This window comes from Bacillus sp. NPDC094077 (genome assembly GCF_050279465.1).
Taxonomy (GTDB): Bacteria; Bacillota; Bacilli; order Bacillales; family Bacillaceae_G; genus Bacillus_A.
On record NZ_JBNNUF010000003.1, the window covers coordinates 3,900 to 61,570 of the forward strand.

Genomic DNA, 57,671 nt, shown 5'->3' on the forward strand with positions numbered 1-57,671 from the left:
CAACTACCACCAAAGCCCATAACAGTTCCTCCTTTAGATAAGAAGGGGAAAACAATGGTTCACTCATGCATTTTAATGGATTCAATTTACTTTATGTATTTACATATGAATGGAGCAGGTCCTTTTGAAAAAAAAAGAAAAGACACTCACATAAGAGTGTCTTTTCCGATAGTTTTTTAGCAGAAGCAAGCAGCTCCAACGATGATTAATAAAATAAACAATACAACTAATAAAGCAAATCCTCCAGCGAAGCCGCCGCCACAACTACCACCAAAGCCCATAACAGTTCCTCCTTTAGATAAGAAGGGGAAAACAATGGTTCACTCATGCATTTTAATGGATTCAATTTACTTTATGCATTTACATATGAATGGAGCAGGTCCTTTTGAAAAAAAGAAAAGACACCTTCTAAGGTGTCTTCCTCCGATCGGAACCATATTAAGTTTAATAATATAGGTTCTCGCGACTTACCTATTAAGCTAAATTTTGAATCCTTAAGTTGATGGGGATCCTTTTTTACATGTTGTCATTTTTAAAAAAATCCTTCATCATTTTAGCGTCTTTAATGTTCAATGTCACACCTTCCACTTTATCTTTCTTCTCATCTTTAGCGATCGTAATTTGCTCCTTACTATCAACCCACACAAGAAATTCTTCTTTTGAGTCGTCTTTATATGTAACGGTTATAGTAGAATGTGCAGATTGTTTCTTTTTTTGATCTAATGTGATTGTTTTAGATGTTCCATTTTGAACTGCTGAAACGATAGATTTTATCATTTCTTCATTATCTGTTTGGGATTTGGAAGTAGTATTATTAGTTGTCTTAAGTATTTCGATGTCTGTAATGTTTGCGGAGTTTAATTGAAAGGTATTTTGTGTATGTTCTTGCTTAGCTTGAGAATCCTTATTTGTAGTCGAGGTGCTTGTACAACCTATTAAAGTGAAAGATAGAACGCTTAGAGTACATATATAAGTAATTTTTTTCATTTTATCCCCTCCTCTAATTTTATTATAACAATTTTCTGTTAATTCAGACAGGATAATATTTCACCCTTACAAAATTGTCACATTCATGTAAGGTAATTCAATAGATTAGTTACTTTTTCCATGTCATAATAAAGACATAAGAAAGCTAATTAAAACTACAAATTATTAGGAGAGTGTCAGTCATGATTGTAACAACAACTTCTGGAATTCAAGGTAAAGAGATTATTGAGTATATTGATATTGTAAATGGTGAAGCTATTATGGGTGCAAACATTGTCCGCGATTTATTCGCTTCAGTTCGTGATGTTGTCGGTGGTCGTGCTGGTGCTTACGAAAGTAAATTAAAAGAAGCTCGTGATATTGCGATGGATGAAATGAAAGAACTTGCAAGACAAAAAGGTGCGAACGCTATCGTTGGTGTTGACGTAGATTACGAAGTTGTTCGTGATGGAATGTTAATGGTTGCTGTAAGTGGTACAGCTGTACGTATATAATTAAATAAAAAACAGGCTCACCCCTTGAAGCTTATGCTTTGAGGGGATTTTTTTGTTTTCAAGTTAATGCTATTACATATGCCTCATATGTAATGTCCCAGTTTATTCTGCAATCGCGTCTGTTTCTGGAAGAAGGCTATTTATGGATAATTGTTTCCTTTCTTGCTGTAGATTTCATAAGCAAAAAATCCAAATAAATAGCCTATTCCAGCTCCTAAACTAATTGTAAATAATAGAGAAATCGGGAAAAATAGGCCGACAATTACACCGATAGAACAACCGAAAAGCATTCCCATTGGTATTAAACTATCTAATAAATTTTGAGCGTCTTTTGATTTTTTCTTACCTAGGTTGCCTTGATTATATTTATGCTTAAGCCTTTCAATTACATATATTACAATTCCTCCGACTATTACAACAGGCGCGATTGCCATGATTAAACCCATGTTAGAATCTCCTTTCACTTTTTAATCAACTCATACCAGCTACTTAAAATCCTATTTCGTTAAATGGGTCGATAGTTGAAGAAGGAGAGTAACGTCCTCTTATTGACTATAAATTCTAATAGTGAACGTACTATCCTCTTATTAATGTAGTCTATTTAAAAGATCAATCAAAAGGAATCCTTTAATTGTATTTAATAACTCGTTAAAAACACTTTTCCTTTTGTTTTTTCAGCAGACTGCACAACATCAACCGCAGTTTTCACATCTGCTAAGTCATACGTAGAATGTACCGTCATGAAACGTAATTGTTTATCCTCAACTAAGCGGATTAAGTGACGAAACGTTTCTTGCCATTTATATGGTGACACGTCTTTATTCCAATGTCGTAAATGAAATATGTTAGCGTGCACTTTTGCTTTCGTGACAATCTCTGCCCAGTTTACTTGTATTCCTGATAGAAGGCCTATAGTTAAAAAGTGTCCATTTGGACGTAAACAAAATGCTAATTCATTTCCATCGGATCCTCCAATAGAATCAATCGCAGCATCTGCCCCGGCCCCATTTGTTAACTCCATAACTGTTTCATGAAGCGGAGCAGTGGAAGTATCTATTACATAGTCAGCACCAAGCTGAAGTAATTTCTCTGTATGTTTACTATTTCTTGTCACTGCAATGAACCGGAAGTTTAAAATTTGTGATAACTGAGCAAATAGGTGACCAATAGCGGATCCACAAGCATTCACTAATAAAACGTCATTTTGTTTTAAGTTTAGAGTCTCTGTACAAGTAACCCACGCAGTAAGGGGATTAATATACATTTGTGCCGCTGTAAAATCATCAATGGAATCAGGAATAGGGACTATAAAGTCAGCTGATGTTTTCACATATTCTTGCCAAGTACCTTCTCCGCGTAAAGGTAAAACACGTTTACCGATAAGGTCTCTCGAAACGCCCACACCTACATCTTCTACAATACCAACACCTTCATAACCAGGTATGTTAGGTAACGGAATTCTATGTGCATACGCTCCGGTTATTGGAATTAAGTCAGATGGATTAATCGGTCTAACTAGCATACGAACGAAAACTTCATTATCTTTTAATGGCTCTATATTTTTATATTCAACCTGTAATACATCTTTCGGATTGCCAAACTCATGAAATTGAATGTATTTACCGTGCAAAATAAATTTTCCCCCTTAGTGTGATTGGGTTAATTATAGCATTTTTGGTTTAAATGATTATTTCATTAGCACTAAATAAAAGGGAACAGAAAGTCGTAGTTTATACTTTGAGGGGATTTTGATTGTGTAAACTTTAAAAAGATACATTAATTATGTAGCATGGTATGAATTGTAGAATCGATTTTCTGAACAAGTTATTGGGTACATAGTAATATAAAAAAAGACGCCCTTGTGAGCGCCTTTTTCCAACTTGAGATAGATGTATCATTATTGTTCTACTAGCGTACATAATGCTCGTTTAAAGTTTTCTCACACAAATGATCTGTATATCAATTTGTTTTTGATATACAGATCATTTGTATGATAATTCTTATAGATAATTGCTGAATAATAATCTTACATAAATGCTTTTAAAAGTTCTTGAACTAATGGAATTACTCCACCTACAAATTTTAAAACTGCCATTGCGATTTCCATATGATTGCCTCCTTTTTTAAATAGTGAGATGTAATAAATATTTATATTATCATTATAGTAAGCGCTTGCAAAAACATCAATGCATTTCGATATGCAATATTTCATATTTGTATTCGGTAATGAGGAATCAGTAACTTATCCTGCTATTTGTGGGAGTCGGGCTTGCCTGTAAAAGCCCGATTGATGGGGCTAATAATCAGTGGGAGGACAAAGCTCCTACTAATTAAAGTTTCACTTTATCAAAATATAAGTCGCATCTTGTATAATGTAATAGTGGAGGTCGAATATGAAAAAAATAAATTCAAATATAGATTTGGATACAAATGTATTGGAAGCGGTATTTATTCCAAGAAGGTTTATTATTTTATGGATTACACTCGTATATATAGCTTCAATGCTTTTAGAATTTCGTAATAATATGTTCTCTATGGATAGTTTCTTCTTTACAATAATTATTGTGATTCATACTATTTTTCATTGGTATGCGAGTTCATTAAAGAATAGCCAATTGTTGTACTTCTTTTTTTTACAGCTCTTCATTGTGTTTTTCGCTGCATTTATTGTGCCAAGTAGTTCGATAGCGATTTTTGTTGGATTAACTCCTATTTTAATTGCCCAAAGTTTATATGTTTATAACAATATATTTAAAGTAATGGCAGTTTTTACTCTCATGTATGCAATATTTTGTACTGCAATTAGTATTAATTATGGTGTGAATAAAGTAGCTATTCTTATCTCTATGTTCCTTTTAGTATTAGCAATTATTATTCCTTTTTCCTATATTAATAAGCAGCAATTTGATGCACGTAATCGTATACAGAGCTACATCCAAGAGTTAGAGTCTACATATATGAGAGTGGAAGAATTGACATTAGCTAATGAAAGACAGCGAATGGCAAGAGATTTACATGATACGTTAGCGCAAGGTTTAGCGAGCTTAATTATGCAATTGGAAGCAATAGATGCCCATATGCAAAAAGGGAATACAGGACGATCTCAAGAGATTATGAAACAAACTATGATAAGAGCGAGACAAACCTTGCGTGATGCAAGGTTGGTTATTGATGATTTGCGTCATACTACTAATTCATTTAATGAAGCAGTAGAGGAAGAGGTTCAACGTTTTTCTGAGGCTACGTCTATACATGTGAGATTTACTATTCAAAGCCCTCCGCATATTTCAAGCTTAGTAAAAGAGCACTGTTTATATGTAATGAGTGAATGTTTAACGAATATCGCAAAACATTCACAGGCAACAGATGTTAATTTAAAAGTGGAATATATCGATGATCTTGAAAAACTTACTATTGAAGTTGAAGATAATGGAATTGGGTTTGACACTAGGTATATCGGTAAGAATCCTGGACATTATGGTTTAATTGGTTTAAATGAGCGTGTTCGATTGATTAATGGAGAAATACATATATTGAGTGAAAAGATGAAAGGTACGAAAGTGTATATTCAGGTACCTATAAATAAAGAAGGAGATAGCCATGAAGCATAACGTATTAATTGTAGATGATCATTTCGTTGTAAGAGAAGGTCTGAAATTGATAATAGAAACGAGTGATTCATTTCAAATTATAGGTGAGGCTGCAAACGGAGAAGAAGCCCTTTCTTTCATAGAAAAAAAGAAACCTGATGTCATTTTAATGGATTTAAATATGCCTAAAATGAGTGGTTTAGAAACAATTGAGGCTTTGAATAAAAAACAAAACCATACGCCGATTATTATATTAACTACTTATAACGAAGATGAATTAATGTTAAAGGGAATTGAGTTAGGAGCAAAGGGATATTTGCTAAAAGATACGGATCGTGAGAATTTGTTTCGAACATTGGAAGCGGCTATTCGAGGTGAGATTTTACTACAACCAAATATTATGGAAAAGATAGTGAATTATAAAAGGAAAGAAATATATGCTGATAAGGTTGAAGAAAATAACTTAACAGAAAAAGAACTGTTTGTGTTGAAAGCCATTGCGCGCGGATATAAGAATAAAGAAATTGCATTCGATATGGGGATAGCTGAGCGAACGGTAAAAGCATATTTAACAAATATATACAATAAACTAGGTGTTAATTCACGGTCAGAAGCAGTAGCTATATCAATTGAAAGGCAGTTAATTCATTTTTAAAACATTATATATGCCCAATCGTACATGATAGGTTTGCCCTTTTGTACGATTTTTTTATTTCTTTCTCATGTTATGCTTCAGAAAGTGTGAGAGATTTAAGAACAATCTAATTACATTACAATTACAGACGTTTCTAATGTAGGAAAGGGAGAAGAATAATTAAATGGCAACTTTGTTTTTAATTCCTGTAGTAATTCTCTTTATTTGGATGCAAAGCAAACAAAGAAAAATAAACAGGATAGATATTATAACTTTTCTAATGATGATAGGGAGTATTATTTATACGGTGCCGCAACCAATGACTTGGGATTTACAAGCAGAGTTACTGGCAGTTACGCTTTTTTCTTTCGCTATTGGTGTTTGGCAAGGTGGGGGAATTATAGTCTGTAATGAGGATGGAATTTTATATATTACAAATAGAAAACAGTATTCTATTTCATGGATTCTCTTAATAGTTGGCAACATAATTATTACTAATATATTTGAAGGTGGATTTATATTTAATGGAGTGTGGTTCCTTTTGTGTGGTGTTGTCATTGCATCTGGGCTAAAAAACTGTATTATATGTGTTCAATACAAAGTAACAGTGCGGAATTGAATGGAAAAACAACGATGTTTTCTTTTATCTCAATATAGAACGTATTGCTGTGAGTTCATTAAAAGATTGTAATTGATAAAAATGAGAAGGAAGTATTGGAAGAATGGGGGAGTTAACGTAGATGTTTCTACCTATTACTACATTTGATAGGTTTAGTTGGATGGGAAATGTTGCTTTCTCTTCAGAAAAGCTTAGCGGGAATCGAGCGCTTTCGAGGGCCGAAGAAAGAGATGTTAATTTGCGTAACAAATGTATAGATTCAGTTCATACTATTCATCAAAAAATAAATATAGGTTCTGTTGAATATAGTGATAATTTTATGTTGGGCCGTGCAGAACCTCATTCAACAATTGTCATAACAAGTGGGGATATGTATGTTGGAAGCGGACGGGTTAATCAGTATGGAGAATTTAAAATATATACGAATGATTGTCTGGAAGCGTATTTGGTAATAGAGATTCAATTGATAATGGGTGGTTTTTATCAAGAGAGTATAACGGTAAAGGTAGAATGTTAAGATAGGATTATTTCTTGTTTTCACCAAATAAAAAGGAAGCAACCTCAGTTGCTTCCTACATCTATTAAGCCGAAGCTCTTTTCATTCTCTCAAGTAAACTAGCTAAAATATGCGTACGGTAAGATTCTAGTTTTTTGCCCTCGTAAGTACGAATACCTAATTTTTTAAGTTCTTTTACATACCAACCTTTGCTTCCGAAATACATGTGATCGCTCCCCTTCAACTTTTTTATTTGTCCTGATTGTACTTGGAGGTACGGGAATTATAATGAAGGAAATGAATTTCGCGCGAAAATGGTTAACTTTGTTGCAAAAGACATATATACTAAAGGTAGTATACAACGAGGTGGGCAAGACGTGATTATAGAGAAGCACGAAATTCAAATTGACCAAATTACGAGCGGAAAAGTGAATATCTTTACTTTCTACCGAAATAGAAAGCAAATCGATGATCATTTTTTACGACTGCAAGAACCATCGCTTACAGCAAACTACTTCTTCCATTTTCATTTTGATGCAGAGAGCTTGCATCTTTTGCAGAAAGAGTTTCCGAGCGTATATCCGTACGACGGTAGTGAAACGATTCACGGCTGGACGGAAAAGATGAAAGCGGAATTGCAACATCAGATCCAAACAGGTAAATGGAATAAACGCGTACGTATCGGTAATCGCATTCTAGATGTGGCGTTTACGTGGTGTGACGAAGATATAGTAGAGTGAAAAAGAAGCGGATGACGCTTCTTTTTTTAGCGCTGGAATAAAACGAGCTTACCTGCAGAAGATGTGCAACGATGTGTTTTTTCATGCAATCCTTTTTCTTGTAAAATAGATTCACCTTTTGCCTTCGCTTCTTTTTCAGTTACCGCCTCGAATGATTCGTCTAATGCTTTTGAACCATCTTTTTCAAAGACTGTTAGAACGTATACTCCCATGAAAATTCCCTCCAATAATTAAAATCAGAATCTTATAACTATTTTGTCATAAATCACTAGAATATGCAAAGAAATATATGACATTGCGTGTTACAATAAAGTGAAACTTTAATCATCGGGGAGTCTTTTCATTCCCGATGATTATTAGTTGAACCAATCGGGTAATTACGGGCAGTCTACTTTCAGATTGTCTTCCTTGCCTACTGCCCGTTAATACGGGGTAAAGTGAAACTTTAATTAGTGGGGAGTCTTTTCATCACCACTAATTATTAGTTGAACCAATCGGGTATTTATGGGCAGTCTACTTTCAGACTGTCTTCCTTGCCTACTGCCCGTTAATACGGGGTAAAGTGAAACTTTAATTAGTGGGGAGTCTTTTCATCCCCGATGGTTATTAGTTTTCAGCAATTTTAATGTTGATAAGATGAAACTTTTGAAATATAGAAAGGATCGTTATTTGTGAAACAAGTGAAGTTTATACATGCGGCTGATTTGCATTTGGATAGTCCGTTTAAAGGGATGGAAATGAATGTAGCGCAGTCTGTTTGGGAGAGAATGAAGCAAAGTACGTTTGAATCATTTGAGCGTATTGTTGATAAAGCGATTCAAGAGCGCGTTGATTTCTTATTACTAGCTGGGGATTTGTATGATGCGGAGACGAGAAGTTTGCGGGCGCAAGTGTTTGTGCGTGAGCAAATGAAGCGACTTTCGCAGTACGGAATTCCCGTTTTTATTATTCACGGTAACCACGACCATTTAGGAGGAAGCTGGGCAGCAATTGAGTTTCCAGAAAATGTTCATGTGTTTACGGAGCCTTATGTAGAAGAAAAATCATTTTATAAAAATGGTGAGTTGTTAGCTTCTATTTATGGTTTTAGTTATTTACAGCAAGCGGTAACGGATAATATGACAGCGCAGTATACGAAAATGAGTGATGCGCCTTTTCATATTGGAATGCTTCACGGAAGTGTGGAAGGAGATGCAGAGCATAATCGCTACGCACCGTTTCAAATTCGTGAGCTGAAAGAAAAGCAGTTTGATTATTGGGCTCTTGGCCATATACATAAACGTGAAATTTTATCAGAAGAGCCGTACATTATTTATCCGGGCAATATACAAGGCCGTCATCGTAAGGAGACAGGGGAAAAGGGTGCGTACCTTATCGAATTAACGAAACAAGGAACGCATTGTTCATTTTTCCATACTGCGGATGTTGTATGGGATGAGATAGAAGTTCATATCGATGGGATTGAAACTGTTGATGACCTTATGACAGTAGCGTCAACCGCGATGAATGAGAGCCGAAAAGTAGAGGAAGGCACGCTTTTAACTGTCGTATTCACAGGGCAGGGGCCACTTTCTCCTTATTTGCGTGATGAAAAGCGTGTGGAAGAGATTTTTCATATTTTAGCAGCTGGAGAAGAACGAAAAGATTTCGTATATACGATGAAGTGGAAAAATGAGACGGTTTCTTTTGCGGAAATCGAACGTTTGAAAGAAGAAAATCATTTCGTCGGTAGTGTGCTGCAAGAGTTAGAAGCTTTCACAAATATGGACGGAGTGTTGCGCACCATTTGGACATCTCCTGTAGCGCGTAATAATATTGAATCTTTTACAGAAGAAGAGAAGAAAGAGATTCAAAAGGAAGCGGAAAATATTATTTTAGAACAATTATTCCAGCAAGAGAGGGATAAGAAATGAGAATGGAAAAACTCCATATTTATGGGTACGGAAAATTAGAAAATGTGGAAATGGATCTTTCATTGCTGACTGTGTTGTACGGTGAAAATGAAGCGGGAAAATCGACCATTCGCTCGTTTATGAAAAGTATTTTATTCGGTTTTCCGACGAGAGGACAGCGCCGTTATGAGCCCAAAGAAGGCGGAAAATATGGCGGGGCGATTACTGTACAAACAGGGAAGTACGGCCGTTTGAAAATTGAGCGTTTGCCAAAAACGGCAGCTGGTGAGGTGACTGTTTATTTTGAAGACGGGAAAACGGGCGGCGAAGATATTTTAAACGATATATTAAGCGGTATGAATGAAAATCTATTTGACTCTGTTTTTTCATTTGATATGCACGGTCTTCAAAACATCCATCAGCTTGGCGAAGCGGATATCGGCAATTATTTGTTTTCCGCAAGTGCAGTCGGCAGCGATGCGTTATTACAGCTAGATAAAAAGCTAGAGAAAGAAATGGATCAGCGCTTTAAGCCAAGTGGTCGTAAGCCAGAAATTAACGTGTCACTTCAAGAAATGAAGAAGCTTGAGGAAAAGATGAAAGAGTGGCAAGGGAAAATTGGCACGTATGAAAAACAAGTTGAGCAGTTAAAAGAAAGTGAAGAGAAACTAGCTTCTGTTCGTGCGGAGAAAGAGTCAGCGGAAAAAAGAAAGCAAGATTATGAAATATTAGCAGCGCTTGAACCCCTCGTGATTGAAAAGCATGCACATGAGAAAGTGTTAGAAAATGAAAAAGGACAGTTTCCTGTAAACGGAACGGCGCGTTATGAGGCGATCAAGGCAAAAATGGAGCCGCTCCAATTACAAGTTGATTCGCTCCATAAAAAAATAGAGACAGTGCAATCGGAAATTGAATCGATTCAAATAGATGAAGAGTTTTTACAAAAAGAAAGTTATGTAGAAGAACTTCGCATGCAGCATTTGTCTTATGAAAATGCATGCCAAGAAATGCGTGATATGACGGGAAATATTGCAAATATAAAAGAAGAAATTGCAGAACTAGAGCAGCAAATTGGCGCTACTTTTGAAAAAGAAACGGTTCTTTCATTTGATATGAGTTTGGCGACGAAAGAGTTAATTACGCAAACAGTGCAAAAGGCGCGTGAATTAGAAACGCAAAAAGCACAGCTTGATGATCGCTTTAAAGTAGCTCAGGAGCAATTAGAAGAGCAAGAGGAAAATATAAGACAGATTAAGAAACAAATGTTAGCTGATGAAGAGCGAAATGCGTTAGTTGAGAAAGAAAAGTCATTTCAAGATGCGGCGTTTATCGGTATGGGCGCAGAGAGAATAAAGCGCAAGTATGAAGAGAAGGTAGGAGTAGCTAAGCAAAAGAAAAAACAGTGGCAAAGAGTTTGCCTTTTGTTACTTCTTATTAATACAGGTGTTTTATTCACGAGTTTATTTATAGATAATCGCGTGCTCTTATTTATTAGTGTCATTGTTTTTGTAGGGATTGTCCTTGCTCTCGTTTTATATAAAGATCCATCAAGCGGAGTACAAGAAGAGTTTCTTACTCTTCAGCAAAGTGCTGGTGGGCGTCAAAGTGAAGAGGCGATGTCCGTTCGTTATCAGTTAGAAAAAGATGAAGAGATTCGTAAGCTATTTGAGCGCGAGTCCTATAAGTTGCAGCAAATGGAACGTGTTTATGATAAAGTCGTTTCATCGTATGAGGAATGGGAGAGAGAAACGTTCCGTGCAGGAGAACAAGTGGATGTATATAAAGCGCGTTATATGTTCCCTGAATTTTATACGTATGCACACATATTGCCGGCGTTTGAGCGTATTGAAAAAATGCAGCAATTATATCGTGAATTAGAGAAGCAAGGCGCGCGGAAATCATCATTATATGAAATAATTTCGCACTTTGAACATAAACTAGAAACTGTTATCGGTAGCGCGGAGTATAGTAAGCTGCATGAGGCGCAAAGTCGTATGCAAAATGAGAAAGAGAAGCGCCAAACATGTAAGCAGCTAAAAGAGAAATTGGCGGAATGGCAAGAAGAATATGGGTTCATGCAAGAGCAATTGAAACAACTACTAATAGAACGAGATAGTTTATGGCATATTGCAGAGGCTACAGATGAAGAGATGTTTTTAGAAGCAGGTAAACTGGTAGAAAAACGTGAAGATGCTGAGAAGCAAGTGGGGCGTTTATTACCGCAAATTGATCTTTTAGAACAGCGCTTAACGAGTTTATCATTAGCTGAACATTATGAGGCTGACGGTTATGAGGAAAAATTAAAGCGAGAAATTACAGCCGTGCAAAACTGTCTTACAAAAGAAAAAGAACTGACAGAGCGTATTGCGAAACATCGTATGGAAATTGCGAATTTAGAAGAAGGAAATACGTACGGTGATTTACTGCATGAGTGGGGAATGAAAAAAGCGCAAGTGCGTGAACAAGTGAAGAAGTGGGCTGCCTATGCGGCCGCAAAGACGGTGTTAACAAAAACGAAGCAATATTATCATGAAGTGCATCTTCCTCGTATTTTACAAAAATCAGAAGAGTATTTCGTCTATTTAACGGGCGGACGCTATAGTAAAATCTTTTCACCGTCAGAGGCGGAACCGTTCATTGTTGAGCGTAATGATGGTATGCGCTTTTATAGTCATGAACTAAGCCAGGCAACAGCGGAGCAGTTATATTTATCGTTACGATTTGCATTAGCGAACACATTTGAACATGATTATCCATTTATTATTGATGATAGTTTCGTACATTTTGATGCGGTCAGGACGAATCGAACGATTGAACTAATAAAGGAAATTGCGAAAGATAGACAAGTCATCTTCTTTACATGTCATGCGCATTTACTATCGTTCTTTACGGAAAAACAGATTATAAAATTAACGCATAAGCGTAAAGAAAACGAGTTGTAATATGCTATACTAAAAGTAACTGATTTGGTGGAGGAATTCGAATGAAAAAGAAAATTGCAGAATATGAAGTTGGTGAACAAGTCGATGTTTTCTTGTTAATTAAAACAGCGACAAAAGGTATCGCAAGCAATGGGAAGCCATTTTTAACAGTAATCTTACAAGACCCAAGTGGAGATATTGAAGCGAAGCTATGGGACGTATCACCAGAAGTTGAGAAACAATATGTAGCGGAAACAATCGTTAAAGTAGCTGGTGATATTTTAAACTATAAAGGACGTATTCAATTACGTGTGAAACAAATTCGTGTTGCAAATGAAAATGAAGTAACGGACATCTCGGATTTTGTGGAAAAAGCGCCAGTGAAAAAAGAAGATATGGTTGAGAAAATTACGCAATACATATTTGAAATGAGAAATCCGAACATTCAGCGTCTAACAAGACATTTATTAAATAAGCATCAAAACGAGTTTTTAGACTATCCAGCAGCAACAAAGAACCATCACGAGTTCGTATCTGGACTAGCTTATCACGTTGTATCGATGCTAGATTTAGCGAAAGCTATCTCAACTCTATACCCATCGTTAGATAAAGACTTACTATATGCAGGCGTTATTTTACATGACCTTGGTAAAGTAATTGAACTATCTGGCCCAATTTCTACAACATATACGTTAGAAGGAAATTTACTTGGCCACATTTCTATTATGGTGAACGAAATTGGTAAAGCAGCAGATGAACTACAAATCGATGCAGAAGAAGTATTAATTCTTCAGCATATCGTCCTTTCTCACCACGGAAAAGCAGAATGGGGTAGCCCAAAACCACCATTAGTAAAAGAAGCTGAAATTCTGCACTACATCGACAACTTAGATGCAAAAATGAACATGATGGACCGCGCATTAGGACGCACAAAACCAGGTGAATACACAGAACGTGTCTTTGCTCTTGATAACCGTTCGTTCTATAAGCCGACGTTCCATAATTAAGAGTGTAAATAGAATGGCCTCATTAAGTGTTTTAAGTGTGAAATGAAAATAAAGTTGTAAAAAAATCATATAGTTGTTAAAAAAGATGGTGTGAAATTAGGGTTTCACACCATCTTTTTTTTTGTCCGATAAGGGAAGACACTGCAATCGGCTTTAAAAAACATTATGTATTCCTCGTTGTGCTACTTGATAGTCGTATTAGCTTTCCATTTTTGAATTGCTTCTAAGGATTCTCAATAAGAAATTGTAATACTATACTCTTCGTATCCCTTACGCTCTCAATCCTAATAAATCCAGGTTGTGTTTTTACTAGTTCTACCAAGTTGTCTGACATACTTTCATGTCTTTCTGAATTGTGTCTTTATTAAGAATCGAAAACCATGAGTGATTTCACTAGCAGCTGTCTCCATGGGAGGAAAGACTTCAATAACGATGTAGGAGACTAAGGCATCAATGTTGTAGTCATTATTTTTAGGGAAAAACAGTCTAGAGTTCCCTTTTTTGTAGGAAGCTTGAGCATTCAACCCACTGATAAAGGGAAACCCAAAGGGCATACTAAGATTATATTTAAATTGGGAGGGTATAAATTTGAGTACAATAGAAAATGCATTATCTATCTTCGCCTTAGGCGGCTTGAATGAAATCGGGAAAAATATGTATGCAATCGAATATTCAAACGATATCGTGATTATCGACTGTGGCAATAAGTTTCCAGATGAAAGTTTATTAGGAATTGATTTGATTATCCCTGATATAGCTTACTTAGTAGAAAATAAAGATAAAGTCAGGGCTTTAATTGTCACACATGGACATGAAGATCATATCGGGGGGATCCCGTTCTTCTTAAAAAAATTGAATGTACCCGTTTATGCCACACGCTTCACACTAGGATTAATTGAAATCAAATTAAAAGAACATAAACTTCTAGGAGAAAGTGAACTTATTGAAATCAACTCAAACTCAAATTTGACAATCGGAGAAATAAATGTAAGCTTTTTTAAAGTGACCCATAGTATTCCTGATTGCTTGGGAATAGTCTTTCACACACCAGAGGGGAATATTGTACATACGGGGGACTTCAAGTTCGATTTAACCCCTGCGAATAATGAGAATTCGGATATTCATAAAATGGCTGCAATCGGCAAAGAAGGGGTCTTGCTTCTATTATCTGAGAGTACCAATGCAGAGCGTCCTGGTTTGACCCCATCGGAACAAATGGTAGGTGAACATGTGGAAACAGCTTTCATGAAAGCCGAACGCAAAGTTATTCTTTCTACCTTTGCTTCAAATATTAGTCGCGTTCAGCAAGTCGTGAATGCAGCGCAAAAAACAAATCGAAAACTTGCGTTGCTTGGACGAAGTATGGTTAATGTTATAGCGGTTGCTATGGAACGTGGTTATTTAACAGTTCCAGATGGAATGTTAATTGACCCACATGAAATCAATGAAATGGCTCCTGAAAGGGTGGCCATTTTATGCACGGGAAGTCAAGGAGAACCAATGGCTGCTCTTGCTCGCCTGTCCACTGGAAACTACCGCGGTGTCGACATTTTACCTGGAGATACGGTTATATTTGCAGCAGGTCCAATACCTGGGAATGAACGAAATATCACGAGTATCGTAGACAACTTATTTGCACTTGGAGCCAAAGTGATTTATGGATCAGGAAGTACATCCGGAATGCATGTTTCTGGCCATGGTTATCAAGAAGATTTAAAACTAATGCTTACATTAATGAAACCAAAATATTTTATTCCCATTCACGGTGAATTTAGAATGTTACACCATCACCGTTTATTAGGTGAATCTGTTGGAGTAGAGCAAGGAAACACGTTTATCATCAATAATGGCGATGTCGTCGATATTGAACATACCATTGCCCGTCAAACCCGAAAAATACCAGTGGGGAATACCTACGTAGACGGGGGGGATGTCGATAATATTGGGGAAATTGTGTTACGAGACCGCAAACAACTTTCGGAGGATGGGATGCTCATGATTGTTTTAACTATGAACAAAGCGGAAAGAAAACTGATTTCTGAACCTGATACCATTTCTCGTGGATTTGTGGATAGAGATTTCTCAGAACTCCGAAGAGACGTTAATCGACTTACTATAAAAACTGTTAACGAGCTACAAGAAGCAAATAGAAACCAATGGAATGTAATGAAAAAACAAATAAAAAAATCAATACGACAATATGTATATACACATACTAAGAAAAAGCCAATGATTGTTCCTATACTTATTGAAATTTAATAGGGGAGAAGTTTTAAAAAAATGAATGAATTGATCTTCAACAATTGGGTGCTATTTTTTGAATAAAACTTAGATTTTTAAACGACTTTATTATTATATTTTTTAGTGTAGTGAAATATCTTACTTTAAAAATTAAACAACTATATTTTTAACCCCGTCCTAAATTTAGAACGGGGTTATGCTTGTTTGAGCTTTTAAAATTAAATAACTTTATTATTCGTTAAAATTTTTGAAAGTGAAATAAAGTGGTCTTATTATCAGTAGATATGTAAATAATCACGCCACAAAATATATAGAATTTAACTAAACGAATACCAAGATACGAAAAAAATATCTCGAATTCGAGATATTTTACTTGCTTTTTAATCACTTGAGATGTAAAGTGATAGTAACGAAAGTGATTGAGTCATATGAAAAACATACACTCAGTTACTTTCGGTTTACACAGTAAAGTAATTTATCCCGCATTAACGGGCAGTAAGACTCCCACCTCAAAATTCGGCGAATGCGAGGGAGTTAGGTGGGAGATCAACTGCCCGTAAAAGCCCGATTGGTTCAACTAATAATCAGTGGGGGATGGACAAAACCCCCACTGATTAAAGTTTCACTTTATGAATGAATTTTTAAAACAGTTTTCTATCAGTGCAGCTCTTATTTAGTAAAAAACTACGATTAAGCTATAAAAACATAATGGGAATATAGTGAAAAGTTAAGAAGCATATTATTTTTTCAGTCATCACTTGACTAGTAAAATGAAGAGGAGGAATCACCGATGTATGAAATTAAAGGGCATCATCATATTTCAATGATTACAAAAAATGCAAGTGAAAATAATCATTTTTATAAACAAGTGCTTGGTTTACGTCGTGTGAAAATGACGGTAAATCAAGATGATCCGTCAATGTATCACTTATTTTACGGAGATAAAACAGGAAGTCCAGGTACGGAATTAACATTTTTTGAAATTCCTCTAGTAGGAAAAACATATCGTGGTACGAATGCAATTACTCGAATTGGATTACTCGTTCCTTCAGAGGAGAGCTTGCATTACTGGAAAGTACGATTTGAGCAATTTGGTGTGAAACATAGTGAAATTACAACATATGCAAATCGTTCTGCTTTGAAATTTGAGGATTCTGAAGGTCTTCGTTTCGTGCTACTCGTTTCAAACGGAGAAAAAGTGAAGCACTGGGAAACATGGGAGAAATCTGAAGTTCCTGCCCAACATCAAATTCAAGGAATGGGTTCTGTAGAAATGACAGTGCGTAGACTTGATAAATTGGCGAGTACACTTACAGAGATGTTTGGTTATACAGAGGTTAGCCGCAGCGGTGAAGAAGCAATTTTTCAGTCCATTAAGGGAGAGGCCTTTGGAGAAATAGTTGTAAAATATTTGGATGGTCCTTCTGAAAAGCCGGGCCGCGGTAGCATTCACCATTTAGCGATTCGTGTGAAAAATGATGCAGAGCTTGCCTATTGGGAAGAACAGGTGAAACAAAGAGGTTTTCATTCTTCAGGTATTATCGACCGTTTCTACTTTAAAAGCTTATATTTCCGTGAATCAAACGGGATTCTTTTTGAAATTGCGACAGATGGACCAGGATTTACAGTTGAAGGAGATGTGGAGCATTTAGGAGAAAAACTTGATTTACCGCCTTTCTTAGAGGGGAAGCGAGCAGAAATTGAAGCGAATTTAGCCCCGATCGACGAAAAGAAATAAAAGAAAAAATACAACTTTAACATATAAATGAAAACTATTGGAGGAATATAAAATGAACCAACTAAAAGGAATACACCATGTTACAGCGATTACAAGTAGTGCAGAAAAGAACTATGAATTTTTCACTCACGTTTTAGGAATGCGTTTAGTTAAGAAAACGGTAAACCAAGATGATATTCAAACGTATCATTTATTCTTTGCAGATGATAAAGGTAGTGCAGGAACAGATATGACATTCTTTGACTTCCCAGGTGTTCCGAAAGGAGTACACGGTACAAATGAAATTTCAAAGACTTCGTTCCGCGTTCCAACTGATGCGGCATTAGAATATTGGGTGAAACGTTTCGACCGTCTTGAAGTGGAACACACAGGAATTAAAGAGCAATTTGGTAAGAAAACTCTTTCTTTCGTTGATTTTGATGATCAGCACTATCAATTAATCTCAGATGAATTTGATAAAGGCGTGGAATCAGGTACACCTTGGCAAAACGGGCCAGTTCCATTAGAATACGCAATTACTGGTTTAGGACCTGTATTTATTCGTATCGCGAACTTTAGTTTCTTCAAAGAAGTGTTAGAAAAAGTTCTATTATTTAAAGAGGTTGCTCAAGAAGGAGAATTCTATTTATTTGAAGTGAATGAAGGGGGAAACGGTGCCTCTGTCATTGTAGAACATAATAGGGTTCTTCCTGAAGCACAACAAGGTTTTGGTACAGTGCACCATGCCGCATTCCGCGTAGAAGATCGCGCTGTATTAGAAGAATGGATTGAGAGAATAGGTAGCGTTGGACTCCCTTCATCTGGTTATGTAAATCGTCACTTCTTTGAGTCATTATACGCAAGAGTTGCACCACAAATTTTATTTGAATTCGCAACAGATGGCCCTGGTTTTATGGGAGATGAGCCGTATGAAACACTGGGAGAAAAATTATCTTTACCTCCATTCTTAGAGCCAAAACGTGCAGAAATTGAAAAATTGGTTCGTCCAATTGATACAGTGAGAAGTACGAAGGAATTTATTAAAGAGTAAAAACATAAGATTTAGAAAAAGTTTTTGCTTAGACAATTAATACGTAGAAGAGCAAGTAGTTTTAGCGGGTCGCTGGAATTGCTTGCTTTTTTATTTGGATAATCATTACAATTAATAATCTTTATAAATTAATTAATAAATTGTCAGTTAATTGTGGAGAAAATTTTTATTCGTATGATGATCGATATAGTTATTTGAATTTTCTGGTATCATTTACAAAAGAGTACATAACAGATGATTAGGAGGGGTTTCATGATTACATCTACTACAAACGAAAAACTGACGCAGCTGTTGAATGAATGGTATCTAGAGATTAGATCAAGACGTATAAGTAATGCAGAACGTCTAAAACGAGAAATTGATTTTAAATTTAATAAACTAAAAAAAGAGACTGAAGAAGGTTTGCAGGACCAAAATTTATTACTTTATTATTATTTGTTAGAATTTCGATATAACTATTTAATAGATAATCTAGGTTTATCTCAAGAGAGTTTTAACAAGATAGATTCGTTTGATCAACCAGCAGATAACTTTTTAACTTATTATTATCACTTCTTTAAAGCGATACATTCTAGTGAGTTAGGAAATTTTCATCTTGCTAAAGAACATTACGACAAGGCTGAAAGTTTTCTGAAGTATGTTCCTGATCAATTAGAAAAGGCTGAATTTTATTATAAGTTAGCTACATTTCATTATGATATACAACAAGCTTTGGTATCTATTAAACATGCAACTAAGGCAAAAGATATGTATTCAAATTATGATGGATATGAATTAAATGTAGCTTTTTGTGATAATATTTTAGGTTTAGCCTGTATGAACTTAAAGGAATGGGAACTAGCTGAAGAGCATTTCACAGCTGCTATGGATCAATTTCAAAAGATTGGTGAAGAAAAATTTATTATTATGGTTCGTCATAATTTAGGATGGATGTATTCTACGCAAAATTTATCTGCATTGGCAATTCGTTATCTTACTGAAGTAGTAGAAAAATCTCCCCAACATTATAAAGCTCTTTATGTAAAAGCAAAAGAGCATTACAAGTTAAAAGAGCATGAGAGTGCAAGTAAGCTTATAGAAAAAGGATTGAAGATTTGTAGCGATTCGAAAATTGAAGGGTATCAACACCATTATGAAATTTTAAATGCATTAAATCAAGGTGTAAAAGCGGAAGAATTAGAGGTCATTATTCTTAGAGGAATTTCGTATTTTGAAAGAGAAGAGTTATATGATTATACTCAGGAGTACCAGGAAAAATTAGCAGTGAAATTTTATGAAGAAAATATTTGGGAAGAGGCAAGTAAGTATTTTTATCTTAGTAAAAAGGCAAGAGAAAAACTTTTTGATAAGGGGGCTTTAAAATGAAAAGAATGGTAATTAAATTGTTAGGGATTGTAACAGTATTTACACTGACTTTAGGCGTATATAGTTCGACAGATCATCAAAAAAATCCGACAATAATGAAAGCTGAACATGGGGATTATGGTGGCTAAAAGGAAAAAAAGGGACCTCACAACGAGGTCCCTTTTCTTTTTAGCCATAAAAAGAATTGACTTACTTTTAATATGTAACTATAATGGTTACAAAACAACTATCAGTAATGGGAATAAGTTATATTTTTTTAGTTTAATTGTAACTGTTGTAGTTACAATTAAAAAGGAAACATAAAATAACCAAAAAATGTAAAAACTTCAAATAGCAACAAGAGAAAGGAGACGGGAAATTTGAAACGGTTTAAGTTTTATATGATTAGCGGTATTGTGCTCGTTTTGTTAATAGTATGTAACTTCGTTGATAAGCCGATCGCGAAGGTTGAAGAAGTGAAAGATACTGTTATGATGAAGCTGAATACGAAAGAGAGTATGGCACAGATTGATGGGCAGACGATTTACTTTAAGCAAATTGGTGTGGGGAAGCCGCCTTTACTTATGCTTCACGGGTTTGGTGGTTCTTCTGATGGGTTTAGTGATATTTATCCGGAACTTGTGAAGGATCATACGATTATTGCGGTTGATATTTTAGGTTTTGGGCGTTCTTCTAAGCCAGTTGATTTTGAGTATTCGTTTCCTGCGCAAGTGAATTTATATTATAAGTTAATGAAGAAGCTTGGATACGATCAATTTGCAGTGCTTGGTCATTCGATGGGGGGAGAGATGTCCCTGAATTTAGCGTATTTATATCCGGACGCAGTGACACATCTCATTTTAGCGGATTCTACAGGAATTGAGTCTTTCCAGCAAAAAGAAAGTTATGAATTCCCGCCGCTATCAACAGATCTTCAAACTGTAACAGAGATTACGGATTATAATAAAAATGAAGTGAAAAATAGTCGCGATGATAAAAAGCATTATGATCAGCTTACGAAAATGAGAGAGCGCCGCATTGCGATGGAAGCAGATAAGATTAAGGTACCGACTTTAATTATTTGGGGCAGGAACGATAAGAGTGTTTCTTGGAAAAATGGTGAATTGTATCATCAGTTATTTGCAAATAGTACGTTCCATATTATTGAAAAAGGATACCACGCGCCGTTCCGTCAGGAGCCAATCGAGTTTATGGAATATGTACAAGCGTTCTTTGCGAAGAATCCACAATAAAATTTTAAGCATAAATTCACTCCTTTCCTCATACAGTGAAACTAATAAGGCTTGTCTAAGGAAAGGAATGAAGTGATTTGGAAACTTTACCATGGTGGGTTTATCTTGTGATTGTTGGGATTGTATTGAGTGGCTACATGGTTTTATATACTTCAAAAAAAGAGCAAGAAATGGATAATGAGTTTATTGAAAAAGAAGGCGAAGTATATATGAAACGTCTAGAAGAAGAACGCGAGAAACGTAATCAAGATAGTGATAAGGATTCGGTTTTATTATAATTACAGGAGAGTGGATAACATATTGTTATCCACTTTTTTTATTTCTCGAAATATATCAACGATTCTGCATGGAATATCGATTTACCGACAAAAGCCCCTTTTTCACGATTCAAATTAGTAACCATTCAAAGCCCAATTCATACACTAAGATGGAGGCTTTTTACTTAATAATCGGACGGAAAAGGAGCGTTATGATGAAAAAACGTACTGTTAATGAAGCGGGAGGGAATGTGCCACAACCAATCCGCAGCGATGGAGCAGGTGCGATTGATTCAGGGCCGCGTAATATTATGCGAGATATTCAAAATCCGAATATGCTCGTTCCGCCTATAACTGATGCGGGATTAGTTCCTAACTTGAAATTTTCATTCTCAGATACTTCTATGATTTTGAAACAAGGCGGATGGTCTCGGGAGATTACGGTTAGGGAACTGCCGGTTTCGACTACGATTGCTGGGGTAAATATGAGTTTAACGGCCGGGGGAGTGCGTGAACTTCATTGGCATAAAGAAGCAGAGTGGGCGTATATGCTTTTAGGACGGGCACGAATAACTGCTGTTGATCAAGATGGACGGAATTTTACTGCTGATGTTGGTCCGGGTGATCTTTGGTATTTTCCTCCTGGTATTCCGCATTCCATTCAAGGATTGGAGCATTGTGAATTTCTACTCGTTTTCGATGATGGACATTTCTCTGATCTTTCTACTTTAGCTATTTCCGACTGGTTTGCGCATACACCAAAAGAAGTGTTGTCGGCTAACTTCGGAGTGCCTGAGAGTGCTTTTAACTCTATTCCTTCAGATCAAGTTTATATTTATCAAGGAGAGGTACCTGGTTCGCTTGAAAGTCAGGAAGTTCAGTCACCAAAAGGAGAAGTTCCTTTAACATTTAAACACGAACTGTTAAAACAAAAGCCGATTAAGACTCCTGGTGGTAGCGTCCGAATTGTAGACTCTACGAATTTTCCGATTTCAAAAACAATCGCAGCAGCGCTCGTTGAGATTGAGCCTGGTGGAATGAGAGAACTTCATTGGCATCCGAACAATGATGAGTGGCAATATTATTTGACAGGGCAAGGGAGAATGACTGTGTTTCTTGGAAATGGTGCAGCTCGTACATTTGATTATAGAGCTGGTGATGTCGGATATGTACCGTTTGCGACGGGACACTATATTCAAAACACAGGTGACGAAACATTATGGTTTTTAGAGATGTTCAGAAGCAATCGTTTTGAAGATGTATCGTTAAATCAATGGATGGCACTGACTCCTAAAGAAATAGTGGAAAGTAATGTACATGTTGGCCCGCAATTGATGGATTCTTTACGTAAGCAAAAGTGGCCTGTTGTGAAATATCCGGGGTTTTCATATAATCCGAAAACAAATGGATAAAAATGGAGATGCGCGCTATTCTTTCTATAGAAGTATAGGAAGGGATGGCGTTTTTGTTTGTATGAGTAAATTGAAAGAAATTCCCTACACTAGCTGTTCTTTTCGTACAAATTGTGTACTATAAAGAATAGATAGGAAGGGGACATTTAGAATGGAATTTCATGAACAAAAGATTTTGCCGGCAGTGAGGCAAATTAAAGATTTGGAAAAGCTATTACATAGTTCGTACGAATATATCGTTATTTTAGATATTCATGTCGGTCAATTGAAGAGTGTTGTATCACTTGCGAAGCAATATTGTAAAAAGGTGTTTTTACATGTGGATTTAATTCATGGCTTGCAGAGTGATGGACATGCGACGGAGTATTTATGTCAGGAGTTTAGACCGTACGGGTTACTTTCGACAAAGGCGAGCGTGATTATGAAGGCGAAGCAAAAAGGTGTTGTGGCGATACAACGTATCTTTTTAATTGATTCGAGTGCGATGGAGAAGAGTTGCAATCTTTTAGATAAGACGAAGCCAGATTATATCGAGGTGCTTCCTGGAGCGTTAACGGATGTGATCGCTGAAGTGAAAGAGCGTACTGGGGTACCGATTTTAGCGGGTGGTTTCATTCGCACTGTCGATGATGTGGAGAGAGCTTTAAATGCTGGTGCGACAGCAATTACGACATCAAAACGCGAACTATGGAAACATTACCAAAAAAAGTGACGAAAATGTGAATATTTTCGTTGACAACGCTTTCATTTACGGTTAACATTATAGACAAGTTAATAAACGTGACGGAGAAAAGAAGAGATCCACATTTCATTGTTTCTATATACTTTTATATAGAAGCGTGCAAGCTGTGGGTCTTTTTCTTTTGAAAAAAACGAATGGCCATTCATTTTACCTCTATCACATTTAAAAGCGTTTAAATTGATTGTGGAGGGATACTATGTCAGCATTTTTAGGAGAGTTAATAGGGACAGCGTTGTTAATCGTACTTGGTGGCGGCGTTTGTGCTGGTGTAAGTTTAAAGAAGTCGTTTGCGAAAGATTCTGGTTGGATTGTTATTACAATGGGCTGGGGCTTAGCGGTAGCGGTTGCAGCGTATGCGGTTGGATCAATTAGTGGGGCACATTTGAATCCAGCTTTAACGATAGGATTAGCGTTTAAGGGAGCGTTCCCATGGAGCGATGTACCAGGTTATATTGCAGCACAAATGATTGGAGCAATTATCGGGGCAGTTATCGTATATTTACATTACTTACCACACTGGAAAGAAACAGAAGATCCAGGAACAAAGTTAGGCGTATTTGCAACAGGTCCAGCAATTCCAAACACATTTGCAAACCTTTTAAGTGAAATGATTGGAACATTCGTTTTAGTATTTGGTATATTAGCAATTGGAGCAAATAAATTTGCAGATGGATTAAATCCATTTATCGTAGGTTTCTTAATTGTAAGTATTGGTTTATCATTAGGTGGAACAACAGGATACGCAATCAACCCGGCTCGTGATTTAGGTCCGCGTATTGCACACTTCTTCCTTCCGATTGCAGGAAAGGGCGGTTCAAACTGGAAGTATGCATGGATTCCAGTAGTTGGTCCAATTTTAGGTGGATCACTTGCAGGTTTATTCCATCAAGTTGTATTTGAAGGAAAACAAAATGCAGCACTTATTTATGTGATTATTGCAACTGTGATTATACTAGCAATCTCTTATATGACAAGTAAAAAAAGTGGAAGCAATACAAATAGTAGAAAAGTAGCATAAGGGGGAAACCGATATGAAAAAATATATTCTTTCATTAGACCAAGGAACAACAAGTTCACGCGCAATTCTTTTCAATAAAAAAGGTGAAATTGTTCATTCAGCTCAAAAAGAGTTTACACAACATTTTCCAAAGCCAGGTTGGGTAGAACATAACGCACAAGAAATTTGGGGATCTATTTTAGCAGTTATTGCAACTTGCTTAAGCGAAGCAGATGTAAAACCAGAACAAATTGCTGGTATCGGTATTACGAACCAACGTGAAACAGCGGTTGTATGGGATAAAACGACTGGTAAACCAATTTATAACGCAATCGTATGGCAATCTCGCCAAACAGCTGAAATTTGTGATGAGTTAAAAGAAAAAGGTTATAGCGAGATGGTTCGCGAAAAAACAGGTCTTTTAATTGACGCATACTTCTCTGGTACGAAAGTAAAATGGATTTTAGATAACGTTGAAGGTGCAAGAGAAAAAGCAGAAAACGGCGAGCTATTATTCGGAACGATTGATACGTGGCTTGTATGGAAATTATCTGGTGGTAAAGCACACGTAACAGATTACTCAAACGCATCACGTACATTAATGTTTAACATTCATGACTTACAGTGGGATGATGAGCTTCTAGACATGTTAACAGTACCAAAGAGCATGCTTCCAGAAGTACGTCCATCATCTGAAATTTATGGAGAAACAATTGATTATCACTTCTTCAGCCAAAATGTACCGATTGCAGGTGTAGCTGGTGACCAACAAGCAGCATTATTTGGACAAGCTTGTTTCGGTGAAGGTATGGCGAAAAATACATACGGAACTGGTTGCTTCATGTTAATGAACACAGGTGAAAAAGCAGTAGCTTCTGAGCATGGTCTATTAACAACAATTGCATGGGGAATAGATGGTAAAGTAAACTACGCATTAGAAGGAAGTATTTTCGTAGCAGGTTCTGCAATTCAGTGGTTACGTGACGGAATGCGTATGTTTAAAGATGCAAGTGAGAGTGAAGTGTACGCTAGTCGCGTTGAATCAACTGAAGGTGTATACGTTGTACCAGCATTCGTAGGATTAGGTACACCGTATTGGGATAGTGAAGTACGCGGCGCTATGTTTGGTGTAACGCGCGGTACGACGAAAGAGCACTTCATTCGTGCAACGTTAGAATCTTTAGCGTACCAAACGAAAGATGTATTATGCGCAATGGAAGCTGATTCAGGTATTGAACTGAACACATTACGCGTTGATGGCGGTGCAGTTAAGAATAACTTCTTAATGAAATTCCAAAGTGATATTTTAGATGTTCCTGTAGAGCGTCCAGTAATCAATGAAACGACAGCTTTAGGTGCAGCATACTTAGCTGGTCTTGCGGTTGGATATTGGAAAAACCAAGATGAAATTAAAGAACAGTGGCATATGGACAAACGCTTTGAACCAACGATGGAAGCGGAAACAAGCGAAGAGCTATATGCTGGATGGAAAAAAGCAATTGAAGCAACAAAAGCTTTCAAATAATCATAAACAGTGTTATAATGGTGACAAGTTAATAATTCGGTAGGAGATTTGGAGAGACCACAACGCGCTATAGAGGCGAAATCTATAGCGGAGTTTGTGGTCTCTTTTTTCGTTATCAAAGGGAGGAATTACCATGAAATTTTCAAGTAAACAACGTAAAGACGTATTAAATGGAGTAAATAAACAAGAATTAGATGTGATCGTAATTGGTGGAGGTATTACTGGTTCTGGTATTGCATTAGATGGAGCAACACGCGGGTTATCAACAATTGTGTTTGAAATGCAGGACTTTGCAGCAGGTACATCAAGTCGTTCAACGAAACTTGTACACGGTGGTCTACGTTATTTAAAACAACTTGAAGTGAAAATGGTAGCAGAGGTGGGGAAAGAGCGTGCGATCGTATATGAGAACGGTCCCCATGTAACAACACCAGAGTGGATGTTACTTCCATTCCATACAGGCGGTACGTTCGGAGCATTTAGTACATCAATTGGTCTTCGTGTATACGATTTCTTAGCAGGTGTAAAACGAAGCGAGCGCAGAAAAATGTTTAACCGTGAAGAAACACTGAACAAAGAGCCTCTTGTAAAACAAGAAGGATTAAAAGGCGGCGGTTACTACGTAGAATATCGTACAGATGATGCGCGTCTTACAATTGAAGTAATGAAAGAAGCAATTGAGCATGGTGCAAAAGCTGTTAACTACGCAAAAGTAGACGGTTTCTTATATAAAGATGGAAAAGTATGCGGTGTACGTGTAATCGATTTACTAGACGGAGAAGTATATGAAGTTTACGGTAAGAAAATTGTAAACGCAGCTGGTCCTTGGGTAGATACACTTCGTGAAAAAGATAACTCGAAAAAAGGAAAAGTACTGCAATTATCAAAAGGTGTTCACTTAGTAATTGATCAAAAACGCTTCCCATTAGGTCAAGCGATTTACTTCGATACACCTGATAAACGTATGGTGTTCGCGATTCCTCGCGGCGGAAAAACATACGTAGGTACAACAGATACGTTCTATGATAAAGACGCAGCTGTACCACAAATGACAACAGAAGATCGCACATATATCATTAATGCGATTAACTACATGTTCCCAAGCGTAAAAATTACGGAAAAAGACATTGAATCAAGTTGGGCTGGTGTACGTCCATTAATTTATGAAGAAGGTAAGAGTGCATCTGAAATTTCTCGTAAAGATGAAATTTGGACTTCTGAATCTGGTTTAATTACAATCGCAGGTGGTAAATTAACAGGATACCGCAAAATGGCTGAAATGGTAGTAGACTACGTAACGAATCTACTACAAAAAGAAGGTCATAGTGCATATCCGAAGAGCACAACGAAACATATGCCAATCTCTGGTGGACATGTAAGTGGTTCACACGGATTCCCGGCATTCGTTGCGAAAAAAGCAGGCGAAGGTACGAAATACGGTTTAACAACAGCGCAAGCGGAAGAATTCGCGAAATTCTACGGCTCTAACGTTGATGTACTGTTTGACTTAGCGAAAAAACATAAAGACGAAGCGAAAGAATATAACATGCCGTTAGATGTTCTAATCCCGCTTGTATACGCAATGGATTACGAAATGACAGCAAAACCAGTTGACTTCTTCGTACGCCGCAGAGGCGCTGTATTCTTCAATATCCACTGGGTATATGAGTGGAAAGAAGCAGTGATCAACTACATGGCTGCGAAACTTGGCTGGAGCAAAGAAGAGCAAATGAAATACACAGCTGAACTAGAAAAAGCATTAACAGACGCTGTAATTCCTGTAGATCAACAAGAACAAGCAGCTGCGTTAGCATAAAATAGAGAACCACCTAAAGGAGGAGCCTTTAGGTGGTTTTTTTGCTTTATTATGAATGCGCTAAAATATCGATTAAAGTGTTGTGATTTACTCTTCTTAAAGAGAAATAAGCTTGAAATAAAGGTATAACAAAACGGTATGGGCATTGCCAGCCGTATTTTTTATAGATTTATCCCGTCTTGTTTTATTTTTTTCTTATTATTGGAGGTGTAAATATAAAGAAAAGCAAGAAGCCCATATAAGATTCCTCCTAACAAGAAGAACGGTTCAACAATTACCAATAGTAAAGAAAGGGATTCTGATTCCAACAAGCTCTGAATGATTCCTACACACCCTCGTAAACCTAAAACCACACAAGCTCCCCATGCTGAAGTGAGCAACAACCAGGATGGAAACCTTCGTCCCCATGCTTGAACAAGGGCAAGTGCAGTAAATGCAGCAATTATACATAAGAAAATTGCAACTAGATTAATGATGAATAACACGTTTCCCATTGTCTTGCCTTCAAATCCTACAGTACCTCCTGCAGCCCAGTAAATGTGGATTAATCCGAATAGAGTCGACCAAACAAAAGCTGCATAACCAGTAAAAATCAACCACTTCTCGATTTTGTCCTGAGGATGACGATCATTATTGTTTTTGATTGTAATAACTCCTTTCAATATGAGGGATAATAGAAGTCTTTTTGAATTACGTATAGTTTTATATACTGTTTCATTTTATAATTTATTAGTATTAAATCTAATGAAAATTGCGCGAATATTACGATTATATTGCGCGCTCAGTTACTACATGTAATTACGAAAGGTTAAGGTTAAAAAACAGTACGGACATTACTAGCCGTATTTTTTTATGCATTTATAAAACTTTTCCATACAGCGCGTCGTCTAATATATGGGAAGGAGGAAATGATGTGGATGAATTAACGGTAGAAGCGTTTGAGATAGAAGATAAGGAGGACCTTATCGATGAAATAATGAACAAGTATGGACAAGAAGTTTTACAGCTTGTGTATTCATATGTGAATAATAAAGAGGTCGCTGAGGATTTAACCCAAGACATATTTGTGAAATGTTATAAGTCTCTTCATACATACAAAGGGAAGTCAAATATAAAAACATGGTTGTGGAGAATTGCCATTAACCATTGTAAGGACTATATAAAAAGTTGGTATAACAAAAAGGTAATCGTGACAGAGGATGAAGCTACGTATATTGGGAGTCAAAAAGAAAGTGTTGAACAAACTGTTATTCAAAATGCAGAGGACCGTAGGCTAGCTTCTGCAGTAATGAATTTACCGATAAAATATCGAGAAGTGATTTATTTATTTTATTATGAAGAATTATCAATTAAAGATATTGCTATGGTAATAGAAGTGAAGGAAAATACGATAAAAACGAGACTGAAAAGAGCTAAGGAGCTTTTGAAGAAAGGATTGGAGGAATAATCAAATGGAAGATCGATTAAAAGGCTTGCGAAAATCAATGGAGAATACAACTTTTAAACATTTGAGTTTTTCTGATCAGCATCGAAAGCAGGTACACGAAAAAATCAATCAATCAAACGAAAGTGAAGAAGATATCTCTTTAGCAGTTTTACAACTTCTCATGAATGAAAAAACAGGGTACGAACTGGCAGGGCTATTGCGGGGGAGAGGAATTCAAAAATTCGAAGGAAATGAAGGCTTTTTATATACCGTATTACATCGTCTAGAACAGAATCGTTTTATCCAATCGAGTTGGGATCATTCAGGAGCTAAATATTATCAATTAAATGATAAGGGCAGAAAGATGCTACGAAAGGCAGAGAAAAATTCTACGAAGGCACGGTTTATATTAAAGGGTTTAGTACAGGAGTGAGAAAAAATGAACAAAAAAGGGGATCGTTTTTTAAGCGAAGTTACCAATCATATTAAATCAAAAGAAGCGAAGAGCTTTGTGGCAACTGAACTAGATTTTCACTTGAAACAGGCGAAGAATACGTGGATAGAAAAAGGATTAAGTGAGGAGGTTGCTGAGGATAAAGCTGTTGAACAAATGGGAAGTCCAATTAAACTTGGTCAAGAACTTAATAAACTTCATAAGCCAAAGGTTGATTGGTTCCTAATTGTTTTATTAGTGACTGCTATGGGGCTCGGTTTTTTGCCAATAGTAGCTCTTGGGCATACGAATGATTTACTAATGAATAAAGTGATTTTTGTTATTCTCGGCATTGCAACAGCAATTGGGATGATGCTACTTGATTATCGGAAATTAGAGAGACTCGGGTGGTTGTTTTATACCATCGGAATACTTATCTTGTTAGCGATAAAATGGTTTCCGAATGCTTTTGTGAATGGGGAAGCGTTAATAAAAATTGGTCCCATCACAATTGACTGTTTAATGACGATACCATTCTTCTTTCTAGCTTGGGCTTCTTTATTCAATAACAGTAGCTTGAAGTTTGTGCATCATCTCATGTTGTACGTATTTTCTTTATATCTATTTTTAACTACATCAATTCTTGTACCAATTTTTATTTATATCACGATGGTATTCGTTATGCTTTGGTGGAGTAAGTTAGGAAGGAAAACGGCATGGCTCATTACAATTTTACCAATTTGTTTCTTTATTGTTAGGGATTTATTTTCCTGGTCTTCAGTAAAAGAATACCGGATGGCCAGAATTTTAGGGTTTATAAACCCAGAGCATGATGCAGATGGTCCAGGGTTTATGTATATACGTTTAAAAGAGATAATGTCGTCAGCGGGTTGGTTTGGTACATCTGGAAATGTAAAGTCTATCCCTGCTGCCCATACTGATTTTGTGTTTGCAAGTTTGACTTACTATTATGGGTATTTGCTTGCGCTAATTCTTGTTTTGATTCTTTCTCTTTTCGTAGCAAGATTAGTGGTCATATCTTATAAAATAAATGATCGGTATGGTAAATTACTTCTCGTTGGTGGAGTGACTCTTTTTGTAGTCCAGTTCATTTATAACATCGGAATGATCATAGGTTTATTACCGATCGCTTCTATATCTTTACCTTTTATTAGCTACGGATTGATACCAACTTTGTTTCACGCATTTATAATGGGGATTGTGTTAAGTGTGTATCGACGTAAAGATATGTCATTTAGAATGAAGAGAACACCTTGATGATTATCAAGGTGTTTTTGTTATATGTTGTATGTAAAAGAATTTACTATCATGATCAATTACAAATGTAAATATTTGATAGTATGTAGAGGGTTATGAAAAATAACCCTCTTTCTTGTGTTTAAATAAGTGAACTCGCTTCAATAGAAGTACATAATTCAGAACGAGAGATTGTTTCGGCTAATTGTTGTAAATATAAGTGTTCTTCCGCATCTTTTTCGGAAGTGTTAGGATCCAATGAATGAGAAGAAAGAAGTACATCAATTGTAAGTACATCTGAATCATGAGAAGAGATGTTATAACCCGCAAATACAGGTCGTTTTAAGTCTTTTACTTTTTGAATCATCTGATGGAATTTCATAACACTTATATTGATTTTGGCTAATGGAAAGCATTTTTCAGTAGGATTCAAGATGGGCTTTCTAATTTTATAATCGTATACGTAATAGTATTTCTCTTGCTGTTCAAGTGCTTGTAATTCTTTGGTTAATAAGTGGTATTTGTCTGTAAGTCCAGTTGTGAGTGCATCGTTTTCTTCTCCAACTAATAAGGTGAAAGGTCTTGGTGATGGGATTGGAATGGTACGGACGTTTAGGTCGGTAAAAGTGGGATTAGATTGTAAAATGGTATGTAATTTTTCGGTAGGAAACTTACCGTCATAAATAGCAATAAAATAATGATTCATCTTTTCACTCCTTAATTTTTTCTAAAATGATATATTCTATTTTTAAGGTGTAAATCCTGCATAAAAAAGAAACACCTTGATTCATATCAAGGTGTAATAAGTTCAAAGCTCTCCAAATCAGCCCCCATCACAAAAGGACTAATTTCACCAACGCTATACATATGCAATTCATGCATCGCGCGCGTACAAGCAGTGTAGAACAATCTACGAAGGCTTTCATCACTGTATACTTCATTATTTGCGTTGTAAATGATGACAGCGTCAAATTCAATACCTTTTGCTAAGTAAGCAGGGATAACGACAATACCTTGCTCATACTCGGCTGAGTTACTTTTCACAAGTTTAATATTCTCGATATGACTGAGTGCCTCGTAGGCAGCGGCGCTTTCAGCTGCGGATTTACATATAATTGCGATCGTATTGTGCTGTTGTTGTTGTAATTCAGCGACTTTGGAAGTAATACGGTCGTGCAGTTCGCTGTAATCAGCAACTCTAGTCAATGTAGGTTTTTCGCCGTCACGTTCAAATGCGTTAATTTTCTTTCCTTCTGGAACGAGATCTCGTGTAAATTCAATAATTGGTTTTGTTGAGCGATAGCTACGAGTTAAGTTAATGCCGTTTGTTTCATCTGGCCCATATAAATTCGTAAGTGTATGGAAATCAACTGTTTCACTCGCATGAGCAAATATCGCTTGGTTAAAGTCCCCAAGTACAGTCATTTTTGCTGCAGGGAAGAGACGTTTTAAAAACTCGAACTGAAACGGGGAATAATCTTGCGCTTCGTCTACGAGTACGTGTTTAATTGATCTATTTGTTTGGAATCCTTCAATTAATTCTTTTAAAAGTAAAAATGGAGTCGCGTCCTCGTAATATAGCTTTCCTTCGTCTAGCATGTTCACTGTTAATGAGCAAATGTCGTCCCATTCTTTAGGTTTTTCTCCAGTAACCCATGATGCATCTGTGAAAAGTTGTTTATATATTCCTGTAAAATTGATAAAGCGTAGCGTTTGAACGCCTTTACGCAACGGTTTTAATTTTTTGCGGACAATCATACGTCCGAGTACTTTCGTTTCCTTCTCATAATCATTAAAGGAGTTGTCGTCAAACTCTCCTTTTTTCTGTAGGTATTTATAAGCTTTTTGATATTCATCTTTACTAAGTAATTCAATTTCTTCTTCTACCCAAGGTTTCTTTAGTTCTGCTTTTTCGATTTCATCTATTTGTTTATTTAGCCACTCCGTTAACTTTTCAATTCTATTATGGAAGCGGAGGGAGGTATCGGTATTATAAAATTGTTCTGCAATTTGTTTAGCAGAGACAATTGTTTTTCCTCTAAATTTCATTCCTTTAAACAACATACCGGACGTTTCGAGGGATTTTCTGTACATTTGAATTATCTCGAAAAATTGAGTTGATGCTTTAAATCGAATGCTAGCATTTCTAGTTTTATAAGAAGCGCTATTCGTTTCAGTTAGCATATATTCTAATTGCTCATAAGGATCTTCAACGTCAAATGACTTACTTAGTCTGTGGTTTAAATATTCCTGGAATGTAACTTGCTGCATATTTTCTTCACCGAGTTCTGGCAATACGTTAGAGACGTAGCTGTTGAACATGGAGTTAGGGGAGAAGAGAATAATTTGATCCGCTTTTAACCATTCGCGATATTTATATAATAAGTAGGCGATTCGTTGCAGGGCAGCTGATGTTTTACCACTACCGGCAGCTCCTTGAACGATAAGTAGTCGCCCTTCATCGTGTCGGATAATTTCATTTTGCTCGCGCTGGATAGTAGCAACTATACTTTGCATATGTTTGTTTGTACCTTTTCCGAGCGCTTGTTGTAAAATTTCGTCGCCAATTGTCAGGCTCGTATCGAACATGGAATCAATCTCGCCATTTTGAATAATATATTGTAACTTTTTCTCCACATTACCGTGGATGACGCCCCCTGGTGTACTGTACTCAGCCGGTCCTGGTGGATAATCGTAGTAAACACTTGAAATGGGCGCACGCCAATCGTATATAAGAAAGTTTTCTCCACTTGCATCGGTAAGTGTAGCAACTCCGATATAAATTTGTTCTGCACTAGATTCTCCTTCTTCTTTGAAATCGATTCGCCCGAAGTAAGGTGCTTTATGCATACGTCGTAGTGCAGCAAGTCGATTAAAGGTGTGCTTATGGGTGATTTGCGTTACAGCTAGTGACTGAGCTTGTTGTCTTAAGTTGATAACTGTTTCAAGATAATCGTCAAAAGTATCAGTATTAACTTTCACATCATCCCAGAAGTGTTTACGGATGTTGATTACTTCCGCCCGGCGTCTACCAGTTTCGTTTTCTAGCTTATCAATTTGCTCCGTAATCGTTTCTATTACGGTATCTAATCGTTTTTGCTCTAAATCAAGTTTTTTGTTCATACGTAAGCACTCCTTTAAAAGTGAAAAATAGAGGTTGACTGAAGATGTTTTTTGGTGTACAATTAAGATACGGATAAATACATTCTTTTATTTTTAATGAATGCGTTTCTGTACTAATTTAACATAGTTTTTGAATTTAATCAATGATAATGAGATAAACCTTGGTTCCGTATGTGATGGAACTGAGGTTTTTTGTTTTTCCATTTTAAAAGAGGAGAGGGTGTTCGTGTACGATTTTGCCTTACCAAACGTAAACAAACAAAAAAGCTCGGGCTTAGCCCGAACTTTTTATTATTTCTTTTCGTCTTTTTTAGTGTCAGTTTTCTTCTCTTCGAAAAGATCTTTGAAATCTTTATCGTCAACTTTTACGTCAGCTTTTTTGATTTCTTTCATTATAAGGTCGTTCATGAATGCGCCATCTTGCTTTTTCTTCTCAACTAATTCTTTTTTGATGTCAGCTTTAGATTGTTCGAATGATTTTTCTGGTTCTTTAATGTCTGTTACTTTAATGATGTGGTAACCGAATTGTGATTTTACAGGTTCGCTTACTTCATCTTTTTTCAGTTTGTAAGCAGCATCTTCGAATTCTTTAACCATTTTACCAGGTCCGAAGAATCCTAAGTCTCCGCCTTTTTCTTTTGAACCAGTATCTTCAGAGTATTGTTTCGCTAACTCTTCGAAAGATTTACCTTGTCCAAGTTCTTCTTTCACCTTTTTCGCAGTAGCTTCATCTTTTACAAGAATGTGGCTTGCTTTAATTTCAGGTTTGTAGTTGTCTTTTAGTTCTTTATCAGTGATTGTTTTCTCGATAGCTTTTTCTTGAGCTAGAGTGGCACGGATAGTGTTTTTAAATGTTTCTTCTTTCATGCCTTGTTGTTTTAATAGTGTATCGAATTGATCACCAATTTGTTTTTTCGCTTCATCGAACTTTTTATCTACTTCTTTCTCATCTACTTTGTAGTTTTTGATAAGTACTTTTTCTATAACCATATTTTGTAAGACTTGGCTACCAGCTTTTTGCTTCATTTCATTGTAGAAATCGTCTTTCGTAATGTCACCAGCTTTAGATGTAACGATTTTGTCTGATGATGATGTTCCACATGCTGATAATGCAATTACACTTGTTGCGGCTAAGGCAAGCATAGCTTTCTTCATTCAATAAACACTCCTACTATTATGTATTTTTAATTTATCCTACACCGATGAACTTTTGTTCATAAGAGCCCGATTAAGCCTCACTGATACTTTTGCTTTTTATATTGGTAAAGCGCGCTTAACAGGGCTTACCGAGGCTGAGGATAAAGTTTTGATGGATGTTATTTGTTCTATAGTATAAGCAATATGTACAAAATTTAATATATCATATTTCGACTCGTTTTCCTATTGATAAAGTGAAACTTTAATCCTTTGGGTGAAGTGTCCCAAAGGATTATTAGTTGAACGAATCGGGCAATTACGGGCAGTTTCATTAGGTTTTGCTTCATTTTGCCTATTTCCCGTTAATGCGGGATAAAGAAATTTTAACCAGTTCGTGTCAGATTTTGAAAGTGTACCACATTGGGCGCATGTCGCATATACAGAAAAGAGGAGGGGGTCGGGATGAATTCTCAACTTATTTTATTACTTGTACTGTTTATTTTATTGGTTATAGTAGGTATAATTTGCTTATAGAGGAAAAAAGTGAGGAAGGGGCTTTCCTTCCTCACTTTCCATGAAATATAATTTCTATATAACTAGAAATTAATAAAATTGTTATACATACATTAATAACCCGAAAGACACCGGGCTGGCGGCTCGCAGATATTTGTTTTCGTTCACACAGTGTATGTGTCATGAAATTCGTGTAAAATATAACAAGAAGTGCGAATGCGACAAAAACAACTGTTATAAGAGTCATGAGGCGAGACCTCCTTTTGGCTAAAATACATATACTTTATATATTGTATCATACGATATTTTGTTCGTGTTATAAAATTCAGAAATAGAAGACTTTGTGTTAGAAAGTGAGGGAGAAAATGGACGTTGTAAGAAGATTAGAACAAGCTGAATATTACGTAGACCTATTATTTAAAATGATTGATGAAGAAAAGTGTCCATTTTATTCTTTGATCATAAAGAAAAAAGCTCGTAAAAAAGATATTGAACGTATACTAAAACTTTGTGAAGAGTTGAACAATCGGTATGTAGCGGAGAAAGCAGAAGGCCTTTTATTGTTCGATGCGCTGTTAGATCAATTTGAAAAAGCGCTTCCACATCAGCTCGAAGTACACGAAACTGCGGAAGCGCTAGCAAAACAGGGCTTATTTAAGCCGCTTATGAATGAATTCTTAAGCATGATTGCGAAAAAATAAATAGATTATTTCTTGACTAACTTCTGATCGGATTCCGTAAAGTTCTCCTCAATATTTTCTAATGATTTCTCAAAAATATCGATGAAGTCTTGTCCGTAAATATTACGCAAGATTGCAATCAGTTCGATGTTTTCTGGGAACTTCCCGTAAAAATTACGAAGTGCAAGAGCCCCATTAAACACAGAATTATTTTCAGGATCATACTCCTCCATTAAGCGAAGTAGTAATTCTTCCCCTTCATCTGTAATTTCAATGTACGTATTTCGTTTATCATCTTCTTTTTTCGAGAATACAAGATAGCCGCGTTCTTCTAGCTTTTTAGAGAAGTTAAACGCCGTTGATACGTGCATAACTCCAAATTTAGCAATCTCAGAAATAGAAGCCCCTTTTAAATGATAAGCGATTGATAAAATATGATGCTCATTAATGTTTAAATCATAAGGTTTAATCCACTGTTGCCAATCCTTCTCTACACATTTCCATAACGCTTTCGATAATTGAGCAATGCGTTGGCTAAAAATCATCGCTTCTTTTACCGAGTAATCTTTTTCTCCACTTTTCATTTACTCACCCACTTTAACATTCTTTTTCATTACTATCTATTATGCCAGTAAAATAAAAATTAATAAAGTCTTTTTGTGAGAATTGTGAAAATTTTTCGGAAAAATGACATTCTATACAAATCATGCATAACTATGGAAGCGGTTTATGAGTCGTGAATACATGTGTTGTCCTTACATGTTAATTGATAACATATATTGTAAATGCATAAAAACACGGCATATCTATGTGATATGCCGTGTTAAGGTCAATTTATATAAAAAATATTTGTTATATGCAAAAAACTAAGCAGGAATCTGTTTACGCTTTTTCTGGGACAGCTTCTTGTAGTTTCTCAATTGACTTTTGAATGTCCAAAATTTCTTTCTCAATATGGCGCTTGTTTTGAGAAATATCTTGCTTCCAGTTAGAAAGCGTGTCTTGCATATCATCTTTTAATTCTTGAAACACTTCTTTACCTTCTGAAGCTGTTTCAACGATTTGACGCTTTAATAATTTTGTATCAGCTGTAATATCAGCTAAAGTCTTTTTAATATCATTTCCTTTTTCTTTCAGCTTACCGCGCATATCTTTACCAGAAGAAGGAGTTGAGAAAAGAACGGCTAGTCCAGCAACTGCTCCGCCGCAAATGACACCTGTAATAAAGGATTTAGCTTTTGACATAAAAGGAGACCTCCTTATTTTTTGTTCGTATTCATGATGTAAAAAAGTATGCATATCTTTCTTATATGAGCTATGCACAAACAATCATCCCCGAGCATTTTAAGTGAAGAAACAAGCCATGCAATACTTGATGACTTCGGGGAAGCGGCTTGTTATGTATTACGTCTTCTTATAGTGTCACTATTTCACACTATTTGCAATTGTACTTGCGATGTTTTGTAAACTTTCCATTGTGTATTCATTTTGGTGTGATTTCCAAACAGCACCGAAACCATCGTTTTCACCGTAGCGTGGAATTAAATGAAGGTGGAAGTGGAACACAGTTTGTCCAGCTTTTTCGCCGTTATTGTTAAGTAGGTTAAAGCCAACTGGATTAAACTCTGCTTTGATTGCATTTGCGATTTTTGGAACGACAGCAAAAATGTGAGATGCAATTTCTGGCGTTAACGCAAAAATGTCTTGCTTATGAACTTTCGGAATAACAAGAGTATGTCCTTTTGTTACTTGACTAATATCTAAAAATGCAAGTACATGTTCATCTTCGTATACTTTTGAGCAAGGGATTTGCCCATCAATGATTTTACAAAAAATACAATTATCCGCTGTGTGATTCATCGATCTCATCCTTTCAAATATCCTTAGCCGTATTTTACCATAATTACATACGAGAACAAACACGAAAAACAGGAAGCTGACTCAGCTTCCTGTTTTCTGAAGAGGGATTGAAAAAGCATTATCGTAATTTACGGTTCGCAGACACCTCATTTATTTAAGAAATGCATGGCAAATCGGCTAAAGTTTCTGCCGTAGACACCCCATTTTCAAGTGAAATGAATTGCAATCTTTTATAAAATGAACTTGTTTATTTTTTAAAACAGTATATGTTCTTTCGAAGACACCCCGTTTCTAAAATGAAACAAACAATCTGGTTATGTGTAAATTTCATTGTCCAACTTGGACACCCCATTTCATGATGACTTCACTATGTTGTTATACTCATCAATTGGTGGTTGCTTTTTCAATGTGTTCCTTCTTCACTAATTATGATGTCCGCTTTCGTAAAATATATGTAAAGAAATTAAAATTTTTTTTTGAGGCCATCGAAACTATGTAGGACAGTGCAATTTTTGGTAAGATGAATATAGAATGAATACTAATGAAGAAAGTGGTGTCGTATGAGCGAGTTATTGCGTGTAGAAAATGTTACAGGAGGATATACGAAACGACCTGTACTAAAAGATGTTTCGTTCTCTGTTAATAAAGGCGAACTTGTCGGCTTAATCGGTTTAAATGGAGCTGGTAAAAGTACGACGATTAAACATATTATCGGTTTAATGGAACCGAAAAAAGGAACTGTCACAATTAATGGGAAAACAATTCGTGATGATATGACAGCGTACCGTTCTAGCTTTTCATTCATTCCAGAAACACCGGTATTATATGATGAGTTAACGTTAGAAGAACATTTGAAGTTAACAGCGATGGCGTACGGTGTCGATGAAAAACAATATGAAGAACGTGTAGGACAACTATTACAAGAGTTTCGCATGAAAAATCGTTTGAAATGGTTTCCGTCTCATTTCTCAAAAGGGATGAAACAAAAAGTAATGATTATGAGCGCATTTTTAGTTGAGCCATCTCTTTACATAGTAGACGAACCTTTCGTTGGACTGGATCCGTTAGCGATTCAATCTCTTCTTCAAATGATGGACCAAATGAAAAAAAGCGGCGCAGGCATTTTAATGAGTACACATATTTTAGCGACGGCAGAGCGTTATTGTGATTCGTTCATTATTTTACATCAAGGTGAAGTAAGAGCGCAGGGAACATTATCTGAACTGCAATCACAGTTTAATATGCCAGGTGCAACGTTAGATGATATTTACATTGCCTTAACAAAGGAAGAAGATTATGAATAGCACAGCATTATGGAAAGAGCGATTTCGTCACTTTCTAAAAGAAGTTCGTACATATAGTAAATACGTATTTAATGATCATTTGAAATTTATTTTTGTGTTTATCATCGGTGCGGGAGCGTATTATTACCAGCAATGGTTACAAACGTTAACACCTTCGTTTCCAACGGGGCTTGTTATGGCGGTTTTACTTGGTCTCGTATTAACAGCCGGATCGATACAAACGTTATTAAAAGAAGCAGATCTCGTTTATTTGCTGCCAGTTGAAGAGAAGCTAAAGCCTTACTTTACAAAGGCATTTCTCTTTACGTTTATGATTCAGTTATACATCATTGCCATCGTAGCAGCAGCGCTAGCCCCATTATATTTCCAACAAATGAAACAAACTGGGGCAGTTTACATATGGATTGTACTCGCGCTTGTCATTGTAAAAGCGTGGAATTTATTCGTAGCGTGGGAAAAGTCCTTTTTAACAGATCAAAATATACAAAGGGCTGATTGGTTCATTCGTTTTATTTTAAACGGCTTATTTGTATATTTCCTTGTAGAACGTACTTCATTTCTTTTTATTGGCGGAATCGTTCTGCTCATGGTGTTATACCTCGCTATCATGCATCAAATGGTGAAGGGAAAGCCGCTAAACTGGGAGTATTTAATTTCTGAAGAAGGTAAAAAAATGATGCTGCTGTACCGCATTGCGAATATGTTCGTTGATGTACCAGCATTAAAAGAGAGGGTATCACGTAGGAAATGGCTTGATTTCATTCTTTCGATGATTGGTGAAAAACGTACATACTTATATTTATATACGAGAACATTTTTAAGATCCGGTAACTATTTTGGATTATATGTGCGCTTGCTCGTTCTTGGAGGAGTCATTCTTTACTTCATCCCATTTTTATATGGACGATTTATCGTAAGCCTTGTTTTCTTATACTTAATCGGTTACCAGCTACTAACCTTATGGAAACATCATCGCATGAAGATTTGGCTTGATTTGTATCCAGTAGGGAGAGAAGAAAAGAAGAAAGACTTTCTTACTTTACTAAATGTGATTCTAATCATTGGTAGCATTCTATTTACAATTGTATTTGCACTTGCGACGAGAGACTTCATGATGACAGGTATTTTATTAGTCGTAAGCATAGTATTTAGTATCGGTTTCGTTAATCAATATGGTGCAAAGCGCATTGAGCGTTTAAATTGAAAGGAATGAACCTATGATTACATATGAAGAGAAGGTTATAAAAGAATTGGAGCAGTGGAAAGCTACATTCATGAAAGATTCTTCTATGATGACACGGTTCTCCAAAAAAGTGCAGTTGAAAGTACAACAGCTTATTCCGGCAAAAGTGCAAAAAGTATTAACGGAAACGATTCGGATGATGGTGCAAACAATTAGTGCTGGATCAAACTTTATAAAGCCGAAGCTAAAAGAGACGAACTGGTCGCTGCAAAGACGTGATGATGAAGTGCGTAAAAAGATGGACGAATATAAAAAAGTAGCAGCGGCAGAAGGAGCAGGGACGGGAGCTGGTGGTATTCTCCTCGGTTTAGCAGACTTTCCGCTTCTACTCAGTATTAAAATTAAATTTTTATTCGATGCAGCAACATTGTACGGATTTGATACGAGTAAACAAGAAGAGCGCCTCTTTATTCTTCACGTTTTCCAACTTGCTTTTTCAAGTGATGATTATCGAAAAGAAATATGGAAAGCAATTGAAACGTGGGACACAGAAAAAGAAAATCATATGGACTGGGAAAAGTTTCAAACAGAGTACCGAGACTATATCGATTTAGCGAAAATGCTTCAGCTCGTTCCAGTAATCGGTGCCCCGGTCGGTGCGTATGCAAATTATCAATTATTGCAAAGACTTGGGGAAGTAACGATGAATTGTTATCGTATGCGATTGCTTAATAAAAATTGATTTGCTTTACAAAAAAAGAAGGCATCCTAAATGTGTAATTTAGGATGCTTTTTTATTTATATTTATTCTTTCCTGACGGATGAAGAACGGAGCGGGCGCGGTTTAAGGGATTGGTATTTTTTCTTTTTGGAGCATCGCCCCATACCCATCAAGCTAAGCTTATATAAGTTTATTTCACACGAGATTTTTTCTTTTTTAAATATTTCTGGCGTACGGAAAGTATGCAAGTATTCATAACTTATGCAGAAACGGATATTTTCCCGTGGGGAATTTATCCGTTTTTGCTTTATAACATGAGAAAATAATGATTTTTCCATAGGGTAACAAAATGGAACAAAAATTGCATAGATAAGTTGCAAAGGTGAAGGGGGTTGAAAAGTGAAAGATGGCATTCAGTTAAAGCGTTCGTTGACTTTTTTTCAACTTGTATTGCTAGGTCTGGCATATATGGCACCATTAACGGTATTTACTACGTTTGGCGTAGTGGAATCTTTATCAAAAGGAGTGATACCAACAGCCTATATACTTGCACTATGTGCGATGTTATTTACAGCATATAGTTATGGACAAATGACAAAAGCGTATCCAATTTCGGGATCAGCTTATACGTATACACAAAAGTCAATAAGTCCAGGTTTAGGTTTCATGGTTGGTTGGGTAATTCTAATGGATTATTTGTTTATCCCCATGATTAACTTCCTCATTATTTCACTCTATTTATCGGAATATCTTCCTTCTATTCCTTCTAGTATATGGATTATTGCGATGATTATAATTGTGACAGTAATTAATGTTGTAGGGACAAAAGTAACAATTACAATGAATATGATTTTTTTAGGATTCCAATATATCGTATTGATGGTTTTTTGCGCTCTATGTATTCATTCACTTCTTAATGGAGCAGGAGAGGGAACATTATTTTCATTAAAACCGTTTATGAATCCAGATTCTTCAATAATTGCAGCATTTTCAGGGGCATCTGTACTTTGTTTATCCTTTTTAGGGTTTGATGCTTTAACAACTTTTGCAGAGGAAACCATTCAACCAAAAAGAACCATTCCAAAAGCAATTTTCTTTGTCATTTGCTTTTCTGGTATTTGCTATATTATCGTTTCATATCTAGCACATTTAATACATCCAGACTATTTGGCATATAAAAGTTTAGATACGGCAGCTGCTGAAATCGCTAGAATGATAGGAGGAAATTTATTTAATGCTTTGTTTCTTGCAGGAATGATTGTAACTTCATTCACATCCGCGTTAGCTTCTCATGCTAGTGTTTCGCGTATTTTATATGCAATGGGGAGGGATTCTGTACTACCAAAATCATTTTTCGCCTATATACATCCGCGTTTTCAAACGCCCATTAAAAATATTATTTTAGTGAGTATTTTTGCTTTGGTTTCACTATTTACTGACCTTGTTACAATTACATCTTTTATTAACTTCGGTGCATTAATTGCTTTTACATTTGTGAATATTTCCGTCATTGCACATTATTTTATTAAGGGGGGACAAAGGTCATTAAAATCTACGATTCTCTATTTGTTCATACCGCTAATTGGTGCATGTATAACAATTAAATTGTGGAGTGATTTGGACAAGATGTCTCTCATACTGGGAGGAATATGGACCATTATGGGTATTGTATATCTTCTATATATAACAAAATTATTCCGTGTTCAACCACCACAGATGAGTTTTGATGAATTGCCAAAAGAAGATGGACAAGAAGTATCTATTTAGGGGGAGAGTTATGAGAACAAAAGCGGATATGATTTTAAGTAGTCATGCTGTATTTACAGGTATAGGAGAAACACCTATCTCGGCATCAATTATTGTTAAGGATGATAAGATTGTTGCTCTTGTTCCGAAAGAAGAGATTCACGATTATGTAGATGCTGACACAATTGTACATGATTTTGGAAATCAGCTTATTATGCCTGGATTTCATGATTTTCATATTCATTTAATGTTAGGAAGTTTAGTAAATGAGGGAGTACAGTTAATTCATGCGCGTTCAGCCAGAGAAGTTGGAAGGCTTGTAAAGGAATTTGCTGAACGAAATAACGAGATAAATTGTGTGATTGGAAGCAGTTGGGAACAGAATTTGTGGGAAATCCATGAAGAGCCACATCGGATGATATTGGATGAGTATGTTGCAGATCGACCAGTGTTTTTATACCATGCTGAATTTCATAGTGTTTGGCTAAATAGTAAAGCACTCGAAATGGCAGGGATTAATAAAGAAACGAAGAGTCCACCATACGGAGAAATTGTCAGGGATCAAAATGGTGAGCCAACAGGAGTCTTAAAGGAAAATGCAGTGGGGTTAGCAACTAGCGTATTGCAGTTTAACTCTAAACGAAATAGGATATTGCTTCAAAAATTTTTAATAGAAGCTGCGAAATATGGAGTAACCTCTGTGCATGATTTATTGAGGATACCAGAAATGGGCGTGGAAGAAGCTGAGTTATATGATGAATTTGAAAAAGTAGGAAAGTTAACAACGAGAATTCATTTTGTTGCTCCGCTAAATGGAGATTTAAACTTAGCAAGATCCTTAAAGGAAAAATATAAATCTAGTATGGTTCAATTTTGCGGGTTTAAACAATTTATTGATGGAGTAACAACTAGTTATACGGCATATTTACTTGAACCATATAAGGAAGAAACGACAAGAGGACACACTACATATCCACCAGAAATCATAAAAAAATGGACAGTAGCGGCTGATAAGGAGGGCTTCCGCGTAAGATTTCATGCAATAGGAGATGGAGCTGTACGTTTAGCATTAGATGCTTTTGAAGAGGCTGAAATACAGAATGGAAAAAGGGATGCAAGGCACGCAATTGAGCATGTCGAAATGATTCATCCAAATGATATTGAGAGGTTTCAAAAATTAGGGGTGCTGGCGTCTATTCAGCCTGAACATATTAATCTTACAAGTCGAGAAGTATATAGAAGGTTAATTGGGTCAGAAAGAATGCAATACAATTACTTGATGAAAACATTAATGGATGCAGGAACAACGCTTGTATTTGGCAGCGATTATCCTGTTGTTACAATAAATCCGTTACCAGAAATTTACCGAGCTGTAACAAGGCTAGATGATGAAGGGGTGGAATGGAATTCGCAAGAGAAAATATCATTAGCAGAAGCGTTACGAGCATACACGTATACTCCTGCGTATGCCTCATTTCGCGAAAAGGAACTAGGCATAATAGAAGAAGGGAAGCTAGCTGACATAGTTGTGCTAGATCGGAATTTGTTTACTGTACCGGTGGAAGAAATTAAAGATGCTAAGGTTATTTTTACAGTGGTAAATGGAAGTATAGTTTTTCGGAATGAAAAAGAAAGCGTTCAGAATTAATGTGGGGGGGAAGAAGAGAATGAGTGAAGTGACAATTGGGCTAGTTCAATTAACGTGTAATGAGAATATCCAGAGAAATATAGAAAGAACAATAGCAAAGGTAAGAGAATCAGCAAAAAAGGGAGCCAAGATTATTTGTTTACAGGAGTTATATCATGCTGAATACTTTGCTCAAAACGTTTCAGTTCGTAATTATGAACTGGCAATTCCTTTTGAACATGAAGCATTACAAGCGATGCAAAGGTTAGCGGAAGAACTTCATGTTGTTTTAATTGTTCCTTTTTATGAATGGGTGGCACAAGGGATTTATTTTAACAGTGCAGCAGTGTTTGATGCTGACGGTAAATATTTAGGAACAACACGTAAAAATCATATTCCAGATGGACCGAGTTACCATGAAAAATATTATTTCACACCAGGAAATACAGGGTATCCAGTATATAGTACAAAGTATGGGAAAATAGGAATCGGGATCTGCTGGGATGAATGGTTCCCTGAAGTAGCACGAATTTTGACACTAAAAGGAGCAGAAATATTATTTTATCCTTCCGCAATTGGCTCTGAACCAGATTATCCAGAATTATCGACAAAACCAATTTGGACAAAAGCTATTTCAGCTCATAGTATTCATAACGGTGTATTTGTAGCAGCTGTAAATCGAGTCGGGAAAGAAAAGGACATGTGTTTCTATGGAGGAAGTTTTATCAGTAATCCAATGGGAGAAATTGTTTGTTCTTTAGGAGAAGAGGAGGGAATACTCATTCAAAAAATTGATACAAAGGAAATTAATGAAGCGCGTAATCTACTGCAATTTTTAAGAGATCGTCGTACGGACACATATTCGCTAATTTTAGAAAAAGAAGTTCTAAACGTATAAAAAAGACTCTCAAATGTGAGAGTCTTTTTTGTCATTTCTATTCATATTTTTTGATTTTTTACCAATAATATACATATAAGGTAGATTTGGTTATAAAGTTACTTGAGCTTACTTTACTGTATTTAGGGGTGCAAAATATGAAAGTATCAATATTTATCACTTGTGTTGCAGATGTTTTTTATCCAGAAGTAGGAAGAGATGTTGTGGAAATTCTTGAAGATTTAGGGTGTGAAGTTGATTTTCCTAAAAGTCAAACTTGTTGCGGACAACCTGCTTATAATAGCGGGTATGTGAAAGAAACAAAAACAGCTGCAAAACATATGATTGAAGCCTTTGCTAGTTCAGAATATGTTGTGGCACCATCGGGGTCTTGCGCTATGATGGTTCACGAGTTTTCTAGCTTATTTTCTGAAAGTGAAACGGAGTGGAAGAAAAAAGCTACTGAACTTGCCAATAAAACATATGAATTCACACAATTTCTTGTTGAAGTATTAGGGAAAGAAGACTTAGGTGCGAAGCTTCATAAAAAGGCAACAGTTCATACATCTTGTCATATGAGCCGATTAATGGAGATTAAGGAACCGCCGCAAAAATTATTAAAATGTGTAAAGGGACTGGAAGTTGTTTCGTTGCCGCATAATTATGATTGCTGTGGATTTGGGGGTACATTCTCAGTGAAAATGCCAGAAATCTCTGAGCAAATGGTTGATGAAAAAGTAAAGCATATTATGGAAACTGGTGCGGAAGTGTTAATTGGAATGGATTGTAGTTGCTTAATGAATATTAAAGGACGTTTAACACGTAATGGTTATCCAATTGATGTAAAACATATTGCTCAAGTATTAAATGAAGATCGAAAATAAGGGGGATATAGGATGGGAATGAAAATTGGGAATGATCCTTTTCATAAGCGTGCTAAAACAGGTATTGGGGATCAATTTATGCGACAGGCTGTTAGGAAAGCACAAGATGGTCTTAGAGGTAAGAAGTTAAAAGCTACTGAGAGTCTTGGGAATTGGGAAGAATGGCGGGCTTTAGGGGAAGAAATTCGAAAACATACATTAGAAAACCTTGATTATTATTTATATGAGCTGAGTGAAAATATTGAGAAAAACGGTGGTTTTGTTTATTTTGCAAAGACTGCAGAAGACGCAAGGGAATATGTAAAAGGGATTGTAAAAAAGAAAAATGCGAAAAAAATTGTGAAATCAAAATCGATGGTAACGGAAGAGATTAGTTTAAATGAAGCGATTGAAGAAGCTGGAGGGGAAGTGTTAGAAACAGATCTTGCTGAATTTATTCTACAAGTGAACGACCACGATCCTCCGTCACATATTGTTGTTCCGTGCCTTCACAAGGATAAAGAACACATTTGTGAAATATTTAAAACAAAGTTAGATTATACTGGAACATCTGACCCTACGGAAATGGCGAGATTTGTAAGAGCGTATTTACGTGATGATTTTTTTGCAGCGGATATAGGGGTGACTGGATGTAATTTTGCTGTTGCAGAGTCTGGGTCAATTTCAATCGTAGCAAACGAAGGAAATGCAAGACTTACTACGACACTTCCGAAAACCTTGATTACAGTTATGGGGATGGAACGTATCGTTCCGACATGGGAAGAGCTTGATGTTTTAGTAACACTTCTATGCCGTAGTTCTGTAGGACAAAAATTAACAAGTTATATTACAGGGTTAACTGAGCCTGGTGGGACAGATGGACCTGAGGAATTTCATTTAGTCATTGTTGATAATGGTCGTTCCGATATTGTAGGAACAGAATTCCAAAGTGTCCTTCAGTGTATTCGTTGCGCGGCATGTATTAATGTGTGTCCTGTATATCGACATATTGGTGGACATGCATATGGCTCTATTTATCCAGGACCAATTGGAGCTGTGTTGACACCGCTTTTAGGGGGATATGATGAATATAAGGATTTACCTTATGCATCTAGCCTTTGTGGTGCTTGTACAGAAGCATGTCCAGTGAAAATCCCGTTACACGACTTATTAATTAAACATCGCAGCCGCATTGTAGAAGAAAAACAATCACCTGTAGCTTGGAACGTGGCTATGAAAGGTTTTGAAAAAACGGTGAAGAGTCCTAGATTATTTTCTATTGCTGCGAAGAGCGCTCCGTATGCATTAAAACCTCTTGCAAAAGGGGATAAGATTGAGCGGGGAATTGGGCCGTTAAAAGCTTGGACGGATGCGAGAGATTTTCCAGTTCCGAAAAAACAACCGTTTCGAGAGTGGTTTGAAAAACACGAAAAGGAGAACGATGATGGCCATCCAAAATCGTGAGGAATTTTTACTACAATTATCAGAAAAGCTTGGTAGGAAACGTCCAGAAGCAGTGGAAAAACGGAACTGGTCTTTTTCCCCGCAGTGGCATGTTTTTGAAGGACTCACACAAGATGAACTTGTATTAAAGTTAATGGAGCAGTGCGAAGTGATTCATACAGAAGTGAAGCGAACAACAAAGGAAAATCTTGTTGAAACATTGCGATCTTTTATAAAAGAATGGAATATCAAAACTGTGATGTATTCGAATGACGAGCGCTTTAATGAGTATGGTCTTACTCCATTTTTCAAAAATGAAGGTACAACACATTTCCGTACATGGGGATTAAATCATAAAGAAGAGGACATCGAATTTGCGAAAGCTGCTGACCTTGGTATTACGTTCAGTGATATGGCTTTGGCAGAATCAGGAACCGTTGTGCTATTTAATGATGGGCTAAAAGGAAGACATGTTAGCCTTCTTCCGGAGTCATATATTGCAATTGTTCCTAAAAGTACAATTGTACCAAGATTAACCCAAGCTACCAAACTTATTCATAATCAAAATAAAGCGGGAGAAAAACTGCCGGCTTGTGTGAATTTCGTTTCTGGTCCGTCAAATAGCGCGGATATTGAAATGAACCTTGTCGTAGGTGTACATGGGCCAATCAGAACAGCATATATTATTGTGGATGATCAATAATAATTTCCGTTTGCGACAGAGCGCTGGCGCATACGAGTTGGAAATATAGATGAACCACACAACATTTATAAGAATGCTGAAAATAGAAAGCACTGGCTGTGAAATATAACTAGGGCTTTCTATTTTGTGTGCCTAGCTAAGTTGGAAACTGCTTACTGGTGAAAGTCCAGTCTAGGTAAGAGCTAAGTCGCCTAGTAACTGAATCCAATTATGATTAATACGATAAAGAGCACAACGAGTAATATAAATCCGCTCTTACCATCTTTGCCATCTTCACCGCCGCTACCACCTTTACCGCCATATCCAATATGAAATTCACCCTTATTGTTATACGTTGTTTTTACATTTCTAGATTCATCAAGAAGTTCCTTTTACAACTCTGATTAACTTGCAAATCATTCATTTTCATTGCATAATTTACTTACCGACCGGTAAGTAAAAATAAGTGAGGTACAGTATGACAAAGAGTTTACAAACATCGCAAAGTATTGTAGAGGCATCATTTAAACTAATGGCAGAGCATGGCATCGAGAAGATGAGCCTTTCTATGATTGCGAAAGAAGTTGGAATATCAAAGCCAGCTATTTATTATCATTTTTTATCTAAAGAAGCATTGGTCGATTTTTTATTTGAAGAAATTTTTTCTGGATATCGTTTCGCCAATTGCTTCGATAAAGAACAATATACGAAAGAAAACTTTGAAGAAAAGTTAATCGCAGATGGTTTACATATGTTGTCTGAGTACGAAGAGGAACAAGAAATATTGCGCGTTATAAATGAATTTATCGTAACTGCGGCGCGAAATGAAAAGTATCAGAAACGTTTATTTGAAATACAAGAAGATTTCTTAAATGGATTCCACGATTTATTGAAGCGAGGTGTGGAACTTGGAGTTGTGTCACAACATGCAACAGAAGAAAAAGCCAACACATTAGCGCTCGTTATTGATAATATGAGCAACTACATGCTGATGGGATTCCAGTTAAAGTATAAAGAAATTTGGATTCAAAATGTGAAAAATGTAATGAAGGAGGAGTAAAAATGAAAATGCAAAAAAATTGGTGGCTCGGGTTTCTAGGATTTATTGGAGTATATAAAATTCCAGGTATGATGGAAGCTTTTCAAGCGGATAAAGGTTGGTTTGCACTAATCGGTTTCGTTTGGCTACTTTGGTTCGGATATTTTATTCCTGAGAAGAAAGAAAAAGAATAATATAATTCTCATTTTCTGTGAAATTATGTAAAATGTAACTTGAGAGAATTCATATATTAGATTACTAGATTTGGAGTGGTTACATGGATCCATTGAAAAATGAAATTCATCCTGACATGGTCAAGGTGTGGAAAGTTCGTGCTGTAATTGAAGAAGGGATAGGTATTCTCGTCATTTTAGTATACCTTTTCCTCATGATAAAGTTTGATTGGTGGGCGTGGATTCTGTATGTGATGATCGGGTTAACAGTTGCGCTAGCACCATTTGAGTATTTCATATTCCCGAAACTACGTCAGCGTTATTATAGCTACCAACTAAATGAAGAAGAGCTTGAAATTCAGCACGGTCTTTTCGTCGTAAAACGCGTATTAGTACCGATGATTCGTGTACAGCACGTAACGATTGAACAAGGGCCAATTATGAGAAAATACGGATTAGCAGAATTACATATTTCAACAGCGGCAACTTCTCATAGTATTCCTGGCTTAACGATGTATGAAGCTGAAATGCTGAAAACGAAAATCGCAGAATTAGCGAAAGTGAGTGATGAGGATGTATAAGAGGCAGCATCCCATCACGATGTTATTAGAATTAAAAATAACAGATTTTGTACCATTTATTATTTTTCTTTTTAGTTTAAAAGGAAAGTTTCCATTTTGGTATTTAGTTCCTATCGGTTTTGCGATAATCACGATTGTTTCAGCTATCGCAGGCTGGTATTACAAAGTATATTGGATCGAAAATAATGTATTACATATTAAGGAAGGTCTCTTTGTCAAAAAAGAGAGCTACTTAAATAAAGAACGTGTCCAAACGATTAATACGAGTTCAGGCATGTTGTACCAAGTGTTAGGACTAAAGAAAATTAAAATTGAAACAGCTGGCGGAGGAAATGATCCGGAAGTTAGTTTAGCTGGTATTACGGTAGATGAGGCGACAGAGCTTATTACGATGTTAAATGAACCAGCTACGGCAGTAAAAACAGAAGAAGCATCCGAAGAAGTCATAGAAAAAGAAATCATTACAGAAGAAGAACAAGCGACAGAATATAAGTTAACGTGGAAAGAAATTTTAATAGCGTCTGTTACATCAGGTCAATTTGGGTTACTATTTTCTTTAATCTTTTTCGTGTATCACCAAGTAGATGAGTACATTCCGAAATGGATAAAAAACAAGGTAACGTCATATGTAATGGAACACGATATATATGGCTGGATTTACATGGTGGCTATTTTACTTGTCGTTTCTTGGATTATATCTACAATCGGTTATGCGTTAAAACATGGAAACTTTACAGTGAATCGAAGAAATGATGAAGTGCGTATTTCGCAAGGTTTGCTTGAAAGGAAAGAACTTGTACTAAAGTTACACCGTATTCAAGGTATTACGATAAAAGAAGGTATTTTACGTCAACCGTTCGGTTATTGTGCTGTGCAAGTAGAAGTCATTCAAAGTGAGGGAAAAGAGGAAAAGGTTACGCTGCATCCAATTATTCGAAAAGATCGCGTGCAACAGTTACTTGCACATTTACAATTACCATATGAACTGAATACAAACATTATTTCATTACCAAAAGCAGCATTACGTCGCTATCTCATTGATAGTTTCATCTTCTTCGCGATGCTAGCAATTCCGATTACAGGAATAAGTATATACTTTGTAAAGTATTTCATCATGTGGGCTTTATTACTGCTCGCACTCCTTATCTTTACACTTGGATACGCAACATTTAAAACGAATGGTTACGGTGTAAATGGAGAGCAAATTACACTTGTGTATCGTAGTATTGGAAAATATACAGGACTTGTCAGAAGAAGACACGTCCAATCGATTGAAAAAACACAATCATATTTCCAGCGCCGCGCGAATTTATGTACGTATAAGTTTTCTAGTGCATCATCGAATTATAAATTAGAGCATACGAGAGTTGAAGATGCGGAGAGAATGCAGGATTGGTATAAGAAGAAAATAAGTGAGGATTAATTGAAATGGCTCGTCTTTTGCAGAAGACGGGTTATTTTTCTATGTAAAAATGATAGGAAATAATGAATAATATATGTGAAGTAAAAAAAGTGAGGTGAGCATGATTGGGGAAATTTTTAATTCCGTATTCTCATTCTTTATTAAGCTTATTTATTTCAATGACCATCATTCAAATATACGGTGAGAAGGAGATTTTTGAAGGAGAGCTATTTTCTATTTTTACGAATCTTTTTATTGCTATGGTCCAAATGTTAGCTGCTACTTTGATAGTGGGAGTCCCTGTTGTTTTAGTTGGCTGTCTTCTTGGGGAGATATTGTTTAGGTGTGTTATTTTACCTGTAAAGTTACATTTTATCCCATCTTTAATTTTATATATTCTTTTAGCTATAAGTATTGTTTTTTGTTATGGAGTTATATCTGACGAGTTTCCTACAACATATGAACATACTCGCATTGTTGCAATGATGTACTTTATGGGACTAACTGTCATTTGCTCTATTACATTTTTAGTAAGTAGGACTACATATGAAGGGAAATGAGATGATTATATGAAATACACTTGTCCATGCTGCGGATATAAAACATTAGAAGAAGAACCACCAGGTACATATGAAATTTGTAACATATGTTTTTGGGAAGATGATCCTGTTCAGTTTAAAGATCCTGACCTTGAAGGCGGGGCAAATGAAGTTTCGTTAAGACAGGCTCAGAAAAATTTCATTGTGTTTGGTGCTTGTGAAAAGCGATGTGCTAGATTAGTTAGAAAACCAACTAGCGAAGATATAAAGGATGCTAGTTGGAAGCAAATCTGTTAAGTAGTTTATAAATAAAAATGTTATTACTCAATTCAACGGGAGTAATAACATTTTTTTTATGTAGTGATGAAAGAATTAACGCCGTCTTATAAGGTAAAACAATAAAGATGATAAAGTAATAGGAAGATCTAAACCAGTAAATCCTATTGGAGTAAAAGATACAAAAAACTCTCCAGTCATGAATATACCGAACAAATAATTATAGAAGAAACCTAATAATAAGAATAAAGGAATTCCGATTTTTAATTCGTGACTTTTCTTTATCTTTCTATAGCAAAATTCACCTAATAAACAACCAATAAGAACAGGAATACTTCCAAGAATGACATACATAATAATGGATACCCAAATCGGCCCCCATGAATCCGCATAATTTGGAACTAGTGTATACTGTAAAATATTCACAACGATAGAGAAAAATAGTAAGCATGTTAAATAACTAACGGAAAATTTTTTCAATGGGATCATCCTCTTACTATTATAAGTTGTGTAAAATGATATAAAAAAGGCATCTAGCAAAAGAACTAGATGCAAATAAAAAACACAAGGGAAGACAAAATTCTTCCCTTTTCCCGTAAGTAATTATATCAAAAAATTTATAAAAAACTAGCTTTATTTTTAATATAATTTATGTATGAGGCTATGGAAGTATAAGATTACACTGTTTTTGTAGTGTTTTATTGAAAAAGGAGCTATATAAATGATTAATTTTAAACCAACTATTAAAAGTGATGCTGATTAGTGCAAATAAGTCATATGATGCGATTAAAGATTACGAATGTACAGGAGAAGCGGTAGCATTCCGTGTAGACTTTGAGCATATTGACGTTGCTCTTATGATTGTAGATATGTTAGGAAGGTTGGCAGCTAGGTTTACCATTTTACCATTTTCTGATCCGGATACGAATGAGATAGATTATATTCAGTTTCAAGTGTATACCATTAATGAGGGGAATTTTAAAGAAGTTCTTGATACGATGTAGAAAACTATAAATTTACAAAAATGTATATAACAACTAATATATAATTAATAAATTCATATAATTGGAGTGATGAGATGCAGCCGTTAGAAAGGGAGATTCATGCTAATATGCTAAAAGTGTGGAGGATTCACGCTTTAATTGGGGCGGCGGTTATACTAGCAGTCGTAATTGCGTATTTCTTTTTTATGATTAATTTTAACTGGTGGGGCTGGTTGTTCGGATTGTTAGTAACAGGCGCTATTACATTTATCCCGCTTGATTATTTTGTGTTTCCAAATTTACGTCAGCGTTATTATAGTTACAGATTAAATGAAGAAGAGATTGAAATTCAAAAGGGTATGTTTGTTGTTAAGCGCGTACTTATTCCGATGATCCGTGTGCAGCATGTTACGATTGAACAAGGACCGATTATGAGAAAGTATAATTTAGCAGAATTGCACATTTCAACAGCAGCAACTTCTCACAGTATTCCAGGTTTAACGAAAGAAGAAGCAGAACAGTTGAAAAGAAAAATTGGAGAACTTGCGAAGGTGAGTGATGAGGATGTATAAGAGGCAACATCCGATTACGATCTTATTAGGTATTCGAATTGCGACTTTGTTGCCTTTTATTTTTCTTGTCCTATTTCGCTCAGATGGTGAAGTGAAACCTTGGTATTTATTTCATCTTGTTCTTTGGGCTCTATTATTTATTATGGCTATTTTTTCAGCTGTAAAATGGTATTTTAAAGTGTACTGGGTTGAAAATAATATTGTACATATAAAACATGGTGTATTCGTTAAGAAGGAAAGTTATTTAAATAAAGACCGTGTGCAAAATATTAGTACGTCTTCTAACGTCATTTATCAAATACTTGGACTTATGAAATTAAATATAGAAGTAGCGGGCGGCGGTAGTGAGCCAGAAGTGATGTTAGCTGGTATTAAAGAAGAGGAAGCGAAGGAACTAATTTCCTTATTACATAAAGAAAGAAGCGTTGTGAGTGAAGAAGCACCCGCAGCAGAAGAAAGTAAGACGGTGTATCAGTTAACGATGAAAGAGATTTTAGTAGCATCTATAACATCCGGTAAATTTGGATTAGTATTTTCTGGGCTACTTCTTATTTACTCGGAGTTTAATCAATTTCTTCCAAAATGGCTTATAAATAAAGTGGAAGCGTATGTGATGGATAACGGTGTATATGAATTAATCGTTATGGCCGCGATTTTAATGGCAATTTCGTGGGTCATTTCTACGGCCGGCTATGCGTTAAAATACGCGAACTTTAAAATTGAGAGAAACGGAAATGAAATTCGTATCGTTCAAGGGTTATTTGAAAAGAAAGAGTTTGTCTTAAAACTACACCGCATTCAAGCGATTACTGTGAAAGAAGGAATTCTCCGTCAACCTTTCGGTTATTGCTCTGTCGAAGTGGAAGTCATTCAAAGTATAGAAGCAGCAGGGAATGAAGTGATGTTACATCCTTTTATGAAGAAAAAAGATGTACAGCAGTTACTTTCTTATTTACAGTTGCCGTATGAAATAGAAGAGGAAATGGTCCATTTACCAAAAACGGCATTGCGCCGTTACGTCATTATGGGCTGGATTACAAGTGTTGTGCTCGCTGTGCCGATTGTCGGTGCGAGTATATATTTTAAGCAATATATTGCGTTATTCACTCTTATACCCCTATGTATCGTATTTACAATACTTGCATACAATTGTTATACAAGCGGCGGTTATATGATGAGAGAAAATCAATTAACGATGGTGTACCGAGGTCTTGCGAAATACACAGGAATGATGCGCAGAAGGCACGTTCAAGTAGTAGGATACAATCAATCGTATTTTCAAAAGAAGGATGAGTTGTGTACAGCCGCGGTAGCAGTAGCGGGGCATAGATATAAAGTGAAGCATATGCGTAAAGAAGATGCACTTCGTATATATAATTGGTACAAAGAAAAAGGAAACACCGGTGTGTAGTGGTGTTTCCTTTTTGTGTGTCGTGATTTGTCGATAAGTCGATATTCTCTGTCGAATCGCCGATAAAATGAAAAAATCGCTGATATATTTTAAGTTGTGGTCGATAAATTTGAAAAATCGCTAATATAATTTCATGTACCGTGGTCTCCGTACCCCGAACCACGTACTCAAAACCTAAACTAACACATCAAAAGTAGTCACAAAAGATGGACGAGAGAAAATGCTTTTTTGCTGTTCCGCATGTGGATGTGCCTGAGTTTGTCCCTCCGCTTGTGCAGGACGTTTTTTATGAGCATTTTCGAATGAACGTGATTCCGTCCAGTCTTTAAAGTTTTGCTCTGTCTCCCACATCGTTAAAATGACGTATGTATCATTACTTAATGGGCGAAGAACGCGGATCGCTTGGAAGCCTGGTTCGTTTTCGATTAGGCCAGCTCGGTTTTTAAAACGGTTTTCAAATACTGGGCGACCTTCGTCTGTTACAGAAATGTTGTTACAAACGATATAGCCAGGTTGTCCTTTAAATTCGCCAACAGCGTCTAGTACATCATACTGAAATGAACCTTCTACAGATTCTTCTGTATTTTCTTTATAAAACATATTTTTCTCATCATTTTTTGCAGTGAAATGTGCTTGTTCTAGAGGTGTTTCGTATGAAATAATAGCCTTCATTTTAATGCCCCCTTAATAGTTTGTTTCTATTATATCAACTCCTTAGAAAAACTTCGAAGATTATATACATAAAGATAATTCTTTTCCAAATAATAAATGTACCATCATTTGGAAAGAAGGCCGATGTATGAAGAAAATAAAGTGGACTTTATTAGGCGGCGTCGCAACGTTTGTAGTAGCAATTGTACTTTATAAACTTATTGTGTTAGCTGGTGGCTATATGATGGATGAAAAGCAGCTCGTTTTCCACTCTTCATCACGTATCGTTGACCAGAAAGGAAAAGAAATTACGAAATTATACGTAGAAAATAGAGAACTCGTACCGATTGAACAAATTCCAAAGTATGTGCAGCAGGCGTTTGTTGCGGTGGAAGATTCTCGTTTTTATGAGCATCAAGGAATTGATTATCCGTCTATATTTCGGGCTCTCTATAAAGATACGTTAGCTGGTGAAAAGGTAGAGGGCGGTAGTACTATTACGCAGCAACTAGCTAAAAATGTCTTTTTAAATCGTGAAAAAACATTTACGCGCAAATTGAAGGAAGTCGCAATTTCCCTTCAACTAGAGCAAAAATATACGAAGCAGCAAATTCTTGAAATGTATATGAATCATATTTATTTTGGTCATGGGGCTTATGGTATTCAAGCGGCAGCAAAGTTGTATTTTAATAAAAATGTAGAGGATTTAACAGTAGAAGAAGGGGCAATGCTTGCAGGTCTTCCGAAATCACCAAACGGATATTCACCGTACTTATCACCAGATAAGAGTAAAGAGCGTCGTGATCTCGTATTGTCACTTATGCATAAACAAGGCTATTTAACTGCAGAGGAAAGCGTTCGTTATCAAGGAAAGACCATTGCTCTTTATAAAAACTTAGATGAGAATAATCTCGCATATATGCCGTATATTGATATGGTCATAGATGAAGCAGCTCGTTTATATGGGTTGTCTCATCAAGAAGTGCTTCGCGGTGGATATACGTTTGTCGTACCGATGGATGAAAAGATTCAGAAGGTAGCGTATAACCAGTTTCAAGATGCGAAAAATTTCCCTGGTAAAGAAGAAGGGGCGCAAGGTGCATTTTTATTAATGGATAATCGTACGGGTGGAATTAAAGCAGCGATTGGCGGAAGAAAGTACGTCCCGAGAGGGTTTAATCGTGTTTTTGCAAAAAGGCAACCGGGTTCTGTTTTAAAACCACTGATCGTCTATGCGCCAGCGCTAGAAACGAAAAAGTATAATCCATATTCTTTATTAACGAATGAGAAAAGTTCTTTTGAAGGCTATGAACCTCGAAATTACAATCATGAGTATACGAAAGAAATGACGATGTATGATGCGATTTTAGAGTCTGCAAACGTACCGGCAGTTTCTTTATTAAATGAGTTAGGGGTAGAAGAAGGAAAGCAATA

The 57,671-nt window shown here is 36.2% G+C and carries 62 protein-coding genes (1 of these 62 only partly in view); 44 read left to right on the forward strand and 18 right to left on the reverse strand.

Features of this window, described 5'->3' with window-relative positions; translation table 11 throughout:
* Window positions 1-176: 176 nt before the first annotated feature.
* Window positions 177-281: a YjcZ family sporulation protein gene (locus ACQKNR_RS08685; RefSeq protein WP_000505684.1), complete on the reverse strand. Its 105-nt coding sequence runs from the start codon at window positions 279-281 to the stop codon at window positions 177-179.
* Between the two features lie 235 nt (window positions 282-516).
* Window positions 517-987, reverse strand: coding sequence for a hypothetical protein (locus tag ACQKNR_RS08690; RefSeq protein WP_427317043.1), 471 nt, complete (start codon window positions 985-987; stop codon window positions 517-519).
* 182 nt (window positions 988-1,169) lie between these two features.
* Between ACQKNR_RS08690 and ACQKNR_RS08695 the strand changes: the two genes are divergently transcribed.
* Window positions 1,170-1,481, forward strand: coding sequence for a heavy metal-binding domain-containing protein (locus ACQKNR_RS08695; RefSeq protein ID WP_427317045.1), 312 nt, complete (start codon window positions 1,170-1,172; stop codon window positions 1,479-1,481).
* A 140-nt stretch (window positions 1,482-1,621) separates the two neighbouring features.
* Here the strand turns inward: ACQKNR_RS08695 and ACQKNR_RS08700 are convergent, their stop codons facing one another.
* The 3 genes from ACQKNR_RS08700 to ACQKNR_RS08710 form a co-directional block, all read right to left on the reverse strand.
* The gene (locus ACQKNR_RS08700) at window positions 1,622-1,927 is read right to left on the reverse strand and encodes a hypothetical protein (protein ID WP_427317047.1); all 306 of its coding nucleotides are present in this window, start codon (window positions 1,925-1,927) and stop codon (window positions 1,622-1,624) included.
* A 191-nt stretch (window positions 1,928-2,118) separates the two neighbouring features.
* Entirely contained in the window at window positions 2,119-3,111 is a 993-nt protein-coding gene (locus ACQKNR_RS08705) for a zinc-dependent alcohol dehydrogenase family protein (RefSeq protein WP_427317049.1), read from the reverse strand.
* Window positions 3,112-3,507: 396 nt separating this feature from the next.
* Window positions 3,508-3,693, reverse strand: coding sequence for a hypothetical protein (locus ACQKNR_RS08710; protein WP_427317051.1), 186 nt, complete (start codon window positions 3,691-3,693; stop codon window positions 3,508-3,510).
* Window positions 3,694-3,874: 181 nt separating this feature from the next.
* On the opposite strand from ACQKNR_RS08710, the gene ACQKNR_RS08715 reads away from it, so the two are divergent.
* The 4 genes from ACQKNR_RS08715 to ACQKNR_RS08730 all read left to right on the forward strand — a co-directional run bounded on the left by ACQKNR_RS08715 (window position 3,875) and on the right by ACQKNR_RS08730 (window position 6,841).
* On the forward strand, window positions 3,875-5,092 hold the full coding sequence (locus tag ACQKNR_RS08715; protein WP_427317053.1) for a sensor histidine kinase: 1,218 nt from the start codon (window positions 3,875-3,877) through the stop codon (window positions 5,090-5,092).
* Complete coding sequence (locus ACQKNR_RS08720) at window positions 5,082-5,726, forward strand: response regulator (protein WP_427317055.1); 645 nt, start codon at window positions 5,082-5,084, stop codon at window positions 5,724-5,726. The genes ACQKNR_RS08715 and ACQKNR_RS08720 overlap by 11 nt, the downstream gene beginning before the upstream one ends.
* Window positions 5,727-5,889: 163 nt before the next feature.
* A complete protein-coding gene (locus ACQKNR_RS08725) occupies window positions 5,890-6,324 on the forward strand; it encodes a hypothetical protein (RefSeq protein ID WP_427317057.1) in 435 nt (144 codons plus the stop codon).
* A 121-nt stretch (window positions 6,325-6,445) separates the two neighbouring features.
* Window positions 6,446-6,841 carry a hypothetical protein gene (locus ACQKNR_RS08730; RefSeq protein WP_427317059.1) on the forward strand — a complete coding sequence of 132 codons (396 nt, stop codon included), beginning with the start codon at window positions 6,446-6,448 and terminating at the stop codon, window positions 6,839-6,841.
* 64 nt (window positions 6,842-6,905) lie between these two features.
* Here ACQKNR_RS08730 and ACQKNR_RS08735 read toward each other — a convergent pair whose 3' ends face one another.
* Window positions 6,906-7,046: a YflJ family protein gene (locus ACQKNR_RS08735; RefSeq protein ID WP_427317061.1), complete on the reverse strand. Its 141-nt coding sequence runs from the start codon at window positions 7,044-7,046 to the stop codon at window positions 6,906-6,908.
* Window positions 7,047-7,197: 151 nt separating this feature from the next.
* Between ACQKNR_RS08735 and ACQKNR_RS08740 the strand changes: the two genes are divergently transcribed.
* Complete coding sequence (locus ACQKNR_RS08740; protein ID WP_427317063.1) at window positions 7,198-7,560, forward strand: hypothetical protein; 363 nt, start codon at window positions 7,198-7,200, stop codon at window positions 7,558-7,560.
* A 26-nt stretch (window positions 7,561-7,586) separates the two neighbouring features.
* On the opposite strand, the gene ACQKNR_RS08745 is transcribed toward ACQKNR_RS08740, so the two are convergent.
* Window positions 7,587-7,772: a YhzD family protein gene (locus tag ACQKNR_RS08745; RefSeq protein ID WP_427317065.1), complete on the reverse strand. Its 186-nt coding sequence runs from the start codon at window positions 7,770-7,772 to the stop codon at window positions 7,587-7,589.
* Window positions 7,773-8,231: 459 nt separating this feature from the next.
* On the opposite strand from ACQKNR_RS08745, the gene ACQKNR_RS08750 reads away from it, so the two are divergent.
* The 15 genes from ACQKNR_RS08750 to glpD all read left to right on the forward strand — a co-directional run bounded on the left by ACQKNR_RS08750 (window position 8,232) and on the right by glpD (window position 27,735).
* Entirely contained in the window at window positions 8,232-9,473 is a 1,242-nt protein-coding gene (locus ACQKNR_RS08750) for a metallophosphoesterase family protein (RefSeq protein ID WP_427317067.1), read from the forward strand.
* Window positions 9,470-12,394 carry an AAA family ATPase gene (locus tag ACQKNR_RS08755; protein WP_427317069.1) on the forward strand — a complete coding sequence of 975 codons (2,925 nt, stop codon included), beginning with the start codon at window positions 9,470-9,472 and terminating at the stop codon, window positions 12,392-12,394. Before ACQKNR_RS08750 ends, ACQKNR_RS08755 begins: the two co-directional genes overlap by 4 nt.
* A gap of 41 nt (window positions 12,395-12,435) precedes the next feature.
* Window positions 12,436-13,380: a 3'-5' exoribonuclease YhaM gene (gene yhaM, locus ACQKNR_RS08760; protein WP_193413789.1), complete on the forward strand. Its 945-nt coding sequence runs from the start codon at window positions 12,436-12,438 to the stop codon at window positions 13,378-13,380.
* Window positions 13,381-13,968: 588 nt separating this feature from the next.
* Window positions 13,969-15,639 carry a ribonuclease J gene (locus ACQKNR_RS08765; RefSeq protein ID WP_427317072.1) on the forward strand — a complete coding sequence of 557 codons (1,671 nt, stop codon included), beginning with the start codon at window positions 13,969-13,971 and terminating at the stop codon, window positions 15,637-15,639.
* Between the two features lie 772 nt (window positions 15,640-16,411).
* Window positions 16,412-17,359, forward strand: coding sequence for a ring-cleaving dioxygenase (locus tag ACQKNR_RS08770; RefSeq protein ID WP_427317074.1), 948 nt, complete (start codon window positions 16,412-16,414; stop codon window positions 17,357-17,359).
* Window positions 17,360-17,411: 52 nt separating this feature from the next.
* The gene (locus ACQKNR_RS08775; RefSeq protein ID WP_427317076.1) at window positions 17,412-18,389 is read left to right on the forward strand and encodes a ring-cleaving dioxygenase; all 978 of its coding nucleotides are present in this window, start codon (window positions 17,412-17,414) and stop codon (window positions 18,387-18,389) included.
* A 252-nt stretch (window positions 18,390-18,641) separates the two neighbouring features.
* Window positions 18,642-19,754: a tetratricopeptide repeat protein gene (locus ACQKNR_RS08780; RefSeq protein WP_427317078.1), complete on the forward strand. Its 1,113-nt coding sequence runs from the start codon at window positions 18,642-18,644 to the stop codon at window positions 19,752-19,754.
* Entirely contained in the window at window positions 19,751-19,882 is a 132-nt protein-coding gene (locus tag ACQKNR_RS08785; protein WP_427317080.1) for a hypothetical protein, read from the forward strand. The genes ACQKNR_RS08780 and ACQKNR_RS08785 overlap by 4 nt, the downstream gene beginning before the upstream one ends.
* Before the next feature lie 231 nt (window positions 19,883-20,113).
* Window positions 20,114-20,986, forward strand: coding sequence for an alpha/beta fold hydrolase (locus ACQKNR_RS08790; protein ID WP_427317082.1), 873 nt, complete (start codon window positions 20,114-20,116; stop codon window positions 20,984-20,986).
* Between the two features lie 77 nt (window positions 20,987-21,063).
* Window positions 21,064-21,264 (forward strand): sporulation YhaL family protein, encoded by a 201-nt coding sequence (locus tag ACQKNR_RS08795; RefSeq protein WP_000449229.1) that lies wholly within the window; start codon window positions 21,064-21,066, stop codon window positions 21,262-21,264.
* Window positions 21,265-21,458: 194 nt separating this feature from the next.
* A complete protein-coding gene (locus ACQKNR_RS08800; RefSeq protein ID WP_427317084.1) occupies window positions 21,459-22,655 on the forward strand; it encodes an oxalate decarboxylase family bicupin in 1,197 nt (398 codons plus the stop codon).
* Window positions 22,656-22,806: 151 nt separating this feature from the next.
* On the forward strand, window positions 22,807-23,367 hold the full coding sequence (gene glpP / locus ACQKNR_RS08805; RefSeq protein WP_427317086.1) for a glycerol uptake operon antiterminator GlpP: 561 nt from the start codon (window positions 22,807-22,809) through the stop codon (window positions 23,365-23,367).
* Between the two features lie 226 nt (window positions 23,368-23,593).
* Window positions 23,594-24,415 carry a glycerol uptake facilitator protein GlpF gene (gene glpF, locus ACQKNR_RS08810; RefSeq protein WP_044792645.1) on the forward strand — a complete coding sequence of 274 codons (822 nt, stop codon included), beginning with the start codon at window positions 23,594-23,596 and terminating at the stop codon, window positions 24,413-24,415.
* Window positions 24,416-24,428: 13 nt separating this feature from the next.
* Complete coding sequence (glpK, locus tag ACQKNR_RS08815; RefSeq protein WP_427317088.1) at window positions 24,429-25,919, forward strand: glycerol kinase GlpK; 1,491 nt, start codon at window positions 24,429-24,431, stop codon at window positions 25,917-25,919.
* A 133-nt stretch (window positions 25,920-26,052) separates the two neighbouring features.
* Window positions 26,053-27,735, forward strand: coding sequence for an aerobic glycerol-3-phosphate dehydrogenase (gene glpD / locus ACQKNR_RS08820; protein WP_427317090.1), 1,683 nt, complete (start codon window positions 26,053-26,055; stop codon window positions 27,733-27,735).
* Between the two features lie 161 nt (window positions 27,736-27,896).
* On the opposite strand, the gene ACQKNR_RS08825 is transcribed toward glpD, so the two are convergent.
* Window positions 27,897-28,331 (reverse strand): DUF3995 domain-containing protein, encoded by a 435-nt coding sequence (locus ACQKNR_RS08825; RefSeq protein ID WP_427317092.1) that lies wholly within the window; start codon window positions 28,329-28,331, stop codon window positions 27,897-27,899.
* A 317-nt stretch (window positions 28,332-28,648) separates the two neighbouring features.
* On the opposite strand from ACQKNR_RS08825, the gene ACQKNR_RS08830 reads away from it, so the two are divergent.
* From ACQKNR_RS08830 to ACQKNR_RS08840, 3 genes are read left to right on the forward strand one after another with little or no spacing between them, the layout of a single operon-like run.
* Window positions 28,649-29,182, forward strand: a complete 534-nt coding sequence (locus tag ACQKNR_RS08830) for a sigma-70 family RNA polymerase sigma factor (RefSeq protein WP_427317094.1) — start codon at window positions 28,649-28,651, stop codon at window positions 29,180-29,182.
* Between the two features lie 4 nt (window positions 29,183-29,186).
* Complete coding sequence (locus ACQKNR_RS08835) at window positions 29,187-29,594, forward strand: PadR family transcriptional regulator (protein ID WP_427317096.1); 408 nt, start codon at window positions 29,187-29,189, stop codon at window positions 29,592-29,594.
* Between the two features lie 6 nt (window positions 29,595-29,600).
* Window positions 29,601-30,872: an FtsW/RodA/SpoVE family cell cycle protein gene (locus tag ACQKNR_RS08840; RefSeq protein ID WP_427317098.1), complete on the forward strand. Its 1,272-nt coding sequence runs from the start codon at window positions 29,601-29,603 to the stop codon at window positions 30,870-30,872.
* 121 nt (window positions 30,873-30,993) lie between these two features.
* Here the strand turns inward: ACQKNR_RS08840 and ACQKNR_RS08845 are convergent, their stop codons facing one another.
* The 4 genes from ACQKNR_RS08845 to ACQKNR_RS08860 all read right to left on the reverse strand — a co-directional run bounded on the left by ACQKNR_RS08845 (window position 30,994) and on the right by ACQKNR_RS08860 (window position 35,871).
* Window positions 30,994-31,557, reverse strand: coding sequence for a hypothetical protein (locus tag ACQKNR_RS08845; RefSeq protein WP_427317100.1), 564 nt, complete (start codon window positions 31,555-31,557; stop codon window positions 30,994-30,996).
* Window positions 31,558-31,643: 86 nt separating this feature from the next.
* Window positions 31,644-33,974: an RNA polymerase recycling motor HelD gene (gene helD / locus ACQKNR_RS08850; RefSeq protein WP_427317102.1), complete on the reverse strand. Its 2,331-nt coding sequence runs from the start codon at window positions 33,972-33,974 to the stop codon at window positions 31,644-31,646.
* Window positions 33,975-34,265: 291 nt separating this feature from the next.
* A complete protein-coding gene (gene prsA / locus ACQKNR_RS08855) occupies window positions 34,266-35,129 on the reverse strand; it encodes a peptidylprolyl isomerase PrsA (RefSeq protein ID WP_427317104.1) in 864 nt (287 codons plus the stop codon).
* Window positions 35,130-35,676: 547 nt separating this feature from the next.
* A complete protein-coding gene (locus tag ACQKNR_RS08860) occupies window positions 35,677-35,871 on the reverse strand; it encodes a hypothetical protein (protein ID WP_000172692.1) in 195 nt (64 codons plus the stop codon).
* Between the two features lie 118 nt (window positions 35,872-35,989).
* Between ACQKNR_RS08860 and ACQKNR_RS08865 the strand changes: the two genes are divergently transcribed.
* Complete coding sequence (locus ACQKNR_RS08865; protein ID WP_427317106.1) at window positions 35,990-36,325, forward strand: DUF1878 family protein; 336 nt, start codon at window positions 35,990-35,992, stop codon at window positions 36,323-36,325.
* 5 nt (window positions 36,326-36,330) lie between these two features.
* Here ACQKNR_RS08865 and ACQKNR_RS08870 read toward each other — a convergent pair whose 3' ends face one another.
* From ACQKNR_RS08870 to ACQKNR_RS08880, 3 genes are all read right to left on the reverse strand, one after another.
* Window positions 36,331-36,888, reverse strand: a complete 558-nt coding sequence (locus ACQKNR_RS08870) for an HTH-type transcriptional regulator Hpr (protein ID WP_427317108.1) — start codon at window positions 36,886-36,888, stop codon at window positions 36,331-36,333.
* A gap of 298 nt (window positions 36,889-37,186) precedes the next feature.
* Entirely contained in the window at window positions 37,187-37,549 is a 363-nt protein-coding gene (locus ACQKNR_RS08875; RefSeq protein ID WP_000030302.1) for a YtxH domain-containing protein, read from the reverse strand.
* Between the two features lie 180 nt (window positions 37,550-37,729).
* Window positions 37,730-38,164: an HIT family protein gene (locus tag ACQKNR_RS08880; RefSeq protein WP_001016831.1), complete on the reverse strand. Its 435-nt coding sequence runs from the start codon at window positions 38,162-38,164 to the stop codon at window positions 37,730-37,732.
* Between the two features lie 560 nt (window positions 38,165-38,724).
* On the opposite strand from ACQKNR_RS08880, the gene ecsA reads away from it, so the two are divergent.
* The 9 genes from ecsA (at window position 38,725) to ACQKNR_RS08925 (ending at window position 48,631) form a co-directional block, all read left to right on the forward strand.
* The gene (gene ecsA / locus ACQKNR_RS08885) at window positions 38,725-39,468 is read left to right on the forward strand and encodes an ABC transporter ATP-binding protein EcsA (RefSeq protein ID WP_427317110.1); all 744 of its coding nucleotides are present in this window, start codon (window positions 38,725-38,727) and stop codon (window positions 39,466-39,468) included.
* Window positions 39,461-40,672 carry an ABC transporter permease EcsB gene (gene ecsB, locus ACQKNR_RS08890; protein WP_427317113.1) on the forward strand — a complete coding sequence of 404 codons (1,212 nt, stop codon included), beginning with the start codon at window positions 39,461-39,463 and terminating at the stop codon, window positions 40,670-40,672. The genes ecsA and ecsB overlap by 8 nt, the downstream gene beginning before the upstream one ends.
* Window positions 40,673-40,685: 13 nt before the next feature.
* The gene (gene ecsC / locus ACQKNR_RS08895; protein ID WP_427317115.1) at window positions 40,686-41,393 is read left to right on the forward strand and encodes an ecs operon protein EcsC; all 708 of its coding nucleotides are present in this window, start codon (window positions 40,686-40,688) and stop codon (window positions 41,391-41,393) included.
* A 378-nt stretch (window positions 41,394-41,771) separates the two neighbouring features.
* Window positions 41,772-43,139 (forward strand): APC family permease, encoded by a 1,368-nt coding sequence (locus tag ACQKNR_RS08900; protein WP_427317117.1) that lies wholly within the window; start codon window positions 41,772-41,774, stop codon window positions 43,137-43,139.
* A 10-nt stretch (window positions 43,140-43,149) separates the two neighbouring features.
* Window positions 43,150-44,766, forward strand: coding sequence for an amidohydrolase (locus ACQKNR_RS08905; protein ID WP_427317118.1), 1,617 nt, complete (start codon window positions 43,150-43,152; stop codon window positions 44,764-44,766).
* Between the two features lie 19 nt (window positions 44,767-44,785).
* Window positions 44,786-45,643 (forward strand): carbon-nitrogen hydrolase, encoded by an 858-nt coding sequence (locus ACQKNR_RS08910; protein ID WP_427317120.1) that lies wholly within the window; start codon window positions 44,786-44,788, stop codon window positions 45,641-45,643.
* Between the two features lie 137 nt (window positions 45,644-45,780).
* Complete coding sequence (locus ACQKNR_RS08915) at window positions 45,781-46,506, forward strand: (Fe-S)-binding protein (RefSeq protein ID WP_427317122.1); 726 nt, start codon at window positions 45,781-45,783, stop codon at window positions 46,504-46,506.
* A 12-nt stretch (window positions 46,507-46,518) separates the two neighbouring features.
* Entirely contained in the window at window positions 46,519-47,949 is a 1,431-nt protein-coding gene (locus tag ACQKNR_RS08920; protein WP_427317124.1) for a LutB/LldF family L-lactate oxidation iron-sulfur protein, read from the forward strand.
* Window positions 47,930-48,631: a LutC/YkgG family protein gene (locus tag ACQKNR_RS08925; RefSeq protein ID WP_427317126.1), complete on the forward strand. Its 702-nt coding sequence runs from the start codon at window positions 47,930-47,932 to the stop codon at window positions 48,629-48,631. The genes ACQKNR_RS08920 and ACQKNR_RS08925 overlap by 20 nt, the downstream gene beginning before the upstream one ends.
* A 191-nt stretch (window positions 48,632-48,822) precedes the next feature.
* On the opposite strand, the gene ACQKNR_RS08930 is transcribed toward ACQKNR_RS08925, so the two are convergent.
* Entirely contained in the window at window positions 48,823-48,939 is a 117-nt protein-coding gene (locus tag ACQKNR_RS08930) for a YjcZ family sporulation protein (RefSeq protein ID WP_427317985.1), read from the reverse strand.
* A gap of 149 nt (window positions 48,940-49,088) precedes the next feature.
* On the opposite strand from ACQKNR_RS08930, the gene ACQKNR_RS08935 reads away from it, so the two are divergent.
* From ACQKNR_RS08935 to ACQKNR_RS08960, 6 genes are all read left to right on the forward strand, one after another.
* Window positions 49,089-49,670, forward strand: coding sequence for a TetR/AcrR family transcriptional regulator (locus ACQKNR_RS08935; RefSeq protein ID WP_427317127.1), 582 nt, complete (start codon window positions 49,089-49,091; stop codon window positions 49,668-49,670).
* A 2-nt stretch (window positions 49,671-49,672) separates the two neighbouring features.
* Entirely contained in the window at window positions 49,673-49,843 is a 171-nt protein-coding gene (locus ACQKNR_RS08940) for a hypothetical protein (RefSeq protein ID WP_427317129.1), read from the forward strand.
* 83 nt (window positions 49,844-49,926) lie between these two features.
* Window positions 49,927-50,403 carry a PH domain-containing protein gene (locus ACQKNR_RS08945; protein WP_427317131.1) on the forward strand — a complete coding sequence of 159 codons (477 nt, stop codon included), beginning with the start codon at window positions 49,927-49,929 and terminating at the stop codon, window positions 50,401-50,403.
* Window positions 50,396-51,826 (forward strand): PH domain-containing protein, encoded by a 1,431-nt coding sequence (locus ACQKNR_RS08950; protein ID WP_427317133.1) that lies wholly within the window; start codon window positions 50,396-50,398, stop codon window positions 51,824-51,826. The genes ACQKNR_RS08945 and ACQKNR_RS08950 overlap by 8 nt, the downstream gene beginning before the upstream one ends.
* 104 nt (window positions 51,827-51,930) lie before the next feature.
* Window positions 51,931-52,365, forward strand: a complete 435-nt coding sequence (locus ACQKNR_RS08955) for a hypothetical protein (RefSeq protein WP_427317135.1) — start codon at window positions 51,931-51,933, stop codon at window positions 52,363-52,365.
* Between the two features lie 9 nt (window positions 52,366-52,374).
* Window positions 52,375-52,641 (forward strand): CPCC family cysteine-rich protein, encoded by a 267-nt coding sequence (locus ACQKNR_RS08960; protein ID WP_427317137.1) that lies wholly within the window; start codon window positions 52,375-52,377, stop codon window positions 52,639-52,641.
* Between the two features lie 75 nt (window positions 52,642-52,716).
* Here the strand turns inward: ACQKNR_RS08960 and ACQKNR_RS08965 are convergent, their stop codons facing one another.
* Complete coding sequence (locus tag ACQKNR_RS08965) at window positions 52,717-53,100, reverse strand: hypothetical protein (RefSeq protein ID WP_427317139.1); 384 nt, start codon at window positions 53,098-53,100, stop codon at window positions 52,717-52,719.
* A gap of 272 nt (window positions 53,101-53,372) precedes the next feature.
* Here ACQKNR_RS08965 and ACQKNR_RS08970 point away from each other — a divergent pair, with 272 nt between their 5' ends.
* The 3 genes from ACQKNR_RS08970 (at window position 53,373) to ACQKNR_RS08980 (ending at window position 55,586) form a co-directional block, all read left to right on the forward strand.
* Entirely contained in the window at window positions 53,373-53,624 is a 252-nt protein-coding gene (locus ACQKNR_RS08970) for a protoporphyrinogen oxidase (RefSeq protein ID WP_427317987.1), read from the forward strand.
* A gap of 74 nt (window positions 53,625-53,698) precedes the next feature.
* Entirely contained in the window at window positions 53,699-54,175 is a 477-nt protein-coding gene (locus ACQKNR_RS08975; RefSeq protein WP_427317141.1) for a PH domain-containing protein, read from the forward strand.
* Entirely contained in the window at window positions 54,168-55,586 is a 1,419-nt protein-coding gene (locus ACQKNR_RS08980) for a PH domain-containing protein (protein WP_427317143.1), read from the forward strand. The genes ACQKNR_RS08975 and ACQKNR_RS08980 overlap by 8 nt, the downstream gene beginning before the upstream one ends.
* Window positions 55,587-55,760: 174 nt before the next feature.
* On the opposite strand, the gene hmoB is transcribed toward ACQKNR_RS08980, so the two are convergent.
* Window positions 55,761-56,258, reverse strand: coding sequence for a heme-degrading monooxygenase HmoB (gene hmoB, locus ACQKNR_RS08985; RefSeq protein ID WP_427317144.1), 498 nt, complete (start codon window positions 56,256-56,258; stop codon window positions 55,761-55,763).
* Window positions 56,259-56,385: 127 nt separating this feature from the next.
* Here hmoB and ACQKNR_RS08990 point away from each other — a divergent pair, with 127 nt between their 5' ends.
* A protein-coding gene (locus tag ACQKNR_RS08990) for a transglycosylase domain-containing protein (RefSeq protein ID WP_427317146.1) crosses the window boundary here: on the forward strand, window positions 56,386-57,671 show its 5' portion. It continues 832 nt past the right edge of the window; 1,286 of the gene's 2,118 nt are visible here — the first part of the coding sequence; it begins with the start codon at window positions 56,386-56,388; its stop codon lies off the right edge, out of view.

Coding starts and splice junctions, on each gene's coding strand:
- ACQKNR_RS08685 (WP_000505684.1), bottom strand. CDS start 281: ATGGGCTTTGGTGGTAGTTGTGGCGGCGGCTTCGCTGGAGGATTTGCT.
- ACQKNR_RS08690 (WP_427317043.1), bottom strand. CDS start 987: ATGAAAAAAATTACTTATATATGTACTCTAAGCGTTCTATCTTTCACT.
- ACQKNR_RS08695 (WP_427317045.1), top strand. CDS start 1,170: ATGATTGTAACAACAACTTCTGGAATTCAAGGTAAAGAGATTATTGAG.
- ACQKNR_RS08700 (WP_427317047.1), bottom strand. CDS start 1,927: ATGGGTTTAATCATGGCAATCGCGCCTGTTGTAATAGTCGGAGGAATT.
- ACQKNR_RS08710 (WP_427317051.1), bottom strand. CDS start 3,693: ATGAAATATTGCATATCGAAATGCATTGATGTTTTTGCAAGCGCTTAC.
- ACQKNR_RS08715 (WP_427317053.1), top strand. CDS start 3,875: ATGAAAAAAATAAATTCAAATATAGATTTGGATACAAATGTATTGGAA.
- ACQKNR_RS08720 (WP_427317055.1), top strand. CDS start 5,082: ATGAAGCATAACGTATTAATTGTAGATGATCATTTCGTTGTAAGAGAA.
- ACQKNR_RS08725 (WP_427317057.1), top strand. CDS start 5,890: ATGGCAACTTTGTTTTTAATTCCTGTAGTAATTCTCTTTATTTGGATG.
- ACQKNR_RS08730 (WP_427317059.1), top strand. CDS start 6,446: ATGTTTCTACCTATTACTACATTTGATAGGTTTAGTTGGATGGGAAAT.
- ACQKNR_RS08735 (WP_427317061.1), bottom strand. CDS start 7,046: ATGTATTTCGGAAGCAAAGGTTGGTATGTAAAAGAACTTAAAAAATTA.
- ACQKNR_RS08745 (WP_427317065.1), bottom strand. CDS start 7,772: ATGGGAGTATACGTTCTAACAGTCTTTGAAAAAGATGGTTCAAAAGCA.
- ACQKNR_RS08755 (WP_427317069.1), top strand. CDS start 9,470: ATGAGAATGGAAAAACTCCATATTTATGGGTACGGAAAATTAGAAAAT.
- yhaM (WP_193413789.1), top strand. CDS start 12,436: ATGAAAAAGAAAATTGCAGAATATGAAGTTGGTGAACAAGTCGATGTT.
- ACQKNR_RS08770 (WP_427317074.1), top strand. CDS start 16,412: ATGTATGAAATTAAAGGGCATCATCATATTTCAATGATTACAAAAAAT.
- ACQKNR_RS08775 (WP_427317076.1), top strand. CDS start 17,412: ATGAACCAACTAAAAGGAATACACCATGTTACAGCGATTACAAGTAGT.
- ACQKNR_RS08780 (WP_427317078.1), top strand. CDS start 18,642: ATGATTACATCTACTACAAACGAAAAACTGACGCAGCTGTTGAATGAA.
- ACQKNR_RS08785 (WP_427317080.1), top strand. CDS start 19,751: ATGAAAAGAATGGTAATTAAATTGTTAGGGATTGTAACAGTATTTACA.
- ACQKNR_RS08800 (WP_427317084.1), top strand. CDS start 21,459: ATGAAAAAACGTACTGTTAATGAAGCGGGAGGGAATGTGCCACAACCA.
- glpP (WP_427317086.1), top strand. CDS start 22,807: ATGGAATTTCATGAACAAAAGATTTTGCCGGCAGTGAGGCAAATTAAA.
- glpF (WP_044792645.1), top strand. CDS start 23,594: ATGTCAGCATTTTTAGGAGAGTTAATAGGGACAGCGTTGTTAATCGTA.
- glpK (WP_427317088.1), top strand. CDS start 24,429: ATGAAAAAATATATTCTTTCATTAGACCAAGGAACAACAAGTTCACGC.
- glpD (WP_427317090.1), top strand. CDS start 26,053: ATGAAATTTTCAAGTAAACAACGTAAAGACGTATTAAATGGAGTAAAT.
- ACQKNR_RS08835 (WP_427317096.1), top strand. CDS start 29,187: ATGGAAGATCGATTAAAAGGCTTGCGAAAATCAATGGAGAATACAACT.
- ACQKNR_RS08840 (WP_427317098.1), top strand. CDS start 29,601: ATGAACAAAAAAGGGGATCGTTTTTTAAGCGAAGTTACCAATCATATT.
- ACQKNR_RS08845 (WP_427317100.1), bottom strand. CDS start 31,557: ATGAATCATTATTTTATTGCTATTTATGACGGTAAGTTTCCTACCGAA.
- helD (WP_427317102.1), bottom strand. CDS start 33,974: ATGAACAAAAAACTTGATTTAGAGCAAAAACGATTAGATACCGTAATA.
- prsA (WP_427317104.1), bottom strand. CDS start 35,129: ATGAAGAAAGCTATGCTTGCCTTAGCCGCAACAAGTGTAATTGCATTA.
- ACQKNR_RS08860 (WP_000172692.1), bottom strand. CDS start 35,871: ATGACTCTTATAACAGTTGTTTTTGTCGCATTCGCACTTCTTGTTATA.
- ACQKNR_RS08865 (WP_427317106.1), top strand. CDS start 35,990: ATGGACGTTGTAAGAAGATTAGAACAAGCTGAATATTACGTAGACCTA.
- ACQKNR_RS08870 (WP_427317108.1), bottom strand. CDS start 36,888: ATGAAAAGTGGAGAAAAAGATTACTCGGTAAAAGAAGCGATGATTTTT.
- ACQKNR_RS08875 (WP_000030302.1), bottom strand. CDS start 37,549: ATGTCAAAAGCTAAATCCTTTATTACAGGTGTCATTTGCGGCGGAGCA.
- ACQKNR_RS08880 (WP_001016831.1), bottom strand. CDS start 38,164: ATGAATCACACAGCGGATAATTGTATTTTTTGTAAAATCATTGATGGG.
- ecsA (WP_427317110.1), top strand. CDS start 38,725: ATGAGCGAGTTATTGCGTGTAGAAAATGTTACAGGAGGATATACGAAA.
- ecsB (WP_427317113.1), top strand. CDS start 39,461: ATGAATAGCACAGCATTATGGAAAGAGCGATTTCGTCACTTTCTAAAA.
- ecsC (WP_427317115.1), top strand. CDS start 40,686: ATGATTACATATGAAGAGAAGGTTATAAAAGAATTGGAGCAGTGGAAA.
- ACQKNR_RS08905 (WP_427317118.1), top strand. CDS start 43,150: ATGAGAACAAAAGCGGATATGATTTTAAGTAGTCATGCTGTATTTACA.
- ACQKNR_RS08910 (WP_427317120.1), top strand. CDS start 44,786: ATGAGTGAAGTGACAATTGGGCTAGTTCAATTAACGTGTAATGAGAAT.
- ACQKNR_RS08915 (WP_427317122.1), top strand. CDS start 45,781: ATGAAAGTATCAATATTTATCACTTGTGTTGCAGATGTTTTTTATCCA.
- ACQKNR_RS08920 (WP_427317124.1), top strand. CDS start 46,519: ATGGGAATGAAAATTGGGAATGATCCTTTTCATAAGCGTGCTAAAACA.
- ACQKNR_RS08925 (WP_427317126.1), top strand. CDS start 47,930: ATGGCCATCCAAAATCGTGAGGAATTTTTACTACAATTATCAGAAAAG.
- ACQKNR_RS08935 (WP_427317127.1), top strand. CDS start 49,089: ATGACAAAGAGTTTACAAACATCGCAAAGTATTGTAGAGGCATCATTT.
- ACQKNR_RS08940 (WP_427317129.1), top strand. CDS start 49,673: ATGAAAATGCAAAAAAATTGGTGGCTCGGGTTTCTAGGATTTATTGGA.
- ACQKNR_RS08945 (WP_427317131.1), top strand. CDS start 49,927: ATGGATCCATTGAAAAATGAAATTCATCCTGACATGGTCAAGGTGTGG.
- ACQKNR_RS08950 (WP_427317133.1), top strand. CDS start 50,396: ATGTATAAGAGGCAGCATCCCATCACGATGTTATTAGAATTAAAAATA.
- ACQKNR_RS08960 (WP_427317137.1), top strand. CDS start 52,375: ATGAAATACACTTGTCCATGCTGCGGATATAAAACATTAGAAGAAGAA.
- ACQKNR_RS08970 (WP_427317987.1), top strand. CDS start 53,373: ATGCTGATTAGTGCAAATAAGTCATATGATGCGATTAAAGATTACGAA.
- ACQKNR_RS08975 (WP_427317141.1), top strand. CDS start 53,699: ATGCAGCCGTTAGAAAGGGAGATTCATGCTAATATGCTAAAAGTGTGG.
- ACQKNR_RS08980 (WP_427317143.1), top strand. CDS start 54,168: ATGTATAAGAGGCAACATCCGATTACGATCTTATTAGGTATTCGAATT.
- hmoB (WP_427317144.1), bottom strand. CDS start 56,258: ATGAAGGCTATTATTTCATACGAAACACCTCTAGAACAAGCACATTTC.